A 57,263-nucleotide genomic window follows, 5' to 3' on the forward strand; every position below is an offset into this window, starting at 1 on the left:
ATCGTGGCATTGACGCGGCAGAGCAATTCGCGGTGCTTGGCGAACTGCAGCTGGTCGTTAAGTCGGGTTCGGTCGCGGGTACCCAATACGCCGCCTTTATTGATGGCATTGGTAAAGCGCAAAAAGCATTAGGCATAGAACTCACTAACAGCCAGGGCGATATGCTCGGTATTGATGTGGTCATGTCGCGAATTAACCAAAAGCTGGCGGGTATTGGCAGTGTGGCCAGAGGCGATATTTTAAATAAAGCCTTTGGGTCTAAAAATGCCGCCTCGGTGGTTGATATTTTAAGTTCCAAAACCGCCAAGTTAAAACAGGGTATTAGCGAACTGACCAATATAACGGATGCATCCAAGGCCAGTGAAATGGCCAATATTATTGCCAGTCCTTGGGATCGATTTAGCGGTTCGTTAAATGGCGCAGCAACGGCGATGGGTCAAGCAGTGTTACCGATTATTGAACCGGTTGTCGATATGCTGGTTGCTATGTTAGGTGGCGTGATATGGCTAACCCAAGAATTCCCAACATTAACGGGTGTACTCGGCGCAGCTGCTGTTGGCGTCATTGCATTAATGATGGCATTCAGTGCGATGAACATGATTATCGGTATTTATCGTTTTGCATTGATTGGGCTGAGTGTTGTCAGCAATGCCGCCGCTGTCTCAACAAAACTATGGCAGGTTGGTTTGGTTGCACTGCGCGTGATGGGGTTCTTGGGCAATATTGCCGTGATGGGTACTTATCTTGCTGCTATCGGTCTCTATCGTGGTGCGATGTTAACGGCGCAGGGCGTAACCTGGTTATTCAATTCGGCTTTACTTGCCAATCCGATTGGGCTCGTTATCGCAGGGGTTGTTGCCTTAGTGGCTGCAGTTGCGGGACTTATCTTTTATTGGGATACCATTGTTGCCGCCTTTAAAGATTCATCTTGGGGCCAAGCGCTTATTGGCATATTTGACAGCGTCATGTCGGTCTTCAGTGGTTTTATTGATAATGTTAAATGGGTGCTTGAAGCACTGGGATTGATGGACGGTAAAGAAATGACCATTAACTCAAAAGTTGAAAAAGTGACCAAAACTGCGGCGCCAATATCAACTGAAAACACGTTATCAACAAAGCTCAATACCGCGGCATTAAACGGGCAGCAAGTATTGAACTCTGAAGTATTCGCAACAAACAATATAGCGAACATGAATACGCGAATTAGCCAGGCTAACGGTTTCGTGCCAGTGGCTGCAAACCAGGTATTAAATACCGAGGCATACGCAACCCACAATTTAGCGAACATGAATACACGAATTAGCCTGGTTAATGGTTTCGCGCCGGTTGCTGCAGACCAGGTGTTAAATACCGAGGCATACGCAACCAACAATCTAGCGAATACAAATACGCGTATTAATCAGGTGAGTAGTTTCGCGCCAGTTGCTGCAAACCAGGTATTAAATACTGAGGCATTCGCAGCAAACAATTTAGCGAATACAAATACGCGTATTAATCAGGTGAGTAGTTTCGCGCCGGTTGCTAGAAACCAAGCATTGAGCACTGAGGCTTATACAACGAACAACTTAGCCAATGCAAATACGCAGTTCAATCAGTTTGGTGGTTTATCGCCGGTTGCTGCTTCTCTTGTTGAAAGCCAAACGTTTAATGAAACAACAGCGCATAGCGAGCGTATTCAACAGTATCAAGAAAATAACCAGCAGCTAGCGACGGTAAGTCGCCCACGGATACAGCGAACGCAGTATTTTCAGCAAAGCAGACAAAGCACGAATAACAACAGTAATGCCAGTACCGATAACAGCAAGCGCGTGTACATCGATAACGTGGTGATGAAAAGTGACAACCTTGCTCATGATTTTGAACAGTTAATGGAGTTAGCCGGCTAATGATAAATATGCATGTTGATTTAAACATTGTCGATGGTGATTTTGTGTTTAACCCGTCTCTTAGTGTGGAAAAACTCTCTGCTGCGAAGGTGATTGGGCAAGACGTTAAACACCGCATTATTGAAAGTGGCTTACTGGTTAAGCTCGTTAAGCAGCGCAACATCAATGGTATTGCGCCAGTGATCACCGATTTAGAACTGGAAGTAGAGCAAGACGACCGACTTAAGCCAGGCTCGATTTTAATTACCTACAACAGTGATAACACCTTGTCGATTGAAGCTGAAACAAAGCAATACGGCTTAATGAAGTGGGCAGGGGCATAGCATGAGTAATGAAAATAGAACACCGGATATCGTGCCTGACTTTAAACAAATGATGGCGGATGCTGGGTTACCTGTGAATGACACCGTTGCAAAGCAGCAATGGGACCAGGTGCTTACTGATCAGCAAATTACTATTGAAAATGGCAGTCCGTTTAGCCCATTTTGGCGCACGGTTAAAGCACTCATCACGCAGCCAGTGGTGAGTTTACTCGATTGGATTGCTCGAGTGTTGATGCCTGATTTATTTATCATGACGGCAAGTCGCAGCGCCTTAATCGGGTTGCATGGTCCGAGTCGCAATGTCTTTGTTGTAGATGCTATCAACGCCAAAGGCATGTTGACCTTAACACGCGCCAGCAGTGATGGCGTATTGAGTATTGCCGCCGGTGCCTTGGTAGAAAGTGACAGTATTGGCGGCGTGGTATATCAATTACGCACGCTCAGCGCTGTGGTATTTCAAGACGGCGAATCGGTCATTGAAGTGTTGACGCAAGCGGTTACTGCAGGGCAAGCATATAACTTACCTGTGGGCAGTTATTACCGCCTGGTTAACTCAATCGAGGGCGTGACTGTTCGTAATGAAAAAGACTGGCTGCTTATCCCTGGTGCTAATAAAGAATGCACAGAAGCATACCGAAACAGGATAAGAAACGTATTCGGCACAGCCGCTAAATGGCACATCAATACCGTGTACAAATCGATAATCAGCGACTTTGCAATACCGGTCGAAAATATTGAAATTGTAAATCAGGCGCCGCGTGGACCAGGTACTGCCAATGCGTTTATTTACTTAAATGTTGGCCAAGTATCAACCGGATTATTAAAGGTCATTAACCAGCATATTCGTGATGACGGTCATCATGGCCACGGTGATGATTTTCAAGTGTATGCAATGCCAACACAAGACAAAATGATAACCGCCACGTATTCGTTACATGTAAATAGTGTCGATATTAGCGCAGAGATAAAGACCTTTATTCAGGCGGCATTTCGGTTAAACGATGCGTATCAACCGACGCGAACTCGACCGAACTCGTCATTTAGCATGAGCCTATTACAAGCGCAGTTACATAATAAATTCTCTGCATTACGCAGTATCGATTTTGATTGTGGTGATATTAAAACGGATTTGTGGTTGCCGAGACTCACGCAGTTGGTCGTGCAACATGGGTAGTTCTCAGCACAAACCGCAACCACCACAACCCGAAATTGCGACCTGGTTAAACAAAGGCCATGCCGAGCAATTAATGAAAGCCGCGCAGCAATACTGGAGTAATACCAAAGATTGGGTGATGTGGGCAGTTGCACAAAAAGATGAGCAACAAAGTGAAGAACCCTTTTTAGGTTTATTAGCCTGGGAACGTTTGACTGAAAGACTGCCTTTCGAACCGGCGGAGTTTTTTAGAAAAAGGGTCCAGCATGCACTTGTTAACAGCGTTGATGCGGGAGAAATAGCCACGATTGAAGCCATCTTTAATCGACTTGGTATCGATGTAATCAAAGTGAGCGAACGTATTGATAACCGAGATTGGGACATTATTGCTATCGATTTTAGCAGTCATACCGTATCGAAATACGGCGAACTGATGCCCGAGTTGATCCAGCTCTATGGACGCACCTGCAGACGTTATGAATTTACCGTGCACAGCGTGGTTGATGTTGGATTCGCACCAGGTTGGCTTGATGTGCAGTGGGACAGTGTTCATGTTGATTTGGGCTTAGCTCTGACGCAAGGCAGTGATATTGAATTTAACCCCATGAGTGGTTTTCTCGGTGGTCAATACAATGTGCAGAACGTGCCATTGTTGCCACTGAATATGTCAGTTGAACATCCACTGACACTGCAGCCACTTTATGGATTCTTGAGTAAAGAAAGCAGCATTAGTACTGCAACGGAGTAAGTTTCTATGTCAGAACAACAGGTAACCGGCATTCTTACTAATGCTGGCAAGCAGCACATTACCACCTGTGCACTTGAAAATACGGGGCTAAATGTCTCAACACTGGTGTTAGCGAATGTCCCTAATTTAAGTGATAACGTAGCGCGAGATCCTAATATGGCGATCCCTGCACAAGCTCAGATTGTCTATCAAACGGATGAGTTAATTACGGGTTTTATTGATGAACATACTGTTGCCTGGGCTACGGTGTTAGATCAAGACATCGGTGACTTTGATTACAACTGGATTGGGCTAGTCACCAGTACCGGCATTTTGTTAGCGCTGGATTATTTACCTCTGCAGCGTAAACGCCAGGGCGTGAATAACGTACACAACCGCAGTTTTGTATTGAAGTTCGCTGCAGCCAAAGCGCTTGCCCGTATCGAGATCAAAGCCAGCAGTTGGATGTTTGACTACAGCCCTCGCCTGGACAGTATGCAATTGGCTATTGTTGCTAATGCTACTGCGCAAATAGACAACATGACGCGCCACTTAGGCTTAAAAGACGTTATCAGCAGTTTACGAAATACTATCGAACTGCAGCAAGTTCACATTGGAACCCTAGAGCAAGAAGGGCAAACACTGCAACAAACACAATCAGCAATGATAAAACAGCGTCAGAAACAAGATAGTGAGGTACAAATCTCACTCGCCAAACTGGCAACCGCACAGGTCAGTACTATGTACCGACAGGTAAAGCACATTACATCGGCTTAATTATGGGTAAGAGGAACAGAACATGACAATAGAGCAGAACATTGCAGAATTGGTACAAGCCAGCAATAAACTCACCGGGGTTGTTGATGGAAAAATACAAGTAATTGACAGTAAAGTAGCGTCTGCAGAACAGAAGTTTAACGGGCTTAATGATGAGCTGATATCTAATTTGGGTTTTGTTGCACTTAATTATAACTCTGATTTTTTAGATGTTCACACCCTGGCTGAAAATGCGCTTGGTTCTGAGAATACTTATCCTATAGGCATGGGGGTTGGCGGTGGTCGTAATGATTGTTTTAAGTCTGAAATTATCTCAGTTGTCAGTGGTTCAGAACCAAACAGTAGAGATACAGAAGTAACTGAATTATTAAACTTTATGGGGATTGGTTCAGCACGCTATTTTTCTAATAACTTTAATATTTTAAAATTAACCGTGTTAGATAGTTTATTTATTGAATCGAGTGGTTATGACTTTTACATACCCCAGCAGCAGATAAAAAGAAGCCCTAGCGCATCATTCATGGCTTATATCAAATCGGTAGGTGATATCAAGTGGAGAGGGGCGAGTAATCATGAATGGCAGCAGATTGTAGACCACCATTCCTCAGCTAACCCCGGTTCTTATACGCATATCGATATTAATTTTCAGAATGCGAAGGTCGGCGATATCTTTTATTTAGCGCTTCCTACTATTACTGTCGGGCATTTTCCGAAATCAAAAAAACATGGGAATTTATATAACCCTAAAACAGAACTCATTAGAAAGTTTGAGGTATAGATATGATGCAAGTTATTACACGTCGTGGATTGGTTGATGAAAACTGGCTTGTCGCGATAGAAAAACGTGATCGTTTATTGTCTACAGCGGATAGATTAGTGAATCAGGCTCTAGACCTATCATTGGATGTAGCGCCATTTCGAGCATATCGCCAAGAGTTAAGAGATATTCCTCAAAACTTTCAAAATGTTGATGATATCGTTTGGCCACTGAAGCCCGCTATTAGCTAATGCAGAGTATTAGCCTTGCGTCCCATCAAACCGCGACCTTTTGCACTGCTGCTGAGGGCGCGGTCTTATTGGTAAACGCTATTAAGGATGAAAGCCGCCAGTTTAGACCTGCGGTTTTTAATGCCCTGGTCTTGTGGGTGAGCAGTGATAGCTCGAAGGATTTAGCCAAGCGTTTGGCGGCGATAAATGAATATTGCCCATTAACCGGCTTTGTTGAATGCGGGCGTTATGCAACGAGCCTAGCAACATTAGATTCAGACAAATTCATTCGTCCTAAAGGAAATGAGCAATCAATAGAGTGGACGGTATTTAGTGATAAGCGGTCGATACCAGCGCTTAAGCTGCAATATCAGGCTGATTCATTAGCTCAGGTTAATGACCAAGGGCAAGGTTTGATTGGTGATATTGATAGCGCACTGGCCGAATGTCAGCAGTTAAAGAGTGAACGTGATGCCCGCTTAGGGATGGCGGTATTTAATACCATTAATAGCGGTTTAAATTGCATAAACATCAGCGCCAATACAGCCAAAGGCTTAGCAGATAAACTGCAAGGTCTTGGTGATGATAAAGCGTATTGGGCTTTTTGCGCATTCGTGGGTAATAGCAGTGAACTTGAACCGATTAAGGAACTGTTTTTATGATAGCGCTCGATGGTTGGCAAGTACCAGGTTATGAAACCAAAATAAAATGCAGCTTCAAATTAGCAGGCGAAGACTTAAGTGGTTATGGTTCGTTGTCCTTATCATCTGATAACGGCGTTAAACCTGCCATATTATCTGTCACCACCAAGATCCCTTTTAACGAAAAATCCGCGTTAGCCAAGTTAATATCGAAAGCTAAAGAGCTCGACGAACACGGCGCCAGAATTATCCGCACGGTGAATTGTGATGTTGCAGAATCATTCAAGGTTCGTAAAGCCAAATTTGATGGTGAAATGAGTGCGACCGAGGATGACGAAGTGAAGTCTTGGGTTGTTAGTTTTAATTTACTCGAAGTCATGAGCAAGTCAGAACGCGAACAACTGCAGCTAGATGGCGAAGCCAATAACAATGCAATACCGCAAAGTACCGATGGCCATAATTCACTGCAACAGCAATTTGAAAATGTAGAGGGTCCTTAATTTATGGCTAAAGGTATGGATAAAGAGATGGGTAAACCCGATTCGGCACGACTAACCACCGTATTAACCATTGGTGGTAAACCCGTGGTTAATGTTATCAATAACAGTGTGCAGCTTGATCTGTTTAGTCCTGGTCGCGCCAGCTTTATTGTTACCTGTGAGCAAGAGCCTAAAGGCATCGTAGAATTACACCTCGGTTATCGGGTCGATAACCTGCAGCCTTATTTCATGGGGGTTATTGAATCTAAGTATCAATCATCCGGTCGTTGGTATCTGACTTGCCGTGAATTACTCGGCGCGTTATCACTGCCGGCTAATATGGCCATTCGTTTTGCCACGATGAAAGATGTATTGGATCAGCTCTCTGCCACCGGCCTTCATTTTATTTATCCCGATGCTGATTATATCAATCAGCCCGTTCCTTGTTTTTATCATCAAGGCGATGGCATATCGGTATTACGTCAGTTGGGAAAAATATACCAGGTACCGGATTATATTTTTCAGCAACGCCCCGATGGCAAGGTCTACGTGGGTAGCTGGCATGATTCAGGTTGGTCAAAATCGGTCATCACTGAATTTTCAGAACACCCAATCAAGCCGATTAGCTCGAGTAAAGGTGAATTAATTGCGATCCCTAAGTTACGTCCAGGACTAAAACTTAATGGTCGTTACCTTACCGAAGTGACATTAACAGGAAATAAGCAGGTTATCAGATGGTCAAAAACGCTATACGCCGCTTAGTATTACGTTACTTCCCCGAATTAGGACAGCGTAAACACTTACCGCAATTGGCTCGGATAGAGAAAATTTATGATATGCCGGTTAATGGTGCCAGTGTAAGCAGTGCATTTCGCGCCTATAAAGCGGCGGATATTCAATTATTAGATGCGGTTACAGGTAAGCCCTTAGCCGTTCCTGTCTTTGAGCAAGTCAGTATTGCGTCAGGGCAGGGACATGAGCATGGTTTGTTCGTTGAACCAACACCTGGCATGCAGTGCTTAATTCAATATATTGATGGTCTTGATTCATTGCCGGTGATCACGTCGCTTTTACCCTGGCATACGTTGGTACCGGATAACCGCGCAACCGATGTGAGTCTGCAGCAATCGCATCGCAGTAAGTTAGCCGGTAGTAATGGCGATTGGCACTTGCAGACAGATGGTGAAATAAAACAGTCCAGTCAGAAATCAATTGTTGAAGCCCAAACCAGCGAACAGACTTACCACGAACGCAGCACGAAGGTTGCTACGCACGACATTAATAAAATAGACGGTAACCAGGTCAATGAAATCATGGGGGCGTTGAAAATACTCGTCGGTGAAAAGGCGATTATTACCTCGCTGGATAACCTGCTTTTAGGCAGTAACAAAGAAGTTAAAATACAAAGCACAGAAGACATGCATCTCGACAGTGCAAAATCACTGATCATTAAAGCCAAGGATATAACCGAAGATGCAGACACGATTAAACTTAACGGCGGAAAAGGGGTGATCACCTGTGCGAGTATTTGCCCATTCACTGGTAAGCCACATGTCGATGGCTCCACTACCGTTTTTGCAGGGAAATAATATGGCATTAAGTAAATCAGGGTTAAAAAGCAAGATTGAAGCAGAAATGGTCAAGGGCGGAATTGTGATCGCTGGTGAGCATGCGCAAGCATCAGTATTGGCGGAAGCGATTGCTAATGCGGTTGTTGATGAGATCACTGCTAATGCAGAGGCAAATGTAGTGGGTGGTAGCTCGGCTGGAAAGCATAAGATAGCGTAATGAAATGGCTAAGCAGCAATACTTTTAGAATCACATCGCCACTTAATCGCCAATATCGTCACAACTTGATTTTAAGTAATTGATTATTAGTACTTATATTTAAAGTGGAGGTTAAGCAGCTTTACATCAATAACACAGTAGTCAGTCAAGATGCTAAAGAGCGATTGAATATTGCCGCAGACAAAGTCAAACCCCTCGCACGGTTAGGAGGCGGGGAGTACGCATCAATTACTGCCCCGTTTAGTATTCAACGTCCGGAGTAATTCACTTTATCGGTGGGGTATTAATGCATTTTTACGTTGAACGCGATAAGCGAACCGGTTAAATTTGCATTTCTCTGTCGTTATTGTACCGCGCGATCAATTTCAGCTTAAGTGATATTTATGTCTATATCCACTTACAACCTTCAGTTACGTCAAGACCATTATTTAGACTCCGGTTGTCTTATCCCACTACTACTTCCTGTAGATCTATCTATTTCACCACTGCGTTTCTTTATATTAAATCAGGTACACTATAGATAAATCTTAGTAGGGTTGGTATAGTCCTCATTTAACATTGTTAAATAGAATTTCCTGTTTGGTGAGCCGAGTTGTCAGAAGCCACCTAGACAGGGTTGAAGCAACAAGAGTGAGGAATAATCATGAGATATAAGATAAAAATAACGAAGGAAGCAAAGCCACTTTTCGAAGTCGTGATCGAAAATAACGATCACAGCACAAGAGAGGACATCTTGGCCTTAGTGTTGGATCGATTCCCAACCGCTGAAGGGTTTGAGAGAGAGGTGTTATTTTCAGATGATGAAGTACGTTATCTAAAAAGTACGCCGACAGGTATCGAAGTACTCGCTTCACAACCCATTTATCGACCGACGAATAACTAGTACCTGCTTGGGATGCATCACATGGTGAAGTAATACAGGGTAGGGCGAAGTAACATAACAGCAGAACAAAGAGGTGGCTTTAATATGAAAAAGATAGGGTCGGTTGGTGCAGTGCTTGTAGGTAAAGCGCTCCCTTATGCCAGAGGATCAACAAGTGCGATAGATAAAAAAGTAACAAATGAACGTCTGGTTGTTGAAAAACTAGGATTTGTTAACGACGAGCAAGGTGACTTGACTGTACATGGAGGCATTGAAAAAGCGCTACATATCTATCCGAGTGAACACTATGCCGAGTGGCAAAAAGATCTCGGTGGCAAAGTCATATTTAAAGAAGTCGGGGCTTTTGGAGAAAATATCAGTTCCTTGGGGCTGAATGAACATACCATTTGTATTGAAGATAAGATCCGCATCGGAACGACATTATTGGAAGTGTCACAAGGACGTATGCCTTGTTGGAAATTAAACGAAAGATTTGATCAAAACGAAATGTCGCTAAAACTACAAGATACCCTACGGACAGGCTGGTATTTTAGGGTGTTGGAAGAAGGAGAAATCGGCGTCGGTGATGAGATTTTACTTTGTGAACGACCTTACCCGGACTGGTCTGTCGCAAGAATAATGAGCTTAATTTTCACTGGATGTTTAGACAAAAAAACGCTCATACAAGTTCTAGAGTTACCATTGGTCGATTCATGGAAAAGGCTTGTCGAACGTCGCCTCGCAAACGACGTTGTAGAAGACTGGAGCTTCCGGCTATTCGGACCAATGGTTCAAAATTAACTGCCTATGGTCTTATCTAATAGCTTTCGTCATCGTGTAACCTAAGTGTCGAGATAGTCGTTTGCTCGTATCACGTATGGCTTTTATATCTTTTTCTTGAATGGCGTCTTGTTGTTTGAAACCAATAATGAGAATACACGCAACTATATTGCCTGTCGCGTCAAAAACAGGTGCTGATATCGCTTTGGCACCCGGTATGCTTGGGTTTACTTTATTTCGGATCGCATAACCTTCATCTTTTATCGATATTAGGTCTTGTTTAAATTCTTCGCTCAGCTGTGCTTGACCTTTCATTTCTGCTTTTAAAAGGTGTTGGTAAGCTTCTTCCGGTGAAAATGCCGCAAAACACATCCCGACAGAGCTGCCTGTTAGTGGTGCGTGAAAACCAACTCTAAAGCTTATCGCGACAGGATATGGGCTTTCGAGGAAGCGAACAATCATCGGCCCTTGTGTTGTCCATACTGCGAGTGCTGTGGCTTCTTGCGTTTCTAGTCTTAATCGTTGTAACTCAGGTTCACAGAAATGGAGTATATCAGTATGACCAAGGATTTTAGCACCAAGCTCGATTAGTTTTGACCCGTGGCAGTAGTTACCATTCGCATCTTGAATGATGACCCCAATACGCAGAAAACTAGCAAGATATTTATGGAGTTTACTTTTAGATATATCCATTTCTACAGCGGCATCACCTAACGAGATTGGGTGATTTTTGTTAGAGAAAAAATCGATGATCTCAAAAGCTTGCTCTACAGATTGTATGCCTTGGTTTTTCTTTTCCATAGTGTCCTATTACTGGTTTAGTATGGTCTTGCTAACGTAGCTTTATAGCTAGAATTTCAGTCGCTTGGTTATAATACAGGCGTGAGTGATAAATTCATAGTCAGAACGTTTTATCCCGCCATCTATGCTAAATAGATATTGATGTTCTGGTCATCCACACTGCAGCGACTAATACAATGCGACATAGCCTATGGTTGCGAGCTTTATGAGATTAATAAGCTTTACATCAATGACACGGTAGTCAGTCAAGATGCTAAAGAGCGATTGAGTATTACCGCAGATAAAGTCAAACCCCTCGCGCAAGAATGAATGTGATGCGCTATTTAAACAGTCGCTACCATTTTTTGTAACAGACGGAGCATCTCTTTTTGTTCAGTTTCTTCTAGCGAACTAAGCAGCTCTTTATTTATTGCCATAGGGATAGGCAATAACGTTTCTTTTAGCGCTAATCCTTGCTCTGTTAGATAAATTCGGAATGAACGGCGACTGTTTGGATCTGTGCGTCTTTCAACTAATCCAAGTTTTTCTAGCTTGTCGATAGTACGTGTCGTGGTTGAGTTTTCTACTTTGGATTTAGCTGAAATCTCACTTTGGGTTACCCCTTCTTCTTCCCATAAACACATCATGGTCGGCCAAAGCGCTATCGTTAAACCGTATTTCTTCAATTCAGTGTCAAATACCTTTGCCGCTTGATTGGCGACGACGTTTATCATCCAGCCAAAGCTAGTTTGGCGATCAAAATTTTCACTCATGTTTTATACCATTGATAATGCAACTATTGCTATGGTAACTAATCCTGCTGCAACTAGCACCAAAAATGCACGACTACTTGAGACAAAATAGGCTGGTTTAAATCCGCTATCGTGTGATTGGCAGCCTGTTATCATCGCCAATACTAGCGGTTTTTGTTTTAATTTGTAGCAGATAACTGCCATCACATGCATAAACACCAACATCGGCAATACATCAGCCAAGAAAAAATGCGTAGACTCTAGCAGCGAAAAAATATTATCTGTCAGCCACCATTCAGCCAAAGGCAATTGATCTAATAATCCTGCGAGCGCCAGTCCTGAGATACATTGTAACAAGAGTGAAAATAGTAATGCGCATACCATCCAACCACCTGCTGGATTATGACCTGGTTTTTGGCTGGAACGACCATGCAGATAAGTGAGTATAACCCGAGGAGAACACAGGAATTGCTTGAATCTATTTGTTTCACTTCCGCAAAATCCCCACAGTATTCGCCACGTCACTAACGTAAACAATATTAGTCCCAACTGCATGTGTGGTCCGCTTTCTGTGGTTCCCGTTATTATAAGCCCAATAAAAACAGCGGCTTGAAGCCAGTGGTATAAACGTGTAGCAAGATCCCAGATCTTCATAATAGTTACTCCAATGAAAGGTGATTTAAGTTTTTCAGTTAACTTACATGACAAGTATTACACGACAACTGTTGCGCGTGCAACAGTTGTTGTGTAAATTAAAGCCAAGTCGCAAGATATGAACTTACTAACACCAACAACAAGAGAGGCATCAAGATGAAAAAAACAGCAATAGTTATCGTATTTGCATTACCCGTTATGGTGATGGCTAATACCTTTGAAACTAAAATAGAAGCGAGGAAAACGGCATTTTCGGGCATAGAAACCGGACTTGAAAGCGTCGATGATCTTATCGATGGGCGTAATACGGATTGGCAGGAAATGATAAATGTCAGCCAAACATTGGTGACTCATGGCAACACCCTCGAGACTGCTTTCCCTAGTGGTAGTAAAGAGGGAAGTAAAGCAAAATCAGATATTTGGGATAAACCTGAAAAATTCAATTCGTTACTCAATAAGATGGTTGTTAGCTTTGACCAATTAAGCTTAGCGAGTCAGAACGAAGATTCTAAAATGGCCAAAAACGCGTTAAAACAAGCGGAAAGCACCTGCAGAAGTTGTCACCGTTCTTATCGTTCACGTTGGTAATATACATTATGAAAAAAGCAATATTACATATACACCGTATCGCTGCAATCTGTGCATTTATAATGATCTTCACATTTTTCAGCAGTACTTTATTGGTTGAATTGTTTGGCGATCATCAAGCTGTACTGACGGTTAAAACAGCGATATTATATGCCATTTGGATACTAATGCCGACGATGGCTATCACTGGCATTACAGGCGAAAAATTGGCACCCAATGCGAATTCAGGCCCGGTTGCGAAGAAGAAGAAACGTATGCCCGTTATTGCCATGAATGGATTATTGATCTTATTTCCGGCGGCCATTTATTTACAACATCTGGCCAGCATAGGCCAATTTGATGTTATTTTTTATTCAGTGCAAGCCATTGAGTTGTTAGCGGGTTTGGCTAATGTGACACTGATGGCGCTTAATATCCGTGATGGGTTAAACATGAAATGAGCGAAGCTGGCGTTTATGGCGACAAAGATAAACAACTAAAGCTTGCCGGGGTTGAAAAAAGATGTTTTATGTAACATAAATAATAAAAGCAGGCTTTTTACTCATGATTTAGCACTTATATGTTGATATACATCAGGGTAAAAAGTGCCTAGTGAGTTATTGTTATTTCGCTAGTTAATGCAGAATGTTAAGGAATTGAATTTGAAAAATAAGCATATTTTGGTTGTTGAAGATGAAATTATAACCCGTGCGAAACTGGTTGGTTATTTTCAACATGAGGGTTACCAAGTTAGTGAAGCTGCGAGCAAAGCAGAAATGAATATCGTGTTGGCTAATCATCACATCGACCTTGTTATGCTCGATATCAACTTGCCAGATGAAGACGGCTTGATGATCACCCGAACCTTACGTAGTCAGTCAAATATCGGTATTATTCTGGTGACTGGCCGTACTGATGCTATTGATAAAATTGTTGGTCTAGAAATGGGTGCGGATGACTATGTTACCAAGCCTTTTGAATTACGCGAGTTACTCGTACGGGTAAAAAACCTGTTGTGGCGTATTGCGCTGACCACGCAGGCCAATAATGCATTAGAAAATGCGATTAAAGATGAAAAAAACGATGAGCTATTTCATTTTGGCTGTTGGAGTTTTGATAAAGCTAAGCGAAAACTGTGTCAAAACGGCGAGCAAATAAAACTGACTAAAGCGGAATACGAAATGTTAGTTGCCTTCACCGCCCATCCTGAGCTGGTTTTATCTCGAGACCGATTACTGAGCTTGATCGACCATCGAGTAGAGGCGCCCAATGATCGTACAATAGATGTATTAGTACGTCGGCTGCGTAACAAAATAGAGTTAGATCCTAAGAACCCTGAATATTTAGTGACGGTTCATGGCGAAGGCTATTTGTTTGCAGGAGAGCTGCGTTAACAGCTGTCTTAACTGTTCTCAACGACATTCAAAGCACTGCTCTAAGCATTGTTTTAAGGACAGTTCTAACTACAATGCTAAGAACAATGTTAAGGATTAACCGAATAAACTGGCTTGAAATAACTGGGTGACAACGATTGGTCAGTCGGGAATTGGGCTAACCGTTCTTTGGTTAGCGTTAATATTTCAGGCCCCTGATCTTTGATAATTGCTTGCTTTAATAAATAATCAGTAGCCTGATCGATTGCCATTGCCCCCTGTAATACCATCTGGTCAGTATTGGCCATCAGAATTTTTCCACGCTTGATACCACGATAAACACCATGGCTGAGGTAATGACTTAAAATCTGCGGACGTTGATTTTTCTCTAATTTGACTAATTCGCCAATAGCCATCTCTGCCATCACTGCATTACCAGCAAGATAGTCCAGATCAGTAAATTCAGCGAGTGTTTCACTTAACAATGAAAACTGACGCATTTTATTATTAAAGCCATATTTGATTGAAACGATTTCAACATCACTGTTTTTCAATGCATCTTTCAGGCCCAAGGTCGCTTGTTTACTGCCTCCACCGGCTTGAGGACCGGGAAACCAAGCCAGCTTTAACTTAGTTTCATTGCTTGTTTTTGGATGTTTGTTACTCAGGAACTGACCTAGTTTGGCGCCCATTTGATACCAAGAAACACCTGTGCGACCAGTCAGGTTCGTGGTGGAAACTTCATTAACCAAACCAAATAACGGCACGGTTTTATTCAGTTCCGCGAGTTTGGCACTCAGTTGCTTATAATATACTGAACCAACTAATATCGCATCTGCTTGCCATTGCAGGCATTGTTCAATTTGTGTCCATTGCTCCTGACTATTTTGATAACCGCCAGCTTCCAGCACTTTTAATGAAATACCTCTTTGTTTTGCACGTTCACTCATGCCAAAATTGATGCTCAGCCAGTATGAATCTTTCAGATGTGGGTAAACCGCACAAAGTCGTAGCCTGTCTTGTGATTGAACGGTTTGTGATGGAATAGTTTCTTGTGACTCGTTAGCTGCCGCCCAAGCGGGCAAGTTAAACTGCAAGGTGATGAGTAAAAACAAATATTTCACAATAATTCTCTCAATAAATGTCACAATAAACAGGTACCAGTTGATAGCGTTATATGTGGTAATGACCGTTATTTTAGTAATAGGAGCTTACATTGCGATTTCGTCAAAGTATAGGAAACAAACTGTTATTCGCGTTTAGTTTTGTTGCCAGCTTATTAGTTATTATCAGTACTGTGTCTTGGTACAGCTTAAGTCTTATTGCCGATACAGGTGAAAAAATTGCACAACAAACGCTACCTAGCTTATCAAGCGCCAGTGAATTGGCTAATATCAGTCTGCAAATAACCAACCGAACCACGTTACTGAAAAATGCCAGCAGTGATATTGATCGTCAGAACATAAATGCACAATTAATTCAGCTAAACTTGGCCATTGGCAAAAAATTCCAGGCCTTGGATATCTCTGAACTCGATAATCGTAATATCCGTCAATTGGTATTACAAAAAACCAATATTATTAAAGATATTAGTCAGCTCAATGACAATGCCAAACTACAAATTCAGCAACGACAGCAGCGCCAAGATTCATTTGTTCAGGTAACAACTGCGGTGCGTAATATCTTTCAATTATCACAATCTCAAGTTGCCAATGCCCACACCTTTGCCTTAGTGAGGCTGAGCGGACTGTATGACTTAATTGAACAGCATCAGGATAACAATATTATCTATCAGAACCTTGATCTGATCATTGATGAAGATCTTAATCTGTTAGATAAAATGACCGCATTGGAAAGATACAGCTTAGAACTGGGACAAATTGCTAACTTTATTATCAATACCTCGCAAGTAGAGCAACTAACCCGTTTAAAACCACAAAAGGATGAACTCATACACATCATCCGTCAGCTGGTGGACTCAATCAAAGATCCATATCGTTTAGCGCGTGTTCAGTCTACTATATTAAACCTTAATACCTTCACCACCTTGATCAATCAACAAAGCGATTATCTACAGCTTGAACAAAAACAAAATGATTTACACTTGTATATTTCCAAGCAGTTGAGTGAACTTAACCAAGGTATTCGTACGCTGGTAGAAAAGCAAACTCAACAAGCACAGCAAACCAGCCAGCAACAGCAAAAGTTGGTTTCATGGTCGCAAAACATTCTGATACTGGCCACCATCTTGTCATTAATCGTGATCATTGGGGTGATGTGGAAGATTGTATATCAAGGCATTGTATTCAAATTATCTAAACATACCCAAGTGATTAAAAAGCTTGCCGAAGGCGATCTCGAAATCACTGTCGAGCCTTCTAATGATGAAGAGTTCAAGCAAATGGCACTAGCACTGGATATTTTCCGCGACAATGCATTAAAAAAACAAAAGCTTGAACAAGCGCAAATTGAAACTGAAAAAGAACTACGTCTGCATAAAGAAAATTTAGAACGCTTGGTAAAACAAAGAACAGAACAGCTAACGCTCATTAATGAAAAACTCAATAATGAATCCGTCGGTCATGCCAAAGCCAAACAACAGGCCGAAGATGCCAACAACGCCAAGTCAGTATTTCTGGCCAATATGAGTCATGAAATTCGCACCCCGATGAATGGCATGTTAGGCACATTAGAGCTGTTATCAGATACACCGCTGTCAACGCAGCAACAGACTTATACCCAGACTATCCTAACCTCGGGTGAAAACTTACTGGATATTCTTAATGATATTCTCGATTATTCCAAAATTGAAGCGGGTCATATCGAAGTATCTAACCGGGCAGTCAATCTTCAGCGTTTAGGCAATAACGTTATCGATCTGATGCGGGCGAGGGCAGAGAGCAAGGGGCTGAATTTAACCTTTAACCTTGCGGATAAACTTGATATTTGGGTGCTTGCCGACTTAGGTAAACTGCGTCAGATCATCATTAACTTAGTCAACAATGCCATAAAATTCACCACTTCAGGCAGCGTCACTCTGGCTATTGCAACACATGACGAGCAGCTCAGTTTTAGCATTACCGATACCGGCTGTGGTATTGCCGATGATAAGCAGAAAGCAGTATTTGACGCCTTTACCCAAGTGGCTAACTTAAGCAGTGCGACAGGCACAGGACTGGGTTTAGCTATTTCTCAGCGACTGGTGTCAGCAATCCAAGGCACGCTTTCGTTAACCAGTATTGAGAATCAGGGCAGTTGTTTCTACTTTAAGATCCCACTGCAAGTCGCTCCGCAAGCGTTGATTGATGAACAGTTATCTACCGTTTCACATGTGATTGAAACGAATAGCTGTTTCCGCATCCTTATTGTTGAAGATAACCAAATCAATCGCGATGTTGCCTGTGCGCTAGTGCAGAAGTTAGGTCATCAAGTCTATAGCGCCTGCGACGGAGCATCAGCACTGGCACTGTACTCAAATCAAGATGTTGATCTGGCTCTGTTAGATATCAACCTGCCAGATATTGATGGCGTCGAACTGGCGGTACAACTGCGAGATATGGCCGAATGTAAACAGCGACAATTAAAAACTATCGCGGTATCTGCTCATGTATTTAAAGACGATATCACCAAGTTCATCGATTCCGGTTTTGATGGTTTTATTGCCAAACCGGTACAAATGAAACGCCTGAAAAGCACGATCGCCAAGGTAATGGTAAATGTGGTTGGTCTAGATGATAGTGATGGATCACCTGAGGTAAGCAAAGATATGGTGTTATTCAACCCTGCCACGCTTGATCAAGACCTACAATATCTGGGGAAAGACAAGATCATAGCGCTGGGGCAGTTGTTCTGTCGTCAGACGCAGTCGGATTACAGTGATTTCGCTGCGCTTAATGCCGAGCAACAAGAAAAGTTACTGCATAAATTAAAAGGCGCTGCTGTCGCTTTAGGTTTAACTGCGTTGTACCAGCGTTGTCATCAACTTGAGATGTCATTTAAAAAGTCATGTAAAACTAAAGTGTTATCTACATCACAGTTAACACAATTGGCATTATTAATTAACAATTCTGTCGACCAATTACAAAATTATGTGACGCAACTTTCTGCGGGTGATGGCTTTAGTGAATAACAAAGGTTGCCATATAACCTTATGTTATTCATGGTTAATTTATGCAGCATTTCAAAAGCATTAAACTATCCCTTTAGAAATAGAAATGAATGCTTAATGTCTATTCATAACCTGTTCACAATTTGTTGTTTTCATTCATATTAAGCGTCAATGTCATTCTCAATATTTCATTAGTGTATTAGGAAAAGCAGTAACCAAGTATTACTGCACTTAACTTACACAATCCTCAGGGGTACAGAAATTATGAGTATAAGTCGTCGAAGTTTCTTGAAATCTTCATTAGCAGCCGCGGGAGCCGTACCAGCGCTGACGTTATTTGGTCCCAAGGCCGTATTTGCTAAAGATATCGAATTGATCCCACACGCAAGTCACTATGGTGCATTTAAAGCTGTGGTAAAAGACGGCAAACTCATCGGTGTGCAGACGTTATCAGAAATTGATGCGATGCCCACTAAAATGCTCACTGAGGGGGTATTAAGCAGAACTTACCACGAAACTCGCGTGAATTATCCGATGGTACGTAAGTCTTATCTTGAAGGTATGACTAACGGCACAGGCGATACCAAAGTTGAATTACGGGGTAAAGAAGAATTCGTACGGGTTTCTTGGGATGTAGCACTTGGTCTAACGGCTAAAGCTATTCTCGATACCATTGATAAAGCCGGTAACGAAGGTATTTTCAGTAGTTCTTATGGTGGTTGGAGCCATGCTGGTGTATTCCGTCCGAACGTATTACAAGGCCGTTTCTTTAACATGATTGGTGGTTGTAGCTTAACATCGGGTGATTACTCAGGTGGCGCATCACAAATCAGTTTGCCACATATAATCGGAGACATGGAAGTATACTCACCGCAAACAGCCTGGGAACAAGTACGCGATAATACCCAAGTATTCTGTATGATCGGCTGTGATCCGTTCAAAAATAACCGAATTGAATACCGCGTAGCCGATCACCAAATGTATCCACGTTGGGAAGCAATTAAGGACAAGGGCATTAAGTTTGTTTCCATTAACCCGCAGTTCACCATTACCGATGAAGCATTAGATTGTGAGTGGGTTAAGATTATTCCTGGCACAGATACAGCACTATTTTTATCTATGTGTCATTACCTGTACAAAAATGACTTACATGATGAAAAATACCTAGATAAGTACACTGTTGGTTTCGAGAAGTTCTTACCATCACTGTTAGGTAAAGATGGCAGTGAAGAGAAAACGCCGAAATGGGCAGCTAAGATCACCGGTATTCCGGAAGCTAAAATCATTGAATTAGCAAAAATGTTCGCTGATAACAGAACCCAGTTTGCGGGTTCATGGTCACTGCAACGTCAAGACCACGGTGAAATGCAACATTGGGCAATCATCGCGTTCTCAAGCATGTTAGGTGGCATCGGTAAACCAGGTGAAGGCGTTGGTTTCAGCTGGCACTATGGTTGTGGTGGTATGCCGGTTTCTGGTAAGTCTATGCCTGCTGGTTTATCGCAAGGTCGTAACTTGGTTAAAGCTTACTGCCCTGCATCACGTATTACCGAAATGTTAAACAACCCGGGTGGCGAGTTTACCCATAACGGTTCAACCCATAAATACCCGTTGGTGAAAATGATTTATAACTCGGGTAACAACTTCATGTCACATCAACAAGATACCAACAAGTTGATCAAAGCTCTGCAGAATGTGGATACCGTCGTGTGCCAAGACCCGTGGTGGTGTGCGTCGACACGCTGGTCAGATATTGTATTACCAGCAACAACAACGGTAGAGCGTAATGATATTACCTCTGGCGGTACTTACAGTAATGATAAAGTCTATGCGATGCGTCAGATCATTAAACCGCAAGCAGAGAGCCTAGATGATATCGAGATCTTCCGTCGTCTATCAAGCCTGTTCAATGTTGAATATCAGTTCATGGAACAAGGCCAATCAGTCATGCAAATGATTGAAGCAGCATACTCGAAGAGTTCTGCGACTATGCCGTTTAAAGCGTTCTGGGAGCAAGGTATTGCTCACATGGAAGTACCACTTGAAGCTAACAAATGGGTTCGCCATGGTGATTTCTATACCGATCCAGTGAAAAACCCGTTAGCAACGACATCGGGTAAAATTGAACTCTACTCGAGTGATTTTGCTAAGTATGAATTGGCTGATTGCCCGCCAATCCCAACATTCTTCCCGCCACATGAATACTTAGGTAATGCAGAAGAAGATGAATTACACGTAGTAAGCCCGCATCCACGTATGCGTTTACATTCACAAATGGCCAATACCAGTATTCGTGATATCGATAATATTCAAGGTCGTGAACCTTGCTTAATGAGTCCTGAAGACGCGGAAAACCGTGGCATTAAAGATGGCGACTTGATTGAAGTATACAACAAGCGTGGTTCTATTTTAGTCGGCGCACGTGTCGATGCTCGCATCATGAAAGGTGTTATCAGTATCTATGAAGGTTGCTGGCCATCGGTGGATAGTAAAGGTCGTTGTAACAGTGGTTTGGTTAACTTTCTCACGTCGGACAAAGCCTCAAGTGGCTTGAGTCAGGCAACAACCGCTAATACTGTGTTAGTTAAAATGAAGAAATGTACCGATCCAGATGGACCGAATCAGGCATACACCAAACCTGCGATCATCGACAAGTCTAAAGCCGAATTTGCGATTGTTTATGGTCTAGCGCGAGTGTCAAACTTGAAAGCTAAAGTAAGTGAAAACTTAAGCCCGGGCGAGAAGATCTTCTATCAACGTTGTACAGTTTGTCATGGTCCAAAAGATACTACCCACTTTACTAAACTGCAGTGGAAAGGTATTACCAAAAGTATGTTCCCACGCGCTGGTCTAAACCCAGAAGAGCAGGGCTTAGTACTCGACTTCTTGATGAAGAATGCGAAAGACGCCATTTAATATCAAACATTTAGAATTTAGCGTAAACAGTTAACATTTAAATGACTGATATCAAAAAGTATGGAATTTCCTAGTTCCATACTTAACACGTGACAGGGTGCCTCACCACACTGTCATACTCCAAAGGAAGCCTCCCTCGGCTTCCTTTTCTTTTTCTAGCAAACAGTAAAATTCATTAAATTTGCAGTGTTATTTTAATCTAGTGAATACAGTCACGCTTTCTTCAAAAGAGTATCAGTTCACCTTGTTCATAATAGTAAACTTAAATATACTCAAGTAGATATAGTGATTTACTAGTGATTAATAAGCCCCCCTACAAAAATAAATAGCAGAAATTCAGACGTTCTCGGAGTAGGACTAAGTGAATATTTATGGAGATTTTAATGCACCTAATAATGTTTGATATTGATGGCACTCTTATCGAGTCATGTGATTTTGACGCTGATTGTTATTCAGAAGCGATAAAGAACGTTACAGGGCATGAACTAAATACTGACTGGGCTAGTTACAAGAACATTACAGATGCTGGAATATTGGATGAGTTTATTTCTGAACATGATTTAACTGACCAGCGAGATTTCCTACATAAAAATGTTAAAGAATCATTCGTACAGCTTGTTCAAGCTCACCTTGAAGTATCACCTGCGCGAGAGGTGGATGGTGCGATTGATTTTTTACGACAGTTACAATTAAGAACTGATGTTGAAGTTGCAATTGCTACTGGAGGTTGGGAAGAAACAGCCAGAATAAAGCTTCATTCAGCAGGCTTTGATATTTCAGGATTAGCTTTTGCGTCTAGCTCCGATGCGATAGAGCGCACCAAGGTTATGCAATTATCTGAATCTCGGTGTAGTAATACGCTATTTATATCCAAAACTTATTTTGGCGATGGTGTTTGGGATAAGCAGGCCTCTGAAAATCTGTCATATAACTTCATACTTGTTGGTAATAAACTGCTGCATAGTAAGCAAATTGATAACTTTCAAAGTCCAGAGGCCGCACTTATTCATCTTGGTATGTAATAAGCTGACTCGCTCGAAATGTTGAGCTCTAGATTAACTGTATTTAGCATCAATCGCTTTCAAAGACCGCAAGAACAGTCCTAAGCCACCTATAGCTAAAACTAAAATTACAATAAGATCATACGATGTCATCGTGCGTAGGCTAAAACGAACAGAAGATATAACACCAAAGATTAACGCCGTGATAGAGCCAATTGATAATAACCAGCCTAATATATTTCGAGAGTTGTAAAAGATAAGCCCAATACCAAATATAAATGGCAGCATCACAGTGCCACCTGTAATACCAAAACTGGTTCCTAAAGCATTGACGCTATAGAGTCGAGAACTGAGTCCGAAGTTTGTAGTGACCGTAATTGCATTTAGCAGCAAATAGAAACCACCACACATCATAATCAAACCAATAAAGAAATGCCCAATACCACCTGAATTTCCGCCAGCTCCGTTCATTACAACCTCCTGTATATCTAAAGTGACCAAGACCATAACAACGGATAGCTTATATTACAATTGCTTAGGCTAGTTCAGACGGCAAGTTCATACTTATCTCATACGCTTAACGGATTGTAATGTATGAGAGCAATCGTTATTGTTTTACATAAATTATAGAGCATATTACTTGAACTTAAGCTGATACATTATGAAAGAAATTATAATATTATTGCTGATTTTTTTTAATGCATACGGAATGACATTGCTTGATAAAGACCTCTCTAGCCATGTTTCAATTACAGGGTTAGCCAGCATTGATAGGGTTATTGGTTATTCTTGCCGAAAAAACAGATTCGAACATTGTGGAGAAACCATTTTTTCCTTAAGGGGTAGCTCTAAATCATATTGGGTTGAGATGGACTTATCTTCATATCTTAATAAGAAAGCATATCTGAAAAGCAGACGCCTTACTTTGTATATAACCCCTGAAGATAACTTACGTGATTCTGTATATGTTCAAATTATTAAACGTGGTGATTCAGTTATTTACGGTAACTCAAAGTGGCTTAGTTTTGATGATTTTTTATGGGTCATTTATTTCACATTAATATGGTTTGTATTACTGATGGATAAATACTTTGGAAAGCCCTTGCGTGCTTCAAAAGCATAGTTCATAAATATTAACTAAAATAGTATCCTCATTCACGCTTACTTGGTGAGATCAAAGAATAGACTTTGATGCTGTAATCCACTGCTATACAACACCCCTTTATGATTCATGTAATTCGAGTCTGTTTGATTGAGATCTAAAGGTACGCCACCGAGTTGTGGTTTAGGTCATTTCACATAACAAGTTGGGGCATTTTTGAGTACACCAGTCGCTCAGCTAATTTTAAATACAGGTACAATAGGCTTTAGTCTTTTTTCCTGTATTTTATTTGATTTAGAGTAGCTATGTTTGATTCTCGATTTATTATTAATAATAAATTTGCTACTGTTCATCGTAATAAAATGACAATGGAATTCACGTTATACGGCATTCCATTTAATAAGCTAAAGGATTGTCGTGATTTCAAAATTACCCCGCTGGGTAGAATATGGTTCGTTTATTCTTGCTCTGGTTGCAGGGCTTATCAATTCTATTGGATTATTAGGTTTCAAGCACCAAGCCGTTTCACATTTATCTGGTACCGCGACACTACTTGGCTCTGGAATTATAAACTCAAATTTTTCTGATGTGCTGCATTTGGCTTTAGTTATCCTTAGCTTCGTAATGGGTTCTGTTATATCGGGCTATTTCCTGCGTAGTGGCGCATTAAAGTTGGGTCGTAACTACAGTGGCCTGCTTGCTTTGGAAGCAATGTTTATTTTGGGTTCTATTTATTTCCTAGTCGAGGGCTCAGTGCAAGGTAATTATTTGGTTTCAGCGGCTTGCGGCTTACAGAACGCACTCGTCACTACTTACAGTGGTGCGGTTATCCGAACAACACATTTAACCGGTATATTTACTGATTTAGGTATTATGTTAGGGGCGAGATTGAGAGGTGAACAATTTGATCAAAGAAAGGCATCATTGTTTATAATCATTATCATAGGGTTCATTTCGGGTGGCACATTAGGTGCGTATTTTTTCAGTGTTTTAAATTTTTATGCCCTATATATTCCAGCTGGTATCTGTTTGTTGTTGGCATTTTCTTATTCAATTTACAATGCAAAAGTCAGCAGAACATGAGGCGTTAACATTTCCTTGATGCTCCCACTGCTATACAGCACTCCTTTATGATTCATGTAATTCGAGTCGCTACGATTAAGATCTAAAGCTGCGCCCTGATAATCACTTACTGCGCAGAGTATTTGCGAAGATGACGCTAAATACTGAGCTGACAATGCTTGGGTGATTGCTGCTGTCGCACTGAAATCCCATAAGCTGCCGCCACCGAGTTGTGGTTTCGGTAACTTCAAGTAACAAGCGGGGGCATTTTCAAGTACCCCAATTGCATTCATCACTGCACCGTTAGTTTTGATCACTTGCAGTGCTAATCCTTGTAGCCCCGCAATAGCTGTTAATTGCTCAATGACAGCAGGATAACGAGGGTCTTGCTGGAAGCTGCGATCGATATATAAACTTAATGATTGGCTGTTTTGCTTAAGTTGTTCAGACTGCTCTGGCAGCCAAAGTGAACCATTCTTCAACACTTTTGATATCAGTGGCTGTGCATTAATGGCCTGATAGAGTTCATCTGTGCTTGGGTTAAGCACCACGCCAATGATGGGTTTACCAGAAATATCGACTAAAGCGATAGATACTGCGAAACCATTCCCACCTTCAATGAAGGGCAGGGTGCCGTCGAGTGGATCGATACACCAAAAATAGTCTTTATGAAAACGGGCGTGGGTTGCTACATCTTCTTCGCAGGCATTTTCTTCGGTCAACAGGGCTAAATCATATTGCTCGATAGTTGGCTGTAGTATCTCCAATATAATTGCTTGGCTGTCGAGATCAACTTGCGTTACCACCTGCGCACTCAAACTCGAGCCTGCCTGTTTGCTGTGTACCTGCAGCGAACTTCTATCAACGCTGTTAATGAATGTTCCTGCTTTTAAAGCAGCATCGGTGGCAAGTTGTAATAGTTGCTCTAGCTGACAAACTGTGAATTTCATTGTGTTTATTGACCTTGTTCAGCTGAATTTAATTGTGATAATGCTTGCTTGGTCAGTGCTTCTGTATAGCTATTTATCTTCCAGTGAGTCGGACTCCAGCCTTTCATAAAACGTTGAAAATCAGCCCAGGCCACACAATAAAGTGGTCGCCATTCATCTTCCACTGCTTGCGGATCTATGTGTGGTTGATGTTCGGTTAGTGCCTGTTTTAACAGTCTGAAATAATAGTTTAATAGCTCAGGTACTTCCTGCTCACAGTGTTGATAGGGTAAACAGCTGCTTAGCAATAAGATCACGTCTTTCATGCCGCAACCTTTGCCAACATATTGGAAATCAACCCCTGCAACCCGAGAACCTGTGGTAGTGAAACAGAAGTTAGCTAACTTAGCATCGCCGTGAACCAGTGTTTGAAACTGACATTGTTGCAATATTTTATCTATTTTTTCGGCGGCTTGCTGCAATGGGATGTCGGTTAACGCGGTCAGTTCATCGGGACGGGTTGCAAGGTGCCAGTAACTGCCGCAATCCCATAAACCTTCCGGTTCAATCGCGAGGTGCTGGGCATGGAAATAAGCCAGCCAAGATAAACAGGCCTCTATCTGTTGCTGGCTGACGTGTTGATGACTGATATGTGGATTGTCTACAGCTGATTCGTGGGACGGAGGCTTAGGTTCAAAACTAGTGAACGTCTGCTCAAATCCTAACGTGGCCAAATCTTCCATGATGAGTAATATCTCATCATTCTGTTCTTCAACATACAGACACTTAGGTACTGGGCACTGCGCTAGACAGTTATTTGCGTAGTGCTGATACCAGTGCAGTTCCACCTGATATGATTTTAATTTTCGTTGATGAGAGATAGGTGTGTTCCAACCGCGTGGATGCACTTTTGGTTGCGGTAACTTGATGTGTTTGACTATCACCGCAGTATGTTGACTACCGTACAACGTGGCACGAAAAAGCTCGCCGTATCCACCCCACAACGGTTGGATTAGTTGAGTGCTGACAACGCGTTCCGCCATCATCGCGTTGGCGACTGCCTGTAAAACATCTGTCGGTATACTCATATCTAACCCATGAACGAAAATATAGCGACAGTGTACAAAATAGTGTGGTGGATGGGTATATTTCATTACACTAATCACAGTATGTAGGGCCCATATTTATGTATATTCACTGTGTGTTTTTGCATTGTAATGTTAAGGAAAACTTAAGATGAGTCTAGAGCAGCAACGCCAGCAGGCGCAGCAAACGTTTGTCGCTAGTGGGGGAAATATAGAAGTAGGGAGTTTAGAGGGTATATCTATAACGCTGGAACAACTTAAAACTACAACCGCCGAATCAAGCTATGTGGTGGAAGTATTTAATTCCGGCCTGACTGCGGTGGTTTTCCATTTGCAAATAGATGGTCAACACTGGACGTTGAAGCAAAAGAGAAAGGTGAGTTTGGTTAAGAACATTGATGGTCAAACATCATTTTTAAATGAAGTTCAGCGTAGGCAAGATCTGGCAGAACTGAAACAAGGCTCCCCTGCATGTTTTAAACATATTGTTGATACCCAATTTGCTTCATTCACAGACGGCATTATTCTTTCGCCGTGGATTGAAGGTAACCCACTTACCATTCTAAACCGTGATGTATTCCAGCAGATCTTCTCCACCATCGTAAACCTTGAACTAAGCGGTTTATTCGAGTGGGATCTCTGTCCGGGTAATATTTTGTTGGATAACCAACACGAGATAAAGCTGTTTGATTTTGGTTACATGTATCAGTTTGATCCTAAGGTTCACTTTAATAGTAATGGACAAGAGACACCGTTATTCCATGGCATAGAGCGATTTGAAACCCGTTTCTTTTTTGATTTTTTATTGAAAAATTCGCTTAACCAGACAACCGAAGCATTGTTTGAATTGTACCGGCTTGAAAAGCGTTGTGCACTAGAAGCTTATCAGATGAAACTGCGGCAGCTTATTGAACTTGATGCTGACACGAACGTGATTGCTCGGCAGCGGGCAATCAATCATAACTGGCAAACTGCGCTGGAAAGTGAGGTAGCGCTGCAGGCGTTGTATTTAGTTGAGAGTTTCCGCTCAAATGTACTCGACCTGCTTGATGATTTACACGGGCAGTCCTGTACGCCATATACCCTAAAAAAAGCGGATTTGACGTTGGACTTGTTGGCTGAGCATTTTGATCTTCTAAGCGCAAGAGACGCCTTCTTCTTTGGGGATGAACTGTTGAGCAAAAGCGAACTGGTTGTAAAATACAGCCAGCTTCGTAAGGATGCAGAACGCTATCAGCTTAATATGACGGGCTAAATCTTCCTGAAGACCATGCTGGTCAGTAGTTATGAAGGTTGCTGGCCATCGGTTGATAGTAAAACTGCAGATACAGACGTAAGTTTCTAATCGGTTACAGCTTATTCTTTGGTCTATGCCAAATAGGGCGAAATGCCCAGTATCAAGAATGTGAACATCTAAATTTCACGGTCAAGCACATACCTATTGTAATATTGATACCACAGTTAAAACACTGGTTATGATAATAATTTTTATCTATCTTTATCAGTGAGTTTTAATGGAGAAAAACCCCTTTATTTTTTAAAGGTAGCTGTTAGTATGCGATTTCTTATCTACAATAGAGCATGAAAATTGAAGAAATTAATATTATTAGCTATGGCATTCTTGGCTACACCGGTTAATGCGGAGCAAGTTTCATTGGGTTTTATTACCTCATATTCTCCGGCGGTTTACAAAGGGCTTGATTCAAATGTCGTCCCTTTTCCAATGATTGGTTATGAAGGCGAACATATTTTTTTCCGCGGTACAGGAGCAGGTTATGCACTGTTACCACAAGGTACTCCGCTGAATATCATTTTTCGTGCTCAATACGACTCGCGTACGCTTAAACCTGAAGATTCAGACCATCTGGAGATACAAAAATTGGATGAGCGAAACGCTGGTGTCCTTGGCGGCGTTACGTTCCAGGTGATTACCACTACCGGAACTATTGAAGCATCTGTTGGTAGTGATATCGCTTTAAATCATAACGGACTCTATGCTGAAGTCGTTTTTAAAGAGACGTTCCGTATGGGCGCGTGGGGATTTAAACCTGAGATTGGCTATGCATTCAATGATGACAAACTTAACAATCACCTCTACGGCGTATCGGCAGAAGAAGCTCAACGTAGTGGTTTTGACGAGTTTGATGCAGGTTGGAGTGGCCAGCTATTCGTTGGTGTTAGCTTTTATATGTATTTATCTAAAAATGTTAGGCTGATAGCTTCTACTCGTTATTCTAAATTAGATTATGATTTGGCTGATAGTCCTATTATCAAAAGTGATACTGTGTTGTCTGGAGTCATTGGCGCATCGTATATTTTTTAATATGTAGAAAGAGTGTGTAGTGGCCTCGTTATTTTGGCCACTTAACCATTGAAGCACTACCAGCTTAAATACACCGAAAGTCTAGGGGCCAAGCTTTGATTTGTTCGTCGGCCCAAGTGTTAATGGTCTAGCTAATCCGTTAACTGTACAGCCGTACCAGACACTTTTATGCCGCCGACTTGCGGAATAGAAAGGTTTAACTGACTTGGCCATCCCATGATCTCGCCTTGTATAATATTTATATCCTGCGGTGCATTGATGATGCTTGCTTCTCGTAAATATCCACCTAAAGCCACTGCCGCAGCACCCGTCGCTGAATCCTCGACGACACCGCCAACCGGAAATGGATTACGCGAGTGAATGAGTTTATCGTTTTCACGCCAGATCAATTGTAACGTGGTCAAATCATCATCTAGCATTATCTTTTTAAGCTTCTCGAAGTCGTAGCTTAAATCATCTAAGCGTTGTTTTGATTTCACCGCTAAGACTAAATGCCAGTTCCCCCCAAACGTACGTGCTGGCGGAATGCTGGTATCTAAATCATCCAAACTCCAGCCCAGTGCAGCAAGCGTGTCTTTAAGCAAAATCTCTGACGGCCATTCAAACTTAGGCTCCACTGACGTAAGCGCGGCTCTAATTTCACCGTTATGCTCGCTAACCTCCACTGGAATAGTTCCTATAGTTGTTTCAAACTGATAGGAGCCGCTGCCTGACTGTTTGCCCAATGCAACGCCGGTTGCTATCGTCGCGTGTCCGCAAAATGGTACTTCAGCTTCCGGGCTGTAATAACGTACCGTTCGTTTGCTACCCTTGCTAGGCGCGACAAACGCGGTTTCTGAAAAGCCAACGTCCGCTGCAATGCGTTGCATTTCCTTTGGTTCCGGTAACGTTTCACCAATCCATACGCCTGCCGGATTGCCACCTGTTGGTGTGGAAGTAAATGCCGCTAGTTTTTGTAGTGTATGAGAATTCATTGCATGATCCTTGGGGTTTGTTAGGTTATGCAATTAATTTACTCCACCCAATAAAGACAGTAAATGAGTTATTGTTGACATGGAATGTGCATAAATGCACACTGAATTGAAATTCACTGAGGTGTTTGTTTATGAATTGGAATGATCTGAAGTACTTTCTGGCGTTGGCGAGAGAGGGTACGATTAGTGGTGCTGGTAGAGTGTTGAATGTCAAACATACTACCGTGGCAAGGCGCATTGAAGCGCTTGAATTAAGTCTGGGTACGCGACTATTTGATAAGAGTAGAACTGGTTACGCGATGACACAAGCGGCAGAAGATCTATACCAACAGGTCGTATCAATGGAAGAAAAGGTTCGTACCATAGATAGGCAAGCAGCCAATCAGGATTCTGCCTTAGCCGGTCCATTAAAGCTGACGATCGCGTTTGAACTTGCTAATCGCCTTATCATTCCAAAGATGGGTGAGTTTTGCCAACGTTTTCCTGATATTGACATGCAGTTACTCATGACCAAAAACCTCGTCGATTTGGCTGCCATGGAAGCAGATTTGGCCATTCGTATGACTCCTAATCCACCGGATTATCTCGTGGGTGCTGAAATCATGAAATTGCACCATGGGATCTATGCTTCGCCAGCGCATTTACAATCTCGCGTAACAAAAACAAAAGTGATCCTTTTTCAGTCAGAAAATAAGCGACCGGATTGGGTCAGAAAGCAGGCTAGCGATGCTGAAGTTTCACTTCGAGTCGATGACGTCGGTTCAATGGCAGTAGCTGCTGCCCACGGTTTTGGCTTAGCAAAGTTACCCTGTTTTATCGGCGACACTCAACCTGGACTGGTTCGTTTAGATGTCCAAATGCCGCCATCCGATTGGGGGATTTGGATCTTGAATCATGTCGAGTTGCGGACAACAGCGAGAGTTCGTGCCTGTAAAGAGCATTTAATTGCTGTGTTAGAAAATCAACGCGATCTAATTACCGGCAACTTATCCAACTATGCCCCTAACTATGTACCTAATGATGCATCAGACTAACCACTCGAAACCTTAATCTCAACCTCGACGATACAAGGATACTCCGCCGTTGTGATGATTTTATTCGCTGGGGAGCTTAATTGAGCTTCTGGCATAAACAGCAGTTTTTCGGGAAAAGAACGGTTTATTTTTAACGGTGCAGTGATAGTGGCATTACCTCGAGTGATGGTTATCTGATAATCCTGCTGTTCGTCATAATCTGCGCCGGGGTTCATTTCTACATAAGCGTCATGGCCGAGCCCGGACAGGTTTTTTGATTGGGCGGTGAGTTTGCCAGAGCGAAACAGGCTGTCGCCAGTGAGCAAGGTATAACCTGCTGAAGGAAAGCTATCAACCGCAGGTGGCTTAATTACTGGGTTTTTAACTTCTGGATCTGTAACCGCTGGAATTGTTAGAGCCGCGTTCATTGCTAGTGGCACTGTGGTCAAACCATAGTCATTGAGCTCGGGACCAAAAATAAAGTCCTCTTTAAGCGCTTGATAACCGTCTATGTCCTGTTTAATTTGACTGAATATCTGCTTCACTGTACTCGGGCCTATGTCTATCCCCAGCGCGCTGGCGATGTGCGCAAAAACAGCTGTGCTTGGTAAGATATCTTGGGCTGGAGGCCTAATTGCTCTGACCTTTTGCACCCTGGCTTCATTGTTGGTATAAGTACCATTTTCTTCGCCGTATGAAGGCGCCGGTAGAATAACCATCGCCAGCTGTGCACTGGCGGTCATAAAGGCACTTTGGACAATGAGGCAGGGGGTTTTTAAGGCCGCTTGTTCCAATGGATCGCCCGCAGAACAGTTAGCGAGCGGGTCGGCGCCGACCACATAAAACATATCAGGCACACTTTCTGGGTGATACTTTTGTAAGCCGGACTGATCGTTATGCAAGTCAGGTAGGCAGCCCATGTGCCACAGACCAAGTTGATTAGGTCGATCAAATAGGAATTGTACAAACACCTGTTTACCTTGTTGTTGCAGATGTTGAGTGGTTTTTTCTATCCATAATAAACAGTCCTTGGCCTGCTTCCCCCGCATAAATTCGGTGCCGATTAACAGGGTGATTGAATTAGCCTGTTCCAGAATAACTTTACCCGCGCTAACAAAGTCGGACATTTCCCTGTCATCTGATATCGCTAGGTCTGAAGTCAGAGCCGCCAATAATGTGGCCTCATTGCCAGGCAGCAGGCGTAATTTTTCAGTGGCAATATCATCCAAAGCACAGGGTCTAGAGCTCGCCAACAATAAGTGATAATGATTGTCCCGCTTGTGTTGTCGGACGAGGTAACTCGAGACTGGATTTTCATCACAGATGTTACCGCCTAATAAAAACACACAGTCGCTTTTTAGGATCTCAACCAGTGGTTGGCGACTGTAGGTCTGGGTGAGCAGCTTACTTAAAATGTCATTGGTTTCCGGTTGCAGGTTCAGGCCTGAGAATCGACAACTGGCGTGGATGTCAGACGACTGAAAAACCTCCCGTATCAGCTTCTGAAACATAAAGGCAGTTTCATTGGTCTGTCGTGGTGAGATCAGGCCTTTGATATGCCCCTTGTTACCGAGGATATCCAAGGTTTGGTTGATAATGAAATCTAACGCTTCAGTCCAACTCACAGCCGTCATGACATCATTTTTACGCAGCATTGGTTGGGTGATACGCTGCCCACCGTCGATAAAATCAAACCCAAAGCGGCCTTTCGCACACAGCAGTTCGCCATTAATACCCGTTTCATATTGGCTTTTGACCCGTGCCAGTTTACCTTCACGGGTTTCGATCGTCATGCTGCAGCCTGTGCCACACATGCCACAGGTGGTTTCAAATTTTTCAAGATCCCAAGGCCGCGCTTTATAACGATATGGGGTACTCATTAGCGCGCCTACCGGGCAGACTTCGATACAGTTACCGCAATGACTGCAATCTTTCAGGCTGTTACCAACTCCGGTAATTTCGGAATCTAACCCGCGTTCCATGGTGCCGAGCGCCACATCACCGACCACTTCTTCACAAACACGGACACAACGCTGACACTGGATGCAGCGGTTGGCATTAAAGGTGATCACATTATTGAGTTGAATATCGTCGATTCTGAATATGCGTTTCGGATCAGCAAGCCTTGAATCGCCTTTGCCATATTCAAACACCGTATCTTGCAGTTCACATTCACCACTTTTGTCACAGACAGGGCAGTCCAACGGGTGGTTGGCCAGTAATATTTCTAACATATCCTCGCGGCTGGCGACCACTTTTTCTGAATGGGTGAGTACCGCCATGCCTTCCGACACCACGGTGGCACAAGCGGGCTCTAGTTTTGGTCTGCCTTCGATTTCGATGAGACACATGCGGCAGCTGGCTAAGATTGACAGTCGGTCCTGATAACAGAACGTCGGAATCTCAATTGTGCTGGCGCGGGCGGCGTTAAGGATAGTGGTGCCTTCTTCGACCTCCATCTCCTGACCATTGATTGTGAACATGATCATGAGTTTGTCCTGTCGCGTATTGGGATTTTTTGTTGGGTGATCAGGGCGTCATACTCATGAGGGAAATGTTTCAGGGTGGCTCTGATCGCCCAGGCCGCGCCGACACCCAGTGCGCAGAAGCTATTGTTAAATACACCGCCGCATATTACCTGCAACTGTTCTAGATCCCCAGGGCGACCTTGCCCAGACTCGATGCGGTTTAGGATCTTACTGGCCCAAGGGAGACCTTCTCGGCAAGGTGCACATTTACCACAGCTTTCATGCGAGAAGAACTCGGCTATCCGCCTGCCGACTGCGGGTATGGATGCGGTCTCATCCAGCGCGATAACCGCGGCAGATCCCATCATACTGTCGGCGGTGGCCAGATCGGCGAAATTCATTTTCACATCAAGTCCTGCTAAAGGGATCATTGGCGCGGATAATCCGCCTGGGATCACGGCTTTGAATTTGCCAGTCAACGGTCCGCCGCCATAGTCGTAAACCAACTCACTCAGCGGAAGTCCCATCGGCAGCTCAACGATCCCCGGATTCTGCAACTGTCCGCTCAGACCAAATAGGCGTGGACCGGGTGCATCATCAGGGCCGATGGAAGTAAACCAATCAACGCCTTTGGCAAAGATATGCGTCACACAAACAAAGGTTTCTACGTTATTGATCACGGTCGGACAGTCATAAAGACCTGACACTGCAGGGAAAGGTGGTTTTAATTTCGGTTGACCGCGTCGGCCTTCGATTGATTCCAGCAGCGCGGTTTCTTCACCGCAGATATAAGCACCGGCACCTTTATGCACATAGATATTGAGACAAAAATCGGTGTTAAATATATTCTTGCCAAGATAACCTTTGGCGTAAGCGGCTTTGATTGCCTGCGTGATCATGTCAATTGATAAGCCATATTCACCGCGAATATAAATGTAGGCCACCTCGGCTCGGATAGCGTAAGCGGCAATGATCATGCCTTCAATTACCCTATGTGGGTCCCGCTCCATAAGCAGGCGGTCTTTAAAGGTGCCGGGTTCACCTTCATCGGCGTTACAGCATAGGTAATGGATTTTGCCATCGTCTTTGGGCACAAAACTCCATTTCAAACCAGTGGGAAAACCAGCACCGCCGCGCCCGCGCAGGTTGGAGGCTTTGACGGCATCGATAACCTTATCTGGAGAATAAGTTGTCAGGATTTTTTTGAGCCCCTGATATCCACCGGTTTTTTCATAAAACTCAATATTGGTCGAGTCTGGATGGGTGATATATTTTAGTAACACAAGTTCGTTCATGGCCCATTTCCTGCTGAAGACTCAGTCCCCGTTGATGGCCCCTTGTCCGTTGAGGCGTTATTTTTTTCCACAGACGGCTTACTTTTTTCTACTGACGACTTACTTTCTTCCACAGACGGCTTTATGCTTGACTGTGATAATTGGTCGAGAAGCTTGTCTACCCGCTCTTTTGACAGGTTAGTGTGATAAGTTTCATTGACCATCATCGCGGGCGCGAGATCGCAGGAGCCGATACACTCAACTGTGGTCAGGGTAAAAAGACCATCTGTGCTGGTATCACCTTTGTTAATCCCGAGCCGGGTTTGCAGGTGGCCGAGCAGATCATATGCACCGCGTAACATGCAGGGCACATTGGTGCAGAGCTGGAGGTTGTATTTACCTATTTTTTTGTTTTTATACAGGGTATAGAAACTGGCCAGTTCAAATACCCAGATCTCTGGTATGTCGAGGATCTCGGCGATTGCTCGATAGGCAGTTTCATCGAGGAACCCATATGTATCCTGAGCCAGGTACAAGGCTGGCATGATCGCGCTGCGCTGGGTTGGGTAGCATTTGACAATGTCAGCGATAGGGGCGGTAAGTTCGGCGATGATGTCTTGCTTAGAGTATGCGGCCGTCATTTATCCACCTCCTTCATTACCGGATCGAGTGAACCTATCATGGCAATGACATCAGCCAGGTATTTTAGATTGGTGGTGCGGTCGGTCAGCGCTTGTAGATTGACAAAAGAGGGCGCTCTGATCTTAACTCTGAACGGTTTTTCAGTGCCATCGCTGATGATGTAAAAGCCAAGCTCACCTTTAGGCGCTTCGATGGCGGTATAAACTTCGCCTTTGGGCACCTTGAAACCTTCGGCCGCCAGTTTGAAATGATGAATATGGGCTTCCATAGAATGAGCAAGCAGGTCTTTATTGACTGGAAAGGCGATCTTTGGATCATCGATTAAAAATAGGCCCGGCTGCATCTGCGCGACACATTGGCGGATCATCTTTAGGCTTTCGTGCATTTCGTCAACCCGGCATTTCCAACGGTCATAACAGTCGCCATCGGTGCGCACTATAACGTTAAAATCGAGTCTGTCGTAAATCTCGTAAGGGGCATCGCGGCGGATATCCCAGTCGATACCGGAAGCCCTGAGACAGGGTCCACTAAGGCCGAGGGCGATAGCATCTTCCCCGGTGATGTTGCCGACATTTTCTACCCGGGCCAGAAATACCCGGTTGTTGCCTACCAGATTTTCATAATCAGAAATACTGTTTTCGAAGATGTCACAAAATTCAATAATACGTTCGACACAGCCGTCAGGCAGATCTTCTCTTACCCCGCCAACTCGGCAGAAGGAGGTGTGCATACGCGCGCCGCTGATCATCTCCATCAGGTCCATTATCATTTCTCGGTCACGCATGGTATACAGCAAGGTTGTTATCGCGCCTACGTCCATTGGCAATGCACCAGTGATCAGCAGGTGCCCAGAGATTCGGGACAGTTCTGCCATTAATACCCGAATATATTGCGCGCGTTCTGGTGCCTTGATCCCCAGTAATGCCTCCACCGCCAGCGCATAGCCCAGGTTATTGGACGGCTGACAGAGATAATCTAACCGATCGGTGAGCGGAAAAATCTGGGTATAAGTGAAACTTTCACACAGCTTTTCGGTGCCTCTGTGTAGCAGACCAATATGCGGCTCGATGCGTTTAACGATCTCGCCATCCATCTGTAACAGCAGACGTAATACCCCATGGGTACTGGGATGCTGTGGCCCTAGATTCATCAACACTTCGCGACTTAGGCCATGTTCCTGTTGGCTTTCGTGGATGATATTGACATCAGTCATAGGATGTCTCCGACGGGGTTCTTGGTTATGGGGGGCGTTGCGCCCGGTTTTTCTTCGCCAAACGGATTATATTTATCTTTGTAACCCCGCAGCGGAAAATCCTTGCGCATCGGCCAGCCTTCAAATTCTTGCCACATATAGATCCGGCGCAAGTCAGGGTGACCTTCGAAGACGATACCAAACATGTCATATGCTTCCCGTTCATGCCAGTTGGCGGTGGTCCACAGGTGAGTGATGGTCGGTGCTTTTGGTGGATCTTTTAGCGGGCATTTGATGCGCAATCGCCAGCCCAGTGAAATGGAGTAAAGGTGATAGACCAGCTGATAGCGCGGGGTATTCGGGTGAAAATCAATACCGCCAATATCAGCCATAAAATTAAATTTAAACGCGTCGTCATCGCGCAAAAACAAACACAGTTCAACCAGGTCTTTCGGGCTGACCACGACACAGGGCATATCGATGACGTTTGGATCGATGCTGATGCGGCCGTTGAAACTATCGATGAGCTGGTTAAGTGGAAACTGCCCCGACATGATCATACATTTTCTTTCACAAAGGCAGATTGTTCTTTTGTATAAGTAGAGACTGGGGTAGTTTGCTCTTGATCCTGCTTAGGTTGACGGTTGCCGGTGATCTGTTGTTGTAATAGCACCATGGCATGTAACAGTGCATCTGGACGAGGCGGACAACCGGCCACATGAACATCAACCGGGACAAAAAGGTCTGAACCTTGCACCACTGAATAAGTATTATAAACACCGCCTGAGATGGCGCAGGTACCCATGGCGATCACATATCTCGGCTCTGGCATCTGATCATAAAGACGCCTAATAATCGGTGCCATTTTTTTGGTCACTGTACCTGCGATAATCATCACGTCTGACTGGCGGGGAGAGGAACGGAAAACCACGCCAAAGCGGTCAAGATCATATCGGGCACAACCGGCCGCGATCATTTCGATGGCACAGCAAGCGATGCCAAAGGTTTCCGGCCACAGGGATGATTTCCGGCTCCAGTTGATAATGCTATCGGAGGTGGTAAAAAGTACATTGTCTTTGTATCGTTCTGTTAAACTTCCCATTCTAAGGCTCCTTTTATCCAAGCGTAGATAAATCCAACCAACAGCATCATGATAAAAATAAACATTTCGATGTAACCAAACAAGCCGAGGTCTGCCAGCACCACTGCCCAAGGGAACAGAAACATGGTTTCTACGTCAAATACCACAAACAGGATGGCGATCACAAAATACTGTACTTTAAACAATCCAGCAGACGCTTCCCCAACATGGTCGATACCGCATTCATAGGGCCGGTTCTTTTCTGGATAGGGATTGTCTGGCCTGAGCAGGCGGGAGACGGTCAGGATAAATGCGGCCAGCATAATCACCACCGCAACCATCAAAAACACCGGTAAAAAATCAATAGGCATTTACTCCACTCTCCTACAACTACGCTCTTTTTAACTGTAGTCTTGTTTTGGGGTTTTATCCAAGACCAAGGGGGATTGAATTGGCTACAAAACCAAGGAACCCAGCTGGTAATAATCCGGTCAACAAGGTACCAACTGTTGCTATTAATAAAACAATGCGTATGGATGGGGTAAGCTGTATCTCGGCCGCTTTTGTAGGTGCTGGTGGCTGTACATACATCAACATGATGATACGAATATAAAACCAGGCCGAGACGGCGCTTAGCAGTACGGCGACCACTGCCAGCACCACATGGCCTTTATCTACAAGGGCTGTCAGCACATAAAATTTGGCAAAAAAACCACCGGTTGGCGGAATACCAGCCAGAGAAAATAAAAAGATCAGACTCATAAAAGCCAGACCTGGATGGTTTTTTGCCAAACCAGAAAAATCCTCGATGGGCTCACCTAGCCTGACACCTTTATTTAACAGAATGATGACGGCAAAAATACCTATGGTCATAAACGTATAAACCAGCAGATAAAGCATGATACTCGCCATGCCGTCTCGGCCTCCAGCCACTAGACCTAACATCAGAAAACCAGCGTGGGCAATACTGGAATAAGCCAGCATGCGTTTGATATTTTTTTGAACCAGCGCCACAAAGCTGCCCACCGCCATCGTCAGCACGGCAATACCCGTAATGTTTAAAATCCAAATGGGCTGTAGCACCGCAAGATCCTGCATGAAAATGCGCATGATAACGGCAAACGCGGCCGCTTTGGAGGCCACCGACATATAAGCGGTGATCGGTGACGGGGCACCTTCATAAATGTCTGGCACCCACATGTGGAAGGGAACCGCCCCGACTTTAAATAACAGACCAACCAGCATAAACAAGGTTGCCAGGATCAACATCGGGTCGGACAAATCTAATGTTGACAGTGCTGTCGCCATGTCCCTGAGATTAGTGGTGCCGGTCAAACCATAAAATAAAGACATACCGTAAAGGATAATACCGGACGAGAAAGCCCCAAGAATGATGTATTTTAAAGACGCTTCATTGGATCTGACGTCAGTTTTGAGGAAACCTGTTAACACATAAATAGATAAAGCCTGCAGTTCCAGACCGAGATAGATGAGCAGGAGATCGGTGCTGGATACCATGATCATAGTGCCCACTAGTGCAAACAGCAGTAAGGCATAATATTCACCTTGGAACACCCCTTCCTTGATCAGATACTTACCTGACATAAGCACTGTCAACGTGGTGCCAAGATAAAGGATAACTTTGAAAAAAGTGGAAAAATCATCAACCACGAACATACCCGCATAAGCTGTCTGCGGAAAGTCGGATAGGGCATAACTCATACCGGCGGCAAGCAAGATCATGAACACCGAAACGCCTGCCAGCAGTTGATCTTGGCGCGGATGTGGCACCAGCGATAACATCAAAGCCACACAGGCACCGATAATGAGGATGATTTCCGGCCCGCTCGCCAATACCGATTGGCTGATAGCCGTTAGATCTACAGTGACTAAGTCAACAGCGGTTTGTTTTTCAGCGAGCCCGCTCATAAGCCTGCTCCTAATGTTTGCTCAAGCAGGTGCTTTAGGGTTGGCTGCAAAATACTGAGAAAGGGTTTCGGATAAAACCCGATCCAAAACACAAAAATCAGCAGCGGCAGTGCGCAACAGAGTTCTCGTTTATTGAGGTCCCACATCTTTGCTGCGTCAGGAATACGGATCGGTCCCAATAGCATCTGACGATAAATGCCTAACAGGTAAGCTGCGCCGAGCAAAGCCCCTAACACACCAGCAGTCGCGGCCCAGTTATTGACACCAAACGTCCCTGACAGCACCAGAATTTCGCCGATAAATCCGTTGGTTCCGGGTACCGCCATGGAAGACAGTAAAAACAGTGCGAAAAATATGCCGTAGAAGGGAACCGCTTTGAGCAACCCGCCATAAGCTGGAATATCCCGAGAATGGGTGCGCTCATAAACCAGACCAATAAACAGGAATAAGGCACCCGTGGTAATGCCGTGGTTAAACATCTGGATCACCGCACCCGTTGTACCATTGATAGTGAAAGTAAAAAGCCCTAACGTGATAAATCCCATGTGGCTGATACTGGAATAAGCGATTAACTTTTTGATGTCCTGCTGCGCTAACGCGAGAAATCCCCCATAGACAATCGCGACAGCTGACAAACCTTGCATTAGCGGGGCAAAATAATGGGAAGCATCGGGTAACATTGGCAACGAAAAACGAATAAAACCGTACGCGCCCATTTTTAACAGTACGCCAGCCAGAATAATACTGCCCGCGGTGGGGGCTTGTACGTGGGCATCCGGTAGCCAGGTATGGAATGGGACCATAGGCACCTTGACCGCAAATGCGATCAGAAACGCGATAAAGACCCCGCGCTGGAGCTCAAAGTCATATGACACATCCATTAACGTTAAGATGTCGAAGGTACGTCCACCAGCGAAATACAGCACCAATATCCCCACTAGAAAAATCAGACTGCCAGCGAGGGTATAAAGAAAAAACTTAAACGCGGCATAGATGCGATCTTCACCGCCCCAGATCCCTATCATCAGATACATGGGCACCAGCATCGCTTCCCAAAACACATAAAACAACAACAGATCCAACGCGCAGAAAACCCCAAGCATCAGACTCTGGATCGCCAGTAGGCAGATCATAAATTCTTTAATCCGCTTAGCAATGGCGGTCCAAGACGCTAACACACAGATCCAGCCGAGCAGGGAGGTTAAGAACAGAAATAATACACTGACCCCGTCAACGCCTAACTTATAGGTTATGCCCAGAGACGGTACCCAGGGTTTGCTCTCCACGAATTGCATCTGGGCAGTGCTATTATCAAAAATGACCAGCAACCAGGTGGCAATTAAAAAGTCGACAAATAAGACGGTAAACGTAAACCAGCGCACCGTCTTATTGCCAGACAAGAAGGGCACTAATAAGGCGGCTATTGCTGGCAGGAATATCAATATGCTTAATATCGGCACACTTGTCATGAAGAAAGGTGCCATAAAGAAGTCAGTCATAACGCCTCACTCCCAATCAGCACATAAACGGCGATCACCAAAAACAGACCAATCACCATCGCCAGGGCATAATGGGAAACAATGCCGGTTTGCAGGCGACGCAACAAGTTACCGCTTTTCATTGCGGTTTTAGCCACGCCGTTAACCGCGCCGTCGACCACATGAGTATCGACGGTCAGGCTGTGTTTTGACAATCGGTGCAGGGTATTAAGGATAACGCCATCGCCCAGCGTGATGACTCTTTGTTCCCACCGCGCAACTGGTTTATTCGCCAGCCACATAAAGACGGCAGCCCCGCGCCGGTAAAACCAGTCGGTATCGATGCTGATGGTATTCTTGGGATTGAGGTATTTAAGTAACAGTACAAAAGCCAATAGGGTGAACATCAATATACCGAGACTTTCGGTGATATGTGCACCGGTATAGGGTTCAAACTCAACGGTATAAGGCAGCATGCTATAAAGCATACCGGGAAAGAGTCCGATGCCAATGCAGAAGAATGCCGCAATGCCCATGGCCACTAACATATTAATTGGCGGTTCCTTGGGGCGGAGACCAGAGTCTTTACCAAAAAACATATAATAAGGCAGTTTAAGCCCCGTCGACAGGAAGGTACCGGAAGAAGCTAACATAAGTAACAGTGTGGCTGTCGCGTGATGATCCCCGGCGGCCGCGGCGATGACCATACTTTTACTGACGAAACCACTGAAGAAGGGAAAACCGGCGATAGCAAATGCGCCAATCATATAAAGTGCTACCGTCCAGGGCATGGTTCGATAGAGGCCGCCGAGTTCGGTCAGTTTACGTTTTCCGGTCATGTGGATGACAGCGCCAGCCCCCATAAACAACAGTCCTTTATAGAGGATATGCGCGAAGGCATGAGAAGAACTACCGTTCAAAGCCATTTCGGTGCCGATACCAATACCTGCGATCATATACCCGACCTGACTGACAATATGATAGCTGAGCAGGCGACGAAAATCATTTTCCAGCATGGCGAATATCACCCCGTAAAGGGCCATAAACACCCCAAAACCGATCAGGACGTCTGCGCCGGGATAGGCGCGGATCATCACATAAACCGCGGTTTTGGTGGTAAAGGCACTTAAGAATACTGCGCCTGTCACTGTCGCCTCCGGATAAGCATCGGTGAGCCAGGCATTTAACGGAGGCACTGCGGCGTTTATCATAAAGGCGATCAGAATCAGGGTATAGGCTATCCCCCCTTGCTGCGCGCCATCTATCGGGCCAAACAAGTAAGATCCGGTTTCAAGACCATGCAACACAATGCCGGCAAACAGTAACACCCCGCCGGTGACATGCACCATCAGATAACGAAAGCCTGCTTTCACGGCCGGATCTTCCCGAGTGGCAAAAATCAGGTAAGCAGAGGAAAATGCCATGATCTCCCAGCCGACTAACAGGGTAAACCAGTCGCCAGCGAAGAGTACGAGAAAGGCACTGCCCATATAAAGAAACGCCGCCACTCTTTCGCCTGTATGACTGATATGCAAGCTATAAATGTTGCCGATCAGCGCCGCAATAGCAAACACCCAGCCAAAAAATAGACTCAGTTTGTCAACTTTGAACATGACCAACGAGATACCGGCAAAGTTAATTTCGCCGAAGCTTCCCATTTCCATCTGGGTCAGAGAAAAGATCACCAGCAGTGGAATGATGATTGAGTAGGATTTTTGGCTATTGCCTTTAAATAACGGCAGCAGCAGACCGCCAACGAGTAGCAGAACGGCTGGCATCATGGAGAAGGAGAACCATTCAGTCATAATAGTCTTCCTTCTTGGAGATACCGATTTTTTTGCCGATGAATTTGCTGACTAATACAATCAAGCCGCAGCCGATAAACCCTAGCAGCGCTCCCCAGCCGGGTATAGCATCCCAAAAGTTATAACCGTGAGGTCTGGCAACCATAAAATCGGCAATGACGATGCCCACTAAAATGACGACTAACAGACGCCAGCGTGTTCTGGTGTATTTTTTGTCACCAAAGAAGTTGACCAGTTTTGCCATCATGGTAGCGATCCTCCTGTGACAAATGCGTCTGCGACTAAAGTATTGGCTAGGCCTAAAAAATAGTCCGGATAGAGTCCCAGGAGCAAAGACAATAGTGCGGTGATCAGTAAGGGCATCGCGACCATTGGGATCTCATGGATATCATTGGCCGCCACCAGTGACGGATCTTGTGGTATTTTTTCAGGCTCAAAAAAGGCTTTATAGGTGACGGGCAGAAAATAAGCCGCATTAAGCACAGCGCTAACCAGCAGTACGATTAGCAGCGCCATCTGTCCGGCATCGACAGAACCCACGACCAGATACCATTTACTGATAAAACCACCGGTTGGCGGGATGCCAATCATACCGAGGGAGCCGATAAAAAATGCCGTCATGGTCAAAGGCAGTCTTTTACCTATGCCGGAAAGATCACTGATCTTCTTGCGGTGGCTGGCACAATAGATAGAACCCGCGCAGAAGAACAGGGTAATTTTTGAAAAGGCATGGGCGGCGATATGAATTATTCCCCCCATGGCGGCCATCGGTGTCAGCATGGCGGCGCCGAGAATGATATAAGAGAGTTGGCTGACGGTGGAATAGGCCAGTCTGGCTTTCAAATCGTCCCGGGTCAGCGCGTAAATAGAGGCAGTAACGATGGTGAACGACACCAGATAAGCGGTGATGATGCCAAGACCCAATGTACTCATCAGGTTGATACCAAACACATGAAAAATGACCCGTAACAGACAGAATACCCCCATCTTGACCACCGCGACCGCATGTAACAAAGCGCTGACCGGGGTTGGTGCGACCATGGCCGCTGGCAGCCAGGCGTGGAACGGCATGATGGCTGATTTGGCAAATCCAAACAGGTAGCAGAAATAGATAATAATCAATAAGCCATCGGCGGCGACGACATCTTTGAATAGGCCTTGGGGTAAGAAATCAAAGCTGCCAGTAAGTTGATAAGTTAGTGCCAGTGCGGCCAGCAAAAAGGATTTTGAGGCCCCCACCAAATAGACGATATATCGTTTGCTACCATGCCAGGATTCCTGGTTTTCTTTATGATAAACCAGTGGGTAAGTGATAAGGCTGAGTAGTTCGTAAAAGATCACCAGGGTAAACAGATTAGCGGCAAATGCTCCACCCACAGCGGCCGATAGCGAGACGGCAAAAGAGGCATAGAATCGGGTCTGATTTTTCTCATTCTGGCTGCGCATATAACCGATGCAATAAATGGCGGCAAATATCCATAATAGGCTGGAGACAGTGGCAAATACCATACCCAGCGCATCAACACGAAAGGCAAAATCAACCCCAGGCAGAATCTCAAATAAAGTCAGATCGACAGTATTGCCGGCCAATATTAACGGCGCCATTGAAATAACGATGATGAACTTTATCACCGCGGCTACAACCGATACCGCATCCCGTGCGTTGGGGCGATTATGCAGGCACAGTATGACGCCCGCAGCAATGAGCGAGACTGTGACCGCTAAAGCCGGTCTTATGGATAACATTAAGTCCAAATTCAGTAATTCCATATTGATAAGAGTCATCAATCCAGTCTCAGCCCTTCATTATTGTTAGGTCATCTACTTCCAACGTGCGTTTGTTGCGCAATAAAGCCACCAGTATGCCGAGTGCAATAGCGACTTCGGCTGCGGTGATCGCAATAATAAAAATAGCCATGATCTGGCCGCGGGGATCGTTCATTTCATACCCGAAGGCAAGCAGATTGATATTGACGCTGTTGAGCATTAGTTCGAGAGACATCAGTACAATCAAAACATTACGCCGGAGCAATACGCCTGCCGCGCCAATGACAAATAAAATGGCGGCTAATATCAAATACCAAGAGATGGGGATCATTTGGATGCCTCCTTTGTGGCTCCTTTTTTGTGTTCGCTAGGTTTGTGATTAGTACCGTTACTTTGCGCCAGCACTACTGCGCCGATCAGGGCGACCAGTAGGATGACCGACGCCACCTCGAAGGGCAGCAGAAAATCCCTGAATAAAGTTAAGCTTAGTTGCTTGGTTGGTTCATCGCCAATGACGCTTTGTGTTGTCATCACCGCATGCAGACGGCTGCTTTGGCTGAGTAGGAATAGTAGCTCAGTTGCCAGTGCCAGTAGCGCGACTATGGCTGGTATTGCCCCTTTTTGAATAAAGCGACTGTTATTGATAAACCGACCATGGGCTTCTTTACGTACGTCTAACATCATGATGACGAATAAAAACAGCACCATAATGGCACCGACATAAACAAATAGCTGGATCACCGCCAGAAACGGTGATCCCAGTAGGACAAACAGGGCTGCTATCTGCACAAAACAGGCGACAAGAGATAGGGCACTGTGGATCGGATTTCTGGCGACAACAACCAGCAAGCCAGTGCCGATGGCAACCAAGGCAAGTAATATAAAAAATTGTTGCTCCATTGATTGATCCTTTTTTTGTTATTTTTGTCGTTTTAGCAATTGCCACCAGTCGTAGCCTTTTACGTTAGCCTGAGCGATGGTTTTACCACTGCCATCTTTAGCCAGCGATGCTGGGATGACGGTGCCAGCCCCTTCTTCAGCCTTACGTGGCGCGGCGATTAAGTCTTCAAGATGCACCACTAACGCTTCGGTGGTGGTGGTAGCAACCTCATATTCCTGACCGAGCTTGATCGCGTCAGCCGGGCAGGCATCTTCACACAAGCCGCAATAAAGGCAGCGCGCCAAATCGATATCAAACACTTTTGGTCGTCGGTTACCTTTTTCATCTTCATAGGGCACCACAGTGATGCAGTCACAGGGACAGATCTTTGCACACAGTTCACAGCCGACACAGTTCACGTCGCCTTCATCGTTGGTTTTCATGAAATGATGCCCGCGATGACGATGGTAAGGCCGCCATTTTTCATGGTCCGGATATCTGTGGGTAATAATTCTGGAAAACATATAGCGTAATGTCAGCCGCAGTGCGCGCCACAGATCACTGAATAACAGCCATCCGATCCAACTTTGCTTTTGTTGTCGTGTTCTGGCCATGTTGGCCTCCCGGTATAAGCTATACCTCATACCTCATACCTCATTTGTTATCCCGTTTTTCTGTGTAACGAGATGTTCTTAAAACATAAAAAATCCGCTAATTAAAATGTTTACTAGCGACAGGGGCAAAAGCACCTTCCAGCCAATCGCCATTAACTGATCATAACGGTAACGTGGAAAGGTAAAACGGAACCACATAAACACCCAGATGAAAAAACCAACTTTGAGTAACAGCCAGACTGTGTCTGGTATAAAGGGTGGGGCGCCATGCCAGCCGCCAAAAAACAGCATTACATTGAGAAAACCGATGATCACGACGCCCAAATATTCGCTCAACATAAAAAAGGAAAAGCGTATGCCGCTATATTCGGTATGATAACCGGCACCCAGATCGCCTTCGGCCTCTGGTAAATCGAACGGAATACGCTGAACTTCGGCCAGTCCTGCCACAAAGAATACAAAAAAACCTAAGGGTTGATAGACCACATTCCACATGTCTTTTTGGGCGGTGACTATATCCATCATATTCATCGAGTTAGCCAGCATTACCACGCCAATGACAGAGAACCCCATGGGGATTTCATAACTGATCATCTGGGCTATCGCCCTGAGGCTACCGAGCACCGCATATTTACTGTTGGAGGCCCAGCCAGCGAGGATGGTCCCAAAGATGCCGATGCCGCTAACCGCGAGAATAAACAATAGTCCGACATTCATATTAGACAGACTGAGCATCACTTCAGTGCCAAAAATTGTTACCGGCTCTCCGAGTGGGATGGCGACAAACACCACAAAAGGCGGTACCAATGCGACCACTGGAGCCATTTTGAACAGGGTTCGATCGGCGGCGCTGGGGATATGATCTTCTTTCGTCAGTAGTTTGATGCCGTCGGCCACTGGCTGTAACAAGCCGTGCCAGCCGACCCGCATAGGCCCCGGACGTTGTTGGATATGACCGGCAATTTTGCGCTCCAACCAAGTAAGAGGTAAAGGCAACAGCAGCAGAACCGCCACCACGACGGCAATCTTGAGTAACATCGGCAGGATCACATATAGGTTTTCCATGCTATTGGGTCTCTTTAAGTTATTGCCTACTAAACCTTAAACGTACTATAAAGGTAGTTTGCGCTTATAACTTAATCAAATATCATTTCGAGGCCTGTATCAAGTTGGGTGTCTTTAGATTCAAGCGTAAAAACCATCACTACTGATTTTCAACATAAAGTGCATCAATAATCGGGCAATCATCAATCGAGTGGCCAGCGCCTTTACAGTTGTTCACCATTTTATCGAGTGCTGATTGTAGTCGTTGCAAATCCGCAATTTTTTGTTGTACCTCCGCTATTTTCAGCATTGCCATTGTTTGCACTTCGCCACAATCATGATCTGGCTCATCAATAAATTTGAGCAGTTCCTTTATTTGTTCAATGCTAAATCCAAGCTCACGGCTACGGCGAATGAAATTAAGCCGTTTAACATGAGGTAACGAATAGATGCGATGCCCACCCTCGGTGCGTGGTGGTTTGGGCATCAGTCCTGATTTTTCATAATAATGTACGGTTTCTACTTTGCATTTAGCTTGCTTGGCGATCTGCCCGATTGAGAATTGTTGCATATTTATTTAAAACCTCCTTGAACCTATAGTTACTATAGGTTCTATAATAACAAATATACACAAAATTGAGGAATAAATTGATGCAAGCAATAATCGCGGACTCCTTACTTAGCTGCCCTGAGTGCGGCCATGAGGAATTACTGACCATGCCGACAGATGCCTGCCTGTGGTTTCATGAATGTTCAGGTTGCCATGTGTTACTCAAACCCCAAAAAGGTGATTGTTGTGTATTTTGTTCTTATGGTTCAGTCCCTTGTCCTCCGATCCAGTTAGAAAGCACGGAGCAGGGAATAGGAGGTTGCGGTTGTGGAAAAAGTTAAATGGCATGAGCAGTCCTATTTACGCTGGGGGACGCTGTTTATTACCAGCGGAACGCTGTTGTGTTGCGCCTTACCTATTGTGTTGGTCTCCATGGGGTTTGGTGCCATCGTCGCGAGTTTGAATTTCAACGTACCTGGATTGCTATTTTTAGCTGAATATAAACTTTGGACACTGAGTTTGTCTGCTTTGTTACTTTTGTTCTTAGCGTGGGTGATATGGCGACCTAATCAAAGCTGTCCGGCAGATCCTGAACTGGCCGCACATTGCCAAACCGCCAAACGTTGGAATCAGCGGGTATTTTGGTTAAGCAGCATTATTTGGTGCATTGGCTTTTTCTTTAGTGTGCTGTTATTGCCTTTACGAATATATGTTGGCTTTTAAGGAGGTCGTAAAATGAAAGCATTTCTCACCGTAATTATGTTTTCCGCACTCTTAGTTATGCAAACTACACTCTTGATTGTTCAGACTGTTCAAGCCAGAACGGTCGAAGTTGAAGTGTACGGCATGACCTGTGCATTTTGTGTTGACAGTTTAGAGCGGAAATTTGCAAACATGGAGTCCATTTCTCAGGTGGACGTCAGTCTAAAGCATAAAAAAGTACGGCTAGTCACAGATGAAACCATGCCAAGTATCGAAACTATTAAGCAAGCTGTGTTAGATGCTGGTTTTACACCAGTGAAAGTGACAGTACAGAGTAATGGCCAAGAGCAATAGCGTTTACGCTATTTTTATTTGGTTTGGCATGATAAGCAGTGCCGATAGCATGGGGCTGCGTTCATTTGTGGCGCTGCCAGTAGAAAAAGACGGAGCCGTGATCCGCTTCGTATACGAGCATGTGAAAGCGTCAGATATGGCCTCGGAAAATAGCGAACACCTGATCGCCAATGTCGCTTATGGACTGAGTGCCAAGCAGACATTGTTATTAGGCTTACCCTATCGGCTGTCACCCTCTGGCAGTGATCGTCAAGGCGATGTATCTGTGTTATACCGGCATATCGTCTGGCAAAATGATCGCTTTTCAGGTACCGATCGTTTGGGTTTATTGGCTGGAGTTATTGCGCCCACCGAAAGCGATAGAGATGCTGCTGTTCAGGCTGGTTTTGTGTTCACCCATTTTAAAAATCGCAATGAAATAGATGTTGATGTGCTATATCAAGCGGGTATGAACGACCGTAAAAATAGCGCTCGTTATGACGTATCCTGGCAATTTAGACTGTTACCGAGTGAACGTGCTGAGTGGGGCTTAACACCAGAATTAAACAGTGTTCTAGAGTTAAATGGCCGCTGGCGTGAAGGTAATAGTACAGTACATCAGCTGACGGTTGGATTACAGTGGGTTCATCAAAAATGGGTGTTAGAAGGCGGCATCGCCAAGGATATTAGCAATGGCCATGAATCGCGATATATAATGAGTACCAGATTTCACTTTTGAACTAAAATCCTGAGAAACCTACCTCGGTCGCGCATAATCTTGCTGGCATGGCGCTGACCGTCCTTGGTGGCGAATGCTATTACAGAAAACAAGTAGAAATATAAGCAGTAAAACGTCACTGGGCTGGTGCATCAATAATGATGATCTCCGCATCGGATAGCGCTTTAATCGTGACTTCCTGTTGTTTAGTCACTTCTGCGCCATCGCCTGTTTTCATCATTACTGCCCTCTGATTATCGATAAGTTCAAACTCTCCACTGGATGCCAAAACATAGGCTTGGTGTTCAATGGAATGAGTAAACAGGGTGTCTTTCTTCACCTTACCGCCATAGATACGCGCCGCTTGATTGATAAACAGTGCGTTATCTTGTTCGTCTGGGTATCCAGAAACTAATAAGGGTAACGTGGCATTATCTGTATTTTCAGAAAACAGCTTGCTGTCCCATCTCGGTTTTACGTTGTGCTTATTCGGTTCAATCCAAATTTGAAATAGGGTTAAGGGCTCTTTCGTTAAATTGTATTCTGAGTGAGTAATACCTGAGCCCGCACTCATCACTTGCACCTCGCCTGCGAGGGTCACGCCTTTATTACCGGCATTGTCTTGATGAGTGACCGCGCCGGAGCGGACAAAGGTAATGATTTCCATATTTTTGTGTGGGTGAGCTGGAAACCCTGTTCCTGCCGCGACCCAGTCGTCATTAACCACTAATAGCGTGCCAAACCCCATTCTTTTGGAGTTGTAATAATTAGCAAAGCTAAAGTGATGATTGGTTTTTAACCAACCGTGGTTTGCCTTGCCAATCTGCTGAAAAGAATAGTGTTTTATCATTGTATGTTCCTCCCCCTAGACTTTATTTGTTAAGCGATCTCTGTCGTGCGGCGCGGTGAAGTCTTGTTGTGGGCCACGCGGGACAATTAAAGTTGGATTAATGGTGTCGTGACTCGCGTAATAATGGATCTTGGTATATTCCAAATCGACGGTGCTTTTGATCCCTTCAAATTGAAATAATTCACGTACATAGTTACTGATATGATGGAACTCACTTAATTTATTACGATTACATTTAAAATGACCATGATAAACGGCATCAAAACGCAGTAATGTGGTAAATAATCGCCAATCAGCTTCTGTTAGTTGTTCACCGAGTAAATAGCGGTGGTTGCTAAGACGCGCTTCAAGCCAATCTAAACTTGCAAAAAGTTCCTCAAATGCTTGGTCGTAAGCTTCTTGTGTGGTGGCAAAACCGGCGCGATACACACCATTGTTTATCGTGTCATAAATACGTTCGTTAATAGTGTCGATTTCTGGTTGTAAATCAGTTGGGTAATAGTCATCGTGATTGCCCGTTAACTCGTTAAATGCAGTGTTAAAAATACGAATTATTTCACTCGATTCATTGTTCACTATGCTTTGGGTTTTCTTATCCCACAATACCGGTACGGTAACTCGGCCTTCATAATCAGGTGCTGCTTTAAGGTAAAGTTGGTAAACATAGTCACTTTGATAGAGTGAATCGCTATAGTCGCCATTAGTATTGCCATCGGCATCATTAGTAGCAAACTCCCAGCCATTGCTGAGCATTTCAGGCTTAACCACGCTGACAGAAATGATGTCTTGAAGTTGTTTCAACTGTCTAAAAATTAACGTGCGATGTGCCCAAGGACACGCTAATGAAACATACAAATGATAGCGACCTGCTTCTGCCGGGTAGCGACTACCTTCCTCATTGGAAATAGTGTCTCTGAAGCGACTTGCTTGGCGTTCGAATTTACCTTCACTATTTTTGGTTTCGTACCATTGGTCATGCCATTTACCGTTGACGATTAAACCCATGATAATACTCCTAATTTATGTTGTATTAGCGCCTACCTTCGTTAATGTAAGTTTAGGCGCGATAGACTGACAAAACTAAATTTGATGCTGATACTTATGTTTTCGTATCGTGTTTATTTACTAAGCTTGCTCACGATAAGGCGATCGATTGATAATTTACCGCCGCCTTGCAGCATTACCGACAGGCTGATTGCAAACAGTGCTAAGGCAAATTCATAACCGTTGTTACTCATGAACAGGCCGTTAGCGAAATGGGTACTGAAAATGGCAACAATCATAGTGACCGCCAATACCAATGCTGTTGGTCTAGTCAATAAACCTAAGATAAGCAATAGACCACCGAAGAACTCTGCACTGCCTGCCATCATCGCCATTAAGTAACCTGGTGCCAGACCGATAGATTCCATCCATTGACCCGTGCCCTCCAAACCATAACCACCGAACCAAGCAAATAGCTTTTGCGCGCCGTGTGCGGTGAAGATAATGCCTGCCACTAAACGTAATGGTAAAGCCGAAAAGGTGTTATCTGATGTTAGGATTTGCTTAATTGTTGCAGTATTCATGTTGTGCTCTCTTTGATTCGTTAATGTGTTTTGGGTTTGCTTTATAAGTCGGTTTTATAAGTATGCAGCTATTGTATTCGCTTAAATGGATTGGAATAACCGCTGAAATTTGTTTAGTATGTTCAACATATTTGAACAATTGATGGCGTGTATAAGCGTGACAATAAATAATAAGAAGAGAGAGGCGATACATGTATAAATCTCCGATAACGATAGAAGCATTGCAGGTACTTGATACGATTGACCGTCGGGGTAGTTTTGCCGCCGCGGCTGAACAGCTAAACAAAGTACCCTCGGCACTCTCTTACATAGTGCAGAAATTAGAAGAACAACTGGCGGTGACTTTGTTTGTGCGTCAGGGGCGGCGGTCGGTATTAACGCCTGCGGGTCGCCATTTACTCGATGAAGGCCGCAAGGTGCTTAGCGCAGTGAGTAAGCTGACGGAACAAACGCAAACCATCTCCCATGGTTGGGAACCTAAAATTAATATCACCTTCGATTCTCTTTTTGATATGCAGCTATTACTTAAACCATTAGCGTTGTTTTTAAATGAGCATCCGAATATCGAAGTCGACATGAATGAAGAGGTAATGCATGGTTCGTGGGAAGCATTGATTGAAGATCGCACCGATTTAGTTATCGCTGCACCAGGCCCCACTCCTCATCAACAAGGTATTAGTGTGACCGCCTTAGGCAATCTGCAGAAAATATTCGTGGTGCCTAAAGGTCATGAGCTAGCGAGTTTTACAGCGCCAGTCAGCAAATCTGAAATTGATAACTACCGCACTGTTGTTGTGCACGACTCAGCAAAAACGGCAGTACCTTGGTCAAATAACATTATTGAATTGAGCCGACATTTTTATGTCAGTTCAGTTGAGCACAAAATTCAAGCCATTATTGCCGGCATTGGCGTAGGCTACCTGCCGAAAATACGCATTCAATCACACTTAGACTCGGGTGCTTTAGTCGCTATTGACTTAGACGAAGGCGAGAATATATCAGAAATTTACCTTGCTTGGAAAACAGTGAATAAAGGGAAAGGGTTACAGCGGCTGAGGGATATTATTTACCAACATTTAGTTTAGCCTCCAAGCAGGAGGCTAAACTTATTATGTTAGTGCATCTTACATTACCCGTTATCAGTGTAACTCGTACGGGCCTATATCATTACCGCCATCTAAATTGCGCTGATATCCTTCGATATCTACTATTGGCAGCGTAAAACCATTAATTTCACTGCCCGCTAGATAACCCGAATTAACCCCTTGATTGCTTGATAACGGCTGTACATTAAAGTGAGCGCCACTTTCTGGCCCGCTAATTTGTGGTGCAAGACAGATGTCGTTTGCGCCTGATGGACAATCTGGATGGTTAACAGGGAACTTGATCAGACCACCAATCTGGTTGTAGTCGAAGTGGTAATTCATTACTTGGTTGCTGTCCGATTCGGTATAAACAAAAAACGTTCGGTCAGTTGGGGTATGAAACTCGACGTCACCTTTCACTAGATTATTGTAAAATGTCAGACTGTTATCACTGGTTAATGCTGGTCGGCCACGAGACCCAATCCCAATCAAACCATCACCATTACCAGTTATGTAGGAGTTGAACACGGCCATTTTACTGTCATCTTGGCTGTAAGAAAGCGACAGCGCGGCTCCTTGCGCACGGCAATGATTGACATGAGCGGTAACGGGTTGGTCTTTGAAATAAGCGCAGTTACCAATAAGTAAACTGTTGCTGATTTCGGCGCGACTGCCCGACAGTTTGACCTGATTACCTGCGTTGCCTTCGAAGCGTGAGTTGGTGATTTTGATGGTACCGTCAATATTGTAGAGTAGGTCAATGCCGTCAGAAGTATTGTGGGATATATCAACTTGGTCAAAGATCCAGTTACCCGAGGTATCATTGGTCGCTAAGCCGTCACCATAGCCTCCAGCACTTTGTCCCCAGCAACCAACAGGTTGGCGATCGAGGGTTTCCACACAACCATTCCATTTAATGGCCACACGATTGAAGATGAGGTCACCGCTATTACTATCATCATCGGTGCCCGCTACATCCGAATCAAAACCAGCAGATCCGTTAGCGATAATATCAACATTTTCAAGTGTCCAGTTACTGATGCCTCCAGCGGTAATGCCACGAGAAGAAAAACCATGAATATCGAGATTTTTTAACAGCACGTTGTCTGAGTTATGTGCAAATATAGCTTTCTCTGCCCAGTCACCAAACGGGTAGCTGTCACGGTTACAGCGATAAGGCGTATCTAGGTATAGATTGTGATTCGGATTGGATGGATTACTAAAACCATGCATATGAAACGCAGTACAAGCTTCATTATCGGTCATCTCTAAGCATTGTAGCTCGACATTATCAGCATCCTTGAGATTAAAGATTTGATAAAGTCGCTCGACACCAACCAATTTAGGCCTAGTGCTGCAACCTGTTGCCCAGTTTTCGCCAAGAATACGGGTTGGTTTTTCTGCAGATGGTCCTGATGGTAAAGCGGGCATACTACAGCCGTATGGATAAAAGGAAGAACAAGCGGTATTACTTTCATCATAAAGATCTTTGGTATAACCAATGCGGTAATCACCATCTGCAATAATCAGCGTATCACCGCCTTTAATACGTGGTTCTTTGTAAGGTGGTAATAACTCAAACGGGTGGCTTACCGCACAATTTTGATTCAAACCTGTACCTGAATATGCTTGATTGCTCAACCCATTACATTCGTCGTGGGTACCGCCATCGGTACGAATGTAATAAGTCTGGTTCTCCAAAGGGTTACTGCCAGTATCGGTATCAGCGCTGGTATCGGTATCAGTGCCGGTATCGGTATCAGTGCCAGTATCAGTATCAGCGCCAGTATCGGTATCAGCGCCGGTACCGGTATCAGTGCCAGTACCAGTACCTGTATCAGCGCCAGTATCGGTATCAGCGCCAGTACCTGTATCACCACCGGAACTTGTATCGCCGTCAGTATCTGTATTACTCACCGAAAAATGGAATACATGTGGTGTGCGGGTTGTATTACCCACAGAATCTTGGCAACGGGAGTACAGCGAGTATTGTGAACCCTTGGCTAAATTATTCCACAGGCCAAAGTGATCTAACCTATCGGCTGAAGCATTTAGGATATAACGCATCTCGTTAAACTCAACACGTGGTGAAAGGTCATATCGGCAAATAGCGGGTTCGTTCGTGGTCAGTGACAGATTGGCTGTTGCGGAGGCAGCTGCTAGTGATGCGCCATTTGGCAATGAGCGCAATACCAAAGGTTCCATGTGATCATCTGCCAGTGTTATCGTTAGTTTAGGCCGGTACATCGCCTCAGCGTAGCGAGAGTTGGCTGTCACATGCTGGAGGTTGGCATCATCATCAACATGTGTCAGCGCCCAGCCTTGATTAGGACACAGCCCTTGCTGAATACATTGTATATCTGCGGTTACATCGACTGTATACACTGTACCAACCGGATCACTTTGAACGGGTCTGAATGAGGGAGATTGTGCTATTGAGCGTAAAACGCCCTGAAAATAGTCAACGTTTAAATCATCTGGGCCATCCGGATCTGATAAGCGCCATTTAGTATCTGGTGAAGTGGTATCATCTCGGGACTCAAGATTGGCACCGGAGCGAAAGCCGTCACCTTGCTTCCAGCCAGTAGGATAACCACTGCCTAGATTATCTGGATCCAAAATCTGCCTGACTATAATATCAGATTCATGATAAACCCAACCGCCGACACGATAAAACGTCAATGTTGCTTGGGTAATTTCGCCCGCTAGTGAGGCGTCATCCAGCGTAAAGCGCTCTATATTGTAATTACGGTGCGTTCCCGTCCAGCGTTCATAATGGGTATCGTATTGCGTGGTTTGATGTCGGCCATAATTAAACAGTACCGACAGTGTGCCTTGGTAACCCTCAACACCTTGCTGGTAACTCAATATTTGTTCCGCTGTTGCCGACTGGATCCCTAGGCTCAACAGTATTCCGCTCATGATCATCGTTTTGATTTGCATATTTATATTCCTGTAAATATTACAGATAAGATAACCTACCGATACGGCTAAATCGGGGCTTACTCCGCATTCCCTTGGACTATACGAGAAATGTTCGCAACTGTTTGACGAATATTTATTTATGCCGTCGGCTTCACTTTTGATGGTTTCGTGTTGTTAACTTAGGTAGGTTTATATTCATTATTTCATATGCATGAATAGACACTGTCAATTATTACTCGCCTCCCGTAGGGCAAGCCGAACGAAGGCATCTTCGGCGTGATGAAGTCTTGATTTAGAATAACTAAATCCTGATAACCCCTGTGTTGGTTCTTACAAATACACATGAAACAGGTTGTCACCTTATGTTTGGTAGCCCGCATATGGACGATTTTATCGCTAGATCAAAAAAACGCCCACGATGAGGCTAAATGCACTGAACCATACAAGTCTGCTACTATTGATAAGAGATTTCATAGGGGAAAATTTAATGAGCTATAACCATATATTAGTTGCTGTTGATTTAACTAAATCCAGTGAAATAGTGATTAGTAAAGCTGTCTTATTAGCAAAAGAGGCGAATGCTAAACTTTCATTTATTTATGTTGATCCCAATCATTTGAGTATTTCAGGGGCGCGGAGCACCTCATTATTAGCTATGCCTGAAGTTGATAACAGAAAAGAGAAGCAAGAGCTGCGCGCATTAGCCGATCGACTTGATTACCCTGTAGAAAATACGCTGGTTGTAATAGGTGATTTGGAGGTAAAATTAACAGCAGCAGTCAATCAATTAGATGCTGATCTATTAGTTTGTGGACACCATCATGATTTCTGGAGTCGTTTATTATCTTCAGTACGAAAAATTGCAAACACCGTCAACACAGACTTATTAATTGTTCATCTTGAAAAATAACTATTATGGTAAAGTGCTGTTTTTTTCTTGTGTAAATCAGCGGCTTGTCATAAATTTTCTCTATTTGTGCCCCTAAGGTGGCAGAATGTACTTATTGAGGTATGCAGACTGAATCAATAGCGCCATAATAACCCCAGTGTTAATATCCTGACGTTAATACATTGTCATTTTAGTTAACTGCACTTTACGTATCATGCTTTAACAGCTATCCCTCTCTGCGCTAAAACACAGAGTCTTTGGCGGAAAAATCGATGAAAATATTTTTTCTATCTTTGTTTTTATTCTCATTTTCATTTTTAAGTTTTGCGACCACACTTACGTGGAGTCAGCAAAGAGGCCTGTATACGCAAGCTGTAGACTTACAAGCACAAAATATGTGGTCCAAAGCGTTACAAAAAACAAAGCT

The 57,263-nt window shown here is 44.2% G+C and carries 61 protein-coding genes (1 of these 61 running past the window's edge); 32 read left to right on the top strand and 29 right to left on the bottom strand.

Annotated elements, in window-relative coordinates; all coding sequences use genetic code 11:
- From PE36_RS11025 to PE36_RS11090, 14 genes are all read left to right on the top strand, one after another.
- A partial coding sequence (locus tag PE36_RS11025; RefSeq protein ID WP_006032106.1) for a phage tail tape measure protein occupies positions 1 to 1,886 on the top strand: 1,886 nt, incomplete at its 5' end.
- Positions 1,886 to 2,209 (top strand): DUF2590 family protein, encoded by a 324-nt coding sequence (locus PE36_RS11030; RefSeq protein ID WP_006032107.1) that lies wholly within the window; start codon positions 1,886 to 1,888, stop codon positions 2,207 to 2,209. The genes PE36_RS11025 and PE36_RS11030, both read left to right, overlap by 1 nt.
- A gap of 1 nt (position 2,210) precedes the next feature.
- Positions 2,211 to 3,383, top strand: a complete 1,173-nt coding sequence (locus PE36_RS11035; RefSeq protein ID WP_006032108.1) for a baseplate J/gp47 family protein — start codon at positions 2,211 to 2,213, stop codon at positions 3,381 to 3,383.
- Entirely contained in the window at positions 3,376 to 4,110 is a 735-nt protein-coding gene (locus tag PE36_RS11040; RefSeq protein WP_006032109.1) for a hypothetical protein, read from the top strand. Before PE36_RS11035 ends, PE36_RS11040 begins: the two co-directional genes overlap by 8 nt.
- Positions 4,111 to 4,116: 6 nt before the next feature.
- Entirely contained in the window at positions 4,117 to 4,866 is a 750-nt protein-coding gene (locus PE36_RS11045; RefSeq protein WP_006032110.1) for a phage tail protein, read from the top strand.
- Positions 4,867 to 4,888: 22 nt separating this feature from the next.
- Positions 4,889 to 5,644, top strand: coding sequence for a hypothetical protein (locus tag PE36_RS11050; protein WP_006032111.1), 756 nt, complete (start codon positions 4,889 to 4,891; stop codon positions 5,642 to 5,644).
- A gap of 2 nt (positions 5,645 to 5,646) precedes the next feature.
- Positions 5,647 to 5,874, top strand: a complete 228-nt coding sequence (locus tag PE36_RS11055) for a phage tail assembly chaperone (RefSeq protein WP_006031983.1) — start codon at positions 5,647 to 5,649, stop codon at positions 5,872 to 5,874.
- Entirely contained in the window at positions 5,874 to 6,515 is a 642-nt protein-coding gene (locus PE36_RS11060) for a hypothetical protein (RefSeq protein WP_006032112.1), read from the top strand. The genes PE36_RS11055 and PE36_RS11060 overlap by 1 nt, the downstream gene beginning before the upstream one ends.
- Positions 6,512 to 6,994 carry a hypothetical protein gene (locus tag PE36_RS11065; protein ID WP_006032113.1) on the top strand — a complete coding sequence of 161 codons (483 nt, stop codon included), beginning with the start codon at positions 6,512 to 6,514 and terminating at the stop codon, positions 6,992 to 6,994. Before PE36_RS11060 ends, PE36_RS11065 begins: the two co-directional genes overlap by 4 nt.
- Before the next feature lie 3 nt (positions 6,995 to 6,997).
- The gene (locus PE36_RS11070; protein WP_006032114.1) at positions 6,998 to 7,735 is read left to right on the top strand and encodes a hypothetical protein; all 738 of its coding nucleotides are present in this window, start codon (positions 6,998 to 7,000) and stop codon (positions 7,733 to 7,735) included.
- Positions 7,708 to 8,562 carry a hypothetical protein gene (locus tag PE36_RS11075; RefSeq protein ID WP_006032115.1) on the top strand — a complete coding sequence of 285 codons (855 nt, stop codon included), beginning with the start codon at positions 7,708 to 7,710 and terminating at the stop codon, positions 8,560 to 8,562. Before PE36_RS11070 ends, PE36_RS11075 begins: the two co-directional genes overlap by 28 nt.
- A 1-nt stretch (position 8,563) precedes the next feature.
- Positions 8,564 to 8,761 carry a hypothetical protein gene (locus PE36_RS11080; protein ID WP_006032116.1) on the top strand — a complete coding sequence of 66 codons (198 nt, stop codon included), beginning with the start codon at positions 8,564 to 8,566 and terminating at the stop codon, positions 8,759 to 8,761.
- Between the two features lie 643 nt (positions 8,762 to 9,404).
- The gene (locus PE36_RS11085; RefSeq protein ID WP_006032118.1) at positions 9,405 to 9,644 is read left to right on the top strand and encodes a hypothetical protein; all 240 of its coding nucleotides are present in this window, start codon (positions 9,405 to 9,407) and stop codon (positions 9,642 to 9,644) included.
- Positions 9,645 to 9,728: 84 nt separating this feature from the next.
- Complete coding sequence (locus tag PE36_RS11090; RefSeq protein ID WP_006032119.1) at positions 9,729 to 10,424, top strand: MOSC domain-containing protein; 696 nt, start codon at positions 9,729 to 9,731, stop codon at positions 10,422 to 10,424.
- A 12-nt stretch (positions 10,425 to 10,436) separates the two neighbouring features.
- Here the strand turns inward: PE36_RS11090 and PE36_RS11095 are convergent, their stop codons facing one another.
- From PE36_RS11095 to PE36_RS11105, 3 genes are all read right to left on the bottom strand, one after another.
- Positions 10,437 to 11,204, bottom strand: coding sequence for an IclR family transcriptional regulator (locus PE36_RS11095; protein WP_006032120.1), 768 nt, complete (start codon positions 11,202 to 11,204; stop codon positions 10,437 to 10,439).
- A gap of 323 nt (positions 11,205 to 11,527) precedes the next feature.
- Positions 11,528 to 11,956, bottom strand: coding sequence for a MarR family winged helix-turn-helix transcriptional regulator (locus PE36_RS11100; protein WP_006032122.1), 429 nt, complete (start codon positions 11,954 to 11,956; stop codon positions 11,528 to 11,530).
- Between the two features lie 3 nt (positions 11,957 to 11,959).
- Positions 11,960 to 12,589, bottom strand: coding sequence for a cytochrome b/b6 domain-containing protein (locus PE36_RS11105; RefSeq protein ID WP_043994437.1), 630 nt, complete (start codon positions 12,587 to 12,589; stop codon positions 11,960 to 11,962).
- Between the two features lie 156 nt (positions 12,590 to 12,745).
- Between PE36_RS11105 and PE36_RS11110 the strand changes: the two genes are divergently transcribed.
- The 3 genes from PE36_RS11110 (at position 12,746) to torR (ending at position 14,550) form a co-directional block, all read left to right on the top strand.
- Positions 12,746 to 13,177, top strand: a complete 432-nt coding sequence (locus tag PE36_RS11110; protein WP_006032124.1) for a cytochrome c — start codon at positions 12,746 to 12,748, stop codon at positions 13,175 to 13,177.
- Positions 13,178 to 13,185: 8 nt separating this feature from the next.
- Entirely contained in the window at positions 13,186 to 13,617 is a 432-nt protein-coding gene (locus tag PE36_RS11115; RefSeq protein WP_006032125.1) for a hypothetical protein, read from the top strand.
- A gap of 177 nt (positions 13,618 to 13,794) precedes the next feature.
- Positions 13,795 to 14,550 carry a two-component system response regulator TorR gene (torR, locus tag PE36_RS11120; protein ID WP_006032127.1) on the top strand — a complete coding sequence of 252 codons (756 nt, stop codon included), beginning with the start codon at positions 13,795 to 13,797 and terminating at the stop codon, positions 14,548 to 14,550.
- A gap of 89 nt (positions 14,551 to 14,639) precedes the next feature.
- Here the strand turns inward: torR and torT are convergent, their stop codons facing one another.
- Positions 14,640 to 15,653 carry a TMAO reductase system periplasmic protein TorT gene (gene torT, locus PE36_RS11125; RefSeq protein ID WP_232286571.1) on the bottom strand — a complete coding sequence of 338 codons (1,014 nt, stop codon included), beginning with the start codon at positions 15,651 to 15,653 and terminating at the stop codon, positions 14,640 to 14,642.
- Between the two features lie 92 nt (positions 15,654 to 15,745).
- Here torT and torS point away from each other — a divergent pair, with 92 nt between their 5' ends.
- The 3 genes from torS to PE36_RS11140 all read left to right on the top strand — a co-directional run bounded on the left by torS (position 15,746) and on the right by PE36_RS11140 (position 22,575).
- Positions 15,746 to 18,658 (top strand): TMAO reductase system sensor histidine kinase/response regulator TorS, encoded by a 2,913-nt coding sequence (gene torS, locus PE36_RS11130; RefSeq protein WP_006032129.1) that lies wholly within the window; start codon positions 15,746 to 15,748, stop codon positions 18,656 to 18,658.
- A gap of 243 nt (positions 18,659 to 18,901) precedes the next feature.
- Entirely contained in the window at positions 18,902 to 21,553 is a 2,652-nt protein-coding gene (locus PE36_RS11135; RefSeq protein WP_006032130.1) for a molybdopterin-dependent oxidoreductase, read from the top strand.
- A 383-nt stretch (positions 21,554 to 21,936) separates the two neighbouring features.
- A complete protein-coding gene (locus tag PE36_RS11140) occupies positions 21,937 to 22,575 on the top strand; it encodes an HAD family hydrolase (protein ID WP_043994438.1) in 639 nt (212 codons plus the stop codon).
- Between the two features lie 33 nt (positions 22,576 to 22,608).
- Here the strand turns inward: PE36_RS11140 and PE36_RS11145 are convergent, their stop codons facing one another.
- Complete coding sequence (locus tag PE36_RS11145; RefSeq protein WP_006032132.1) at positions 22,609 to 23,025, bottom strand: hypothetical protein; 417 nt, start codon at positions 23,023 to 23,025, stop codon at positions 22,609 to 22,611.
- A 190-nt stretch (positions 23,026 to 23,215) separates the two neighbouring features.
- On the opposite strand from PE36_RS11145, the gene PE36_RS24405 reads away from it, so the two are divergent.
- Complete coding sequence (locus PE36_RS24405; RefSeq protein ID WP_006032133.1) at positions 23,216 to 23,677, top strand: hypothetical protein; 462 nt, start codon at positions 23,216 to 23,218, stop codon at positions 23,675 to 23,677.
- Positions 23,678 to 24,073: 396 nt separating this feature from the next.
- A complete protein-coding gene (locus PE36_RS11155; protein WP_006032134.1) occupies positions 24,074 to 24,739 on the top strand; it encodes a YoaK family protein in 666 nt (221 codons plus the stop codon).
- On the opposite strand, the gene PE36_RS11160 is transcribed toward PE36_RS11155, so the two are convergent.
- Positions 24,712 to 25,668, bottom strand: coding sequence for a 3'(2'),5'-bisphosphate nucleotidase CysQ (locus tag PE36_RS11160; RefSeq protein ID WP_006032135.1), 957 nt, complete (start codon positions 25,666 to 25,668; stop codon positions 24,712 to 24,714). The genes PE36_RS11155 and PE36_RS11160 overlap by 28 nt on opposite strands.
- Positions 25,669 to 25,673: 5 nt before the next feature.
- A complete protein-coding gene (locus tag PE36_RS11165) occupies positions 25,674 to 26,735 on the bottom strand; it encodes a phosphotransferase (RefSeq protein WP_006032136.1) in 1,062 nt (353 codons plus the stop codon).
- A 148-nt stretch (positions 26,736 to 26,883) separates the two neighbouring features.
- On the opposite strand from PE36_RS11165, the gene PE36_RS11170 reads away from it, so the two are divergent.
- Positions 26,884 to 27,987, top strand: coding sequence for a hypothetical protein (locus PE36_RS11170; protein WP_006032137.1), 1,104 nt, complete (start codon positions 26,884 to 26,886; stop codon positions 27,985 to 27,987).
- Between the two features lie 333 nt (positions 27,988 to 28,320).
- Entirely contained in the window at positions 28,321 to 29,055 is a 735-nt protein-coding gene (locus PE36_RS11175) for a MipA/OmpV family protein (protein WP_198138603.1), read from the top strand.
- 131 nt (positions 29,056 to 29,186) lie between these two features.
- Here PE36_RS11175 and PE36_RS11180 read toward each other — a convergent pair whose 3' ends face one another.
- A complete protein-coding gene (locus tag PE36_RS11180) occupies positions 29,187 to 30,029 on the bottom strand; it encodes a PhzF family phenazine biosynthesis protein (RefSeq protein WP_006032139.1) in 843 nt (280 codons plus the stop codon).
- Between the two features lie 131 nt (positions 30,030 to 30,160).
- Between PE36_RS11180 and PE36_RS11185 the strand changes: the two genes are divergently transcribed.
- Positions 30,161 to 31,063 (top strand): LysR family transcriptional regulator, encoded by a 903-nt coding sequence (locus PE36_RS11185; protein WP_006032140.1) that lies wholly within the window; start codon positions 30,161 to 30,163, stop codon positions 31,061 to 31,063.
- Here PE36_RS11185 and nuoG read toward each other — a convergent pair.
- The 17 genes from nuoG to PE36_RS11270 all read right to left on the bottom strand — a co-directional run bounded on the left by nuoG (position 31,060) and on the right by PE36_RS11270 (position 47,787).
- Positions 31,060 to 33,531, bottom strand: a complete 2,472-nt coding sequence (gene nuoG / locus PE36_RS11190; protein WP_006032141.1) for an NADH-quinone oxidoreductase subunit NuoG — start codon at positions 33,529 to 33,531, stop codon at positions 31,060 to 31,062. The genes PE36_RS11185 and nuoG overlap by 4 nt on opposite strands.
- Positions 33,528 to 34,805, bottom strand: a complete 1,278-nt coding sequence (gene nuoF, locus PE36_RS11195) for an NADH-quinone oxidoreductase subunit NuoF (protein ID WP_006032142.1) — start codon at positions 34,803 to 34,805, stop codon at positions 33,528 to 33,530. Before nuoF ends, nuoG begins: the two co-directional genes overlap by 4 nt.
- Positions 34,802 to 35,425, bottom strand: coding sequence for an NAD(P)H-dependent oxidoreductase subunit E (gene nuoE, locus PE36_RS11200; RefSeq protein ID WP_006032143.1), 624 nt, complete (start codon positions 35,423 to 35,425; stop codon positions 34,802 to 34,804). The genes nuoF and nuoE overlap by 4 nt, the downstream gene beginning before the upstream one ends.
- The gene (gene nuoD, locus PE36_RS11205) at positions 35,422 to 36,639 is read right to left on the bottom strand and encodes an NADH dehydrogenase (quinone) subunit D (protein ID WP_006032144.1); all 1,218 of its coding nucleotides are present in this window, start codon (positions 36,637 to 36,639) and stop codon (positions 35,422 to 35,424) included. Before nuoD ends, nuoE begins: the two co-directional genes overlap by 4 nt.
- The gene (locus tag PE36_RS11210) at positions 36,636 to 37,178 is read right to left on the bottom strand and encodes an NADH-quinone oxidoreductase subunit C (protein ID WP_006032145.1); all 543 of its coding nucleotides are present in this window, start codon (positions 37,176 to 37,178) and stop codon (positions 36,636 to 36,638) included. The genes nuoD and PE36_RS11210 overlap by 4 nt, the downstream gene beginning before the upstream one ends.
- Positions 37,175 to 37,720 (bottom strand): NADH-quinone oxidoreductase subunit B family protein, encoded by a 546-nt coding sequence (locus tag PE36_RS11215; RefSeq protein WP_006032146.1) that lies wholly within the window; start codon positions 37,718 to 37,720, stop codon positions 37,175 to 37,177. The genes PE36_RS11210 and PE36_RS11215 overlap by 4 nt, the downstream gene beginning before the upstream one ends.
- Complete coding sequence (locus tag PE36_RS11220; protein ID WP_006032147.1) at positions 37,708 to 38,070, bottom strand: NADH-quinone oxidoreductase subunit A; 363 nt, start codon at positions 38,068 to 38,070, stop codon at positions 37,708 to 37,710. The genes PE36_RS11215 and PE36_RS11220 overlap by 13 nt, the downstream gene beginning before the upstream one ends.
- 55 nt (positions 38,071 to 38,125) lie before the next feature.
- A complete protein-coding gene (locus tag PE36_RS11225; RefSeq protein WP_006032148.1) occupies positions 38,126 to 39,628 on the bottom strand; it encodes an NADH-quinone oxidoreductase subunit N in 1,503 nt (500 codons plus the stop codon).
- Positions 39,625 to 41,127: an NADH-quinone oxidoreductase subunit M gene (locus PE36_RS11230; RefSeq protein WP_006032149.1), complete on the bottom strand. Its 1,503-nt coding sequence runs from the start codon at positions 41,125 to 41,127 to the stop codon at positions 39,625 to 39,627. Before PE36_RS11230 ends, PE36_RS11225 begins: the two co-directional genes overlap by 4 nt.
- Complete coding sequence (locus tag PE36_RS11235) at positions 41,124 to 42,911, bottom strand: Na(+)/H(+) antiporter subunit D (RefSeq protein WP_043994440.1); 1,788 nt, start codon at positions 42,909 to 42,911, stop codon at positions 41,124 to 41,126. The genes PE36_RS11230 and PE36_RS11235 overlap by 4 nt, the downstream gene beginning before the upstream one ends.
- Positions 42,904 to 43,158 (bottom strand): hypothetical protein, encoded by a 255-nt coding sequence (locus tag PE36_RS11240; protein WP_006032151.1) that lies wholly within the window; start codon positions 43,156 to 43,158, stop codon positions 42,904 to 42,906. The genes PE36_RS11235 and PE36_RS11240 overlap by 8 nt, the downstream gene beginning before the upstream one ends.
- Positions 43,155 to 44,696 (bottom strand): monovalent cation/H+ antiporter subunit D family protein, encoded by a 1,542-nt coding sequence (locus PE36_RS11245; protein ID WP_232286573.1) that lies wholly within the window; start codon positions 44,694 to 44,696, stop codon positions 43,155 to 43,157. The genes PE36_RS11240 and PE36_RS11245 overlap by 4 nt, the downstream gene beginning before the upstream one ends.
- A 10-nt stretch (positions 44,697 to 44,706) precedes the next feature.
- Positions 44,707 to 45,009 carry an NADH-quinone oxidoreductase subunit NuoK gene (gene nuoK / locus PE36_RS11250; protein WP_006032153.1) on the bottom strand — a complete coding sequence of 101 codons (303 nt, stop codon included), beginning with the start codon at positions 45,007 to 45,009 and terminating at the stop codon, positions 44,707 to 44,709.
- Positions 45,006 to 45,578 (bottom strand): NADH-quinone oxidoreductase subunit J, encoded by a 573-nt coding sequence (locus tag PE36_RS11255; RefSeq protein ID WP_006032154.1) that lies wholly within the window; start codon positions 45,576 to 45,578, stop codon positions 45,006 to 45,008. Before PE36_RS11255 ends, nuoK begins: the two co-directional genes overlap by 4 nt.
- 18 nt (positions 45,579 to 45,596) lie before the next feature.
- Entirely contained in the window at positions 45,597 to 46,172 is a 576-nt protein-coding gene (locus PE36_RS11260; RefSeq protein ID WP_043994441.1) for a 4Fe-4S dicluster domain-containing protein, read from the bottom strand.
- A gap of 78 nt (positions 46,173 to 46,250) precedes the next feature.
- Positions 46,251 to 47,237 (bottom strand): NADH-quinone oxidoreductase subunit NuoH, encoded by a 987-nt coding sequence (gene nuoH, locus PE36_RS11265; RefSeq protein WP_006032156.1) that lies wholly within the window; start codon positions 47,235 to 47,237, stop codon positions 46,251 to 46,253.
- A gap of 139 nt (positions 47,238 to 47,376) precedes the next feature.
- Positions 47,377 to 47,787 carry a helix-turn-helix domain-containing protein gene (locus tag PE36_RS11270; RefSeq protein WP_006032157.1) on the bottom strand — a complete coding sequence of 137 codons (411 nt, stop codon included), beginning with the start codon at positions 47,785 to 47,787 and terminating at the stop codon, positions 47,377 to 47,379.
- 80 nt (positions 47,788 to 47,867) lie between these two features.
- Here PE36_RS11270 and PE36_RS24735 point away from each other — a divergent pair, with 80 nt between their 5' ends.
- From PE36_RS24735 to PE36_RS11285, 4 genes are read left to right on the top strand one after another with little or no spacing between them, the layout of a single operon-like run.
- Positions 47,868 to 48,107 carry a GDCCVxC domain-containing (seleno)protein gene (locus tag PE36_RS24735; protein WP_083798002.1) on the top strand — a complete coding sequence of 80 codons (240 nt, stop codon included), beginning with the start codon at positions 47,868 to 47,870 and terminating at the stop codon, positions 48,105 to 48,107.
- The gene (locus tag PE36_RS11275; RefSeq protein ID WP_006032158.1) at positions 48,094 to 48,489 is read left to right on the top strand and encodes a hypothetical protein; all 396 of its coding nucleotides are present in this window, start codon (positions 48,094 to 48,096) and stop codon (positions 48,487 to 48,489) included. Before PE36_RS24735 ends, PE36_RS11275 begins: the two co-directional genes overlap by 14 nt.
- Before the next feature lie 12 nt (positions 48,490 to 48,501).
- On the top strand, positions 48,502 to 48,822 hold the full coding sequence (locus PE36_RS11280) for a heavy-metal-associated domain-containing protein (RefSeq protein ID WP_006032159.1): 321 nt from the start codon (positions 48,502 to 48,504) through the stop codon (positions 48,820 to 48,822).
- Positions 48,806 to 49,540, top strand: coding sequence for a hypothetical protein (locus tag PE36_RS11285; protein WP_006032160.1), 735 nt, complete (start codon positions 48,806 to 48,808; stop codon positions 49,538 to 49,540). The genes PE36_RS11280 and PE36_RS11285 overlap by 17 nt, the downstream gene beginning before the upstream one ends.
- A gap of 115 nt (positions 49,541 to 49,655) precedes the next feature.
- Here the strand turns inward: PE36_RS11285 and PE36_RS11290 are convergent, their stop codons facing one another.
- The 3 genes from PE36_RS11290 to PE36_RS11300 form a co-directional block, all read right to left on the bottom strand.
- Positions 49,656 to 50,369 carry a pirin family protein gene (locus tag PE36_RS11290; protein ID WP_006032161.1) on the bottom strand — a complete coding sequence of 238 codons (714 nt, stop codon included), beginning with the start codon at positions 50,367 to 50,369 and terminating at the stop codon, positions 49,656 to 49,658.
- Between the two features lie 15 nt (positions 50,370 to 50,384).
- On the bottom strand, positions 50,385 to 51,374 hold the full coding sequence (locus PE36_RS11295; protein WP_006032162.1) for a glutathione S-transferase family protein: 990 nt from the start codon (positions 51,372 to 51,374) through the stop codon (positions 50,385 to 50,387).
- Between the two features lie 113 nt (positions 51,375 to 51,487).
- Complete coding sequence (locus PE36_RS11300; protein ID WP_006032163.1) at positions 51,488 to 51,937, bottom strand: DoxX family protein; 450 nt, start codon at positions 51,935 to 51,937, stop codon at positions 51,488 to 51,490.
- Between the two features lie 191 nt (positions 51,938 to 52,128).
- Between PE36_RS11300 and PE36_RS11305 the strand changes: the two genes are divergently transcribed.
- Positions 52,129 to 53,022, top strand: a complete 894-nt coding sequence (locus PE36_RS11305; RefSeq protein WP_006032164.1) for a LysR substrate-binding domain-containing protein — start codon at positions 52,129 to 52,131, stop codon at positions 53,020 to 53,022.
- A gap of 54 nt (positions 53,023 to 53,076) precedes the next feature.
- Here PE36_RS11305 and PE36_RS11310 read toward each other — a convergent pair whose 3' ends face one another.
- Positions 53,077 to 55,965, bottom strand: a complete 2,889-nt coding sequence (locus PE36_RS11310; RefSeq protein ID WP_006032165.1) for a right-handed parallel beta-helix repeat-containing protein — start codon at positions 55,963 to 55,965, stop codon at positions 53,077 to 53,079.
- A gap of 469 nt (positions 55,966 to 56,434) precedes the next feature.
- Between PE36_RS11310 and PE36_RS11315 the strand changes: the two genes are divergently transcribed.
- The gene (locus PE36_RS11315; RefSeq protein WP_006032167.1) at positions 56,435 to 56,857 is read left to right on the top strand and encodes a universal stress protein; all 423 of its coding nucleotides are present in this window, start codon (positions 56,435 to 56,437) and stop codon (positions 56,855 to 56,857) included.
- Between the two features lie 251 nt (positions 56,858 to 57,108).
- Positions 57,109 to 57,263, top strand: the 5' portion of a protein-coding gene (locus PE36_RS11320) for a transglycosylase SLT domain-containing protein (RefSeq protein WP_006032168.1). The gene runs 1,819 nt beyond the window's last position; the window shows 155 of its 1,974 coding nt (coding positions 1-155); the start codon lies at positions 57,109 to 57,111; its stop codon lies off the right edge, out of view.

Origin of the sequence: Moritella sp. PE36, from assembly GCF_000170855.1 — a bacterium.
Taxonomy (GTDB): Bacteria; Pseudomonadota; Gammaproteobacteria; order Enterobacterales; family Moritellaceae; genus Moritella.

What these genes read in the sequence shown, in the direction of transcription:
- nuoG (WP_006032141.1), bottom strand. Translation starts at nt 33,531, where the DNA reads ATGATCATGTTCACAATCAATGGTCAGGAGATGGAGGTCGAAGAAGGC.
- PE36_RS11220 (WP_006032147.1), bottom strand. Translation starts at nt 38,070, where the DNA reads ATGCCTATTGATTTTTTACCGGTGTTTTTGATGGTTGCGGTGGTGATT.
- PE36_RS11060 (WP_006032112.1), top strand. Translation starts at nt 5,874, where the DNA reads ATGCAGAGTATTAGCCTTGCGTCCCATCAAACCGCGACCTTTTGCACT.
- PE36_RS11210 (WP_006032145.1), bottom strand. Translation starts at nt 37,178, where the DNA reads ATGATCATGTCGGGGCAGTTTCCACTTAACCAGCTCATCGATAGTTTC.
- PE36_RS11180 (WP_006032139.1), bottom strand. Translation starts at nt 30,029, where the DNA reads ATGAATTCTCATACACTACAAAAACTAGCGGCATTTACTTCCACACCA.
- PE36_RS11215 (WP_006032146.1), bottom strand. Translation starts at nt 37,720, where the DNA reads ATGGGAAGTTTAACAGAACGATACAAAGACAATGTACTTTTTACCACC.
- PE36_RS11140 (WP_043994438.1), top strand. Translation starts at nt 21,937, where the DNA reads ATGCACCTAATAATGTTTGATATTGATGGCACTCTTATCGAGTCATGT.
- PE36_RS11100 (WP_006032122.1), bottom strand. Translation starts at nt 11,956, where the DNA reads ATGAGTGAAAATTTTGATCGCCAAACTAGCTTTGGCTGGATGATAAAC.
- nuoF (WP_006032142.1), bottom strand. Translation starts at nt 34,805, where the DNA reads ATGAACGAACTTGTGTTACTAAAATATATCACCCATCCAGACTCGACC.
- PE36_RS11255 (WP_006032154.1), bottom strand. Translation starts at nt 45,578, where the DNA reads ATGGAGCAACAATTTTTTATATTACTTGCCTTGGTTGCCATCGGCACT.
- PE36_RS11045 (WP_006032110.1), top strand. Translation starts at nt 4,117, where the DNA reads ATGTCAGAACAACAGGTAACCGGCATTCTTACTAATGCTGGCAAGCAG.
- PE36_RS11115 (WP_006032125.1), top strand. Translation starts at nt 13,186, where the DNA reads ATGAAAAAAGCAATATTACATATACACCGTATCGCTGCAATCTGTGCA.
- PE36_RS11185 (WP_006032140.1), top strand. Translation starts at nt 30,161, where the DNA reads ATGAATTGGAATGATCTGAAGTACTTTCTGGCGTTGGCGAGAGAGGGT.
- PE36_RS11165 (WP_006032136.1), bottom strand. Translation starts at nt 26,735, where the DNA reads ATGAGTATACCGACAGATGTTTTACAGGCAGTCGCCAACGCGATGATG.
- PE36_RS11110 (WP_006032124.1), top strand. Translation starts at nt 12,746, where the DNA reads ATGAAAAAAACAGCAATAGTTATCGTATTTGCATTACCCGTTATGGTG.
- PE36_RS11240 (WP_006032151.1), bottom strand. Translation starts at nt 43,158, where the DNA reads ATGATGGCAAAACTGGTCAACTTCTTTGGTGACAAAAAATACACCAGA.
- PE36_RS11300 (WP_006032163.1), bottom strand. Translation starts at nt 51,937, where the DNA reads ATGAATACTGCAACAATTAAGCAAATCCTAACATCAGATAACACCTTT.
- PE36_RS11065 (WP_006032113.1), top strand. Translation starts at nt 6,512, where the DNA reads ATGATAGCGCTCGATGGTTGGCAAGTACCAGGTTATGAAACCAAAATA.
- PE36_RS11280 (WP_006032159.1), top strand. Translation starts at nt 48,502, where the DNA reads ATGAAAGCATTTCTCACCGTAATTATGTTTTCCGCACTCTTAGTTATG.
- PE36_RS11260 (WP_043994441.1), bottom strand. Translation starts at nt 46,172, where the DNA reads ATGGCCAGAACACGACAACAAAAGCAAAGTTGGATCGGATGGCTGTTA.
- nuoE (WP_006032143.1), bottom strand. Translation starts at nt 35,425, where the DNA reads ATGACGGCCGCATACTCTAAGCAAGACATCATCGCCGAACTTACCGCC.
- PE36_RS11305 (WP_006032164.1), top strand. Translation starts at nt 52,129, where the DNA reads ATGTATAAATCTCCGATAACGATAGAAGCATTGCAGGTACTTGATACG.
- PE36_RS11070 (WP_006032114.1), top strand. Translation starts at nt 6,998, where the DNA reads ATGGCTAAAGGTATGGATAAAGAGATGGGTAAACCCGATTCGGCACGA.
- PE36_RS11290 (WP_006032161.1), bottom strand. Translation starts at nt 50,369, where the DNA reads ATGATAAAACACTATTCTTTTCAGCAGATTGGCAAGGCAAACCACGGT.
- PE36_RS11295 (WP_006032162.1), bottom strand. Translation starts at nt 51,374, where the DNA reads ATGGGTTTAATCGTCAACGGTAAATGGCATGACCAATGGTACGAAACC.
- PE36_RS11050 (WP_006032111.1), top strand. Translation starts at nt 4,889, where the DNA reads ATGACAATAGAGCAGAACATTGCAGAATTGGTACAAGCCAGCAATAAA.
- PE36_RS24405 (WP_006032133.1), top strand. Translation starts at nt 23,216, where the DNA reads ATGAAAGAAATTATAATATTATTGCTGATTTTTTTTAATGCATACGGA.
- PE36_RS11170 (WP_006032137.1), top strand. Translation starts at nt 26,884, where the DNA reads ATGAGTCTAGAGCAGCAACGCCAGCAGGCGCAGCAAACGTTTGTCGCT.
- PE36_RS24735 (WP_083798002.1), top strand. Translation starts at nt 47,868, where the DNA reads ATGCAAGCAATAATCGCGGACTCCTTACTTAGCTGCCCTGAGTGCGGC.
- PE36_RS11270 (WP_006032157.1), bottom strand. Translation starts at nt 47,787, where the DNA reads ATGCAACAATTCTCAATCGGGCAGATCGCCAAGCAAGCTAAATGCAAA.
- PE36_RS11135 (WP_006032130.1), top strand. Translation starts at nt 18,902, where the DNA reads ATGAGTATAAGTCGTCGAAGTTTCTTGAAATCTTCATTAGCAGCCGCG.
- nuoK (WP_006032153.1), bottom strand. Translation starts at nt 45,009, where the DNA reads ATGATCCCCATCTCTTGGTATTTGATATTAGCCGCCATTTTATTTGTC.
- nuoH (WP_006032156.1), bottom strand. Translation starts at nt 47,237, where the DNA reads ATGGAAAACCTATATGTGATCCTGCCGATGTTACTCAAGATTGCCGTC.
- PE36_RS11225 (WP_006032148.1), bottom strand. Translation starts at nt 39,628, where the DNA reads ATGAGCGGGCTCGCTGAAAAACAAACCGCTGTTGACTTAGTCACTGTA.
- nuoD (WP_006032144.1), bottom strand. Translation starts at nt 36,639, where the DNA reads ATGACTGATGTCAATATCATCCACGAAAGCCAACAGGAACATGGCCTA.
- PE36_RS11055 (WP_006031983.1), top strand. Translation starts at nt 5,647, where the DNA reads ATGATGCAAGTTATTACACGTCGTGGATTGGTTGATGAAAACTGGCTT.
- PE36_RS11145 (WP_006032132.1), bottom strand. Translation starts at nt 23,025, where the DNA reads ATGAACGGAGCTGGCGGAAATTCAGGTGGTATTGGGCATTTCTTTATT.
- PE36_RS11040 (WP_006032109.1), top strand. Translation starts at nt 3,376, where the DNA reads ATGGGTAGTTCTCAGCACAAACCGCAACCACCACAACCCGAAATTGCG.
- PE36_RS11035 (WP_006032108.1), top strand. Translation starts at nt 2,211, where the DNA reads ATGAGTAATGAAAATAGAACACCGGATATCGTGCCTGACTTTAAACAA.
- PE36_RS11230 (WP_006032149.1), bottom strand. Translation starts at nt 41,127, where the DNA reads ATGACTGACTTCTTTATGGCACCTTTCTTCATGACAAGTGTGCCGATA.
- PE36_RS11030 (WP_006032107.1), top strand. Translation starts at nt 1,886, where the DNA reads ATGATAAATATGCATGTTGATTTAAACATTGTCGATGGTGATTTTGTG.
- torR (WP_006032127.1), top strand. Translation starts at nt 13,795, where the DNA reads ATGCAGAATGTTAAGGAATTGAATTTGAAAAATAAGCATATTTTGGTT.
- PE36_RS11075 (WP_006032115.1), top strand. Translation starts at nt 7,708, where the DNA reads ATGGTCAAAAACGCTATACGCCGCTTAGTATTACGTTACTTCCCCGAA.
- PE36_RS11245 (WP_232286573.1), bottom strand. Translation starts at nt 44,696, where the DNA reads ATGACTCTTATCAATATGGAATTACTGAATTTGGACTTAATGTTATCC.
- PE36_RS11235 (WP_043994440.1), bottom strand. Translation starts at nt 42,911, where the DNA reads ATGACTGAATGGTTCTCCTTCTCCATGATGCCAGCCGTTCTGCTACTC.
- PE36_RS11310 (WP_006032165.1), bottom strand. Translation starts at nt 55,965, where the DNA reads ATGCAAATCAAAACGATGATCATGAGCGGAATACTGTTGAGCCTAGGG.
- PE36_RS11095 (WP_006032120.1), bottom strand. Translation starts at nt 11,204, where the DNA reads ATGGAAAAGAAAAACCAAGGCATACAATCTGTAGAGCAAGCTTTTGAG.
- PE36_RS11090 (WP_006032119.1), top strand. Translation starts at nt 9,729, where the DNA reads ATGAAAAAGATAGGGTCGGTTGGTGCAGTGCTTGTAGGTAAAGCGCTC.
- PE36_RS11105 (WP_043994437.1), bottom strand. Translation starts at nt 12,589, where the DNA reads ATGAAGATCTGGGATCTTGCTACACGTTTATACCACTGGCTTCAAGCC.
- PE36_RS11160 (WP_006032135.1), bottom strand. Translation starts at nt 25,668, where the DNA reads ATGAAATTCACAGTTTGTCAGCTAGAGCAACTATTACAACTTGCCACC.
- PE36_RS11080 (WP_006032116.1), top strand. Translation starts at nt 8,564, where the DNA reads ATGGCATTAAGTAAATCAGGGTTAAAAAGCAAGATTGAAGCAGAAATG.
- PE36_RS11315 (WP_006032167.1), top strand. Translation starts at nt 56,435, where the DNA reads ATGAGCTATAACCATATATTAGTTGCTGTTGATTTAACTAAATCCAGT.
- PE36_RS11085 (WP_006032118.1), top strand. Translation starts at nt 9,405, where the DNA reads ATGAGATATAAGATAAAAATAACGAAGGAAGCAAAGCCACTTTTCGAA.
- PE36_RS11285 (WP_006032160.1), top strand. Translation starts at nt 48,806, where the DNA reads ATGGCCAAGAGCAATAGCGTTTACGCTATTTTTATTTGGTTTGGCATG.